Here is a 56,917-nt window from a genome sequence, read left to right as displayed (position 1 = left end):
CTGATCAGTCAGGCCGAACCCCGTCGGGCAGAGTCCAGCCTGGAGAGGGCAGCCAGCGGGTGAGACCACTGTGGCGCCCGGCGACGAAGCGCAACCCGTCCACGAAGAAGATCAACGGCTCGCAGTCAGGTGGCGTCACCCAACTGTTCGGCCAGCCGCTCCAGGCCACCCTTGATGAGCTGCCCATATTCATCATCGCCCAGTGCGCCGATCTGGGCCCGCGCCTGCTGCAGGTGCTCACGGGCGCGATCGAGATCGCCCAGCTTGCGATAGCACTCACTCAAGTTCAGGTGCAACGACGGATACAAGCCCGCCACCGAAAGCGGCACCCCAGCCTGCGCCACCCGTTCATCAGTGACCAGGCCGACGGCGGCAAGCGCCCGCAGATCCCATTCCAACTCCTGGTGCACGTCGTCCTGCACATCGGCCATCGAGTGGGCAAGAACACAAACATGCAGCGGGTCGCCTGCCTCGCCGCCGATGTCGTCCCAGATCTGCGTGAACAACTCGCGAGCTGCTTCTCGCTGACCTTGGTGGTGATGTAACTCCACCCCCTGGCTGATCCGGGTGAACGTCGGGTCGGTGATCATTAGCGGCCCCTTCGCCGGCGCGGTAGTCGGGGGCCAGCCTACTTGCCGGATGTGCCTTAACAACCTTCAACCAGCTGACCAGCTAGTTCGCTTGACAACCCCAGACAGCGATCGAAGCTGCACTCGGAACCGCCCGCTGACGGCGTCGGCTTGGAACTCAGGCGAGTGGCCCTTCATGTCCACGAGGAACTCCATGATCCGAGATTCAAGGTGTCCACATCTCGGGGGAGGGGGCCAGGACCTGACCGCCGTCGCGTGGCGTCTGCCGGCGCGTTCCAATCGTCTCAGCATCAGGTCTATGGCGGCCGGGCGGAGCGATCGCAGGCTCCAGTTGGGTGGTTGGCCAGCTCGTCGGTGAGCGACTGCCATACATCTGCTGACCGGTTACGTTGTAATTAATCTACAATGTAAAGGCGACGGGCGAGTGCAATTCACAAAGCTAAAAATCTTCAAACAAACAGCCAGCAAGGTCGACCCGGGTATCCCTCGGCAGCGCGTTGGGCAATGGCGAGGGCTGCGGTGATCGCCTTGTTGCTCATTCCCTTGGCAATCAGCTCCGCGATCCTGCCCGACAGGTACGCCTGGCGCGGCGTGATCCGCTCGACCAGGACCAGCCGCGGTTTCTCGACGGCTGCCATCGTCGGTTGCGGGCGTGACACGACCATGACAGGGCGCGGACGAGACGGGGACACGGCTGGCCGACAGTGGATGGGGTCGGCGGGCGAAATGCGGGTGAGTTAACGAGCGTGCGGCGAAACCCGGCGGCGTGTCGTGCGTGTTGGCGATCCAGGTGGCCCTGCCCGGCGCGAGGCCACCGATCTGGGCCGTCCGCATCGGGTCGATGTTGTACGGGCCCGGCGACTGCGGCGTCGCTCTCATCAAGCAGGGCCAGACGAACCTGCTGTGACCGTCCACTGGGACAGAACGTTACGACGAAGGTGATCGCGAAAAGGAGAAGGCCTTGGTTTATGACGGAGAATGGGACCGGCGTTCGCTGTTGCGGGGCGCCGCCGTGGTGGCCGGTGCCGTCGCGACGGGGCCGATGCTGGGCGGCGCGGCCACGGCGTTAGCCGGCAGCGGTGAAGCCGACGCGCTGTTCAAAGCCGGGAAGTTCGAGCAGGCCGGCCGGGCGTACGAGGAGATCCTGAAGAAGGACCCTAAGAACGTGAATGCGGCCCGCCGGCGCGGCTATGTCGGGCTGCTGGCCAACCGGTTCCCCGACGCCGAGAAATACCTCAAGATGGCCGTCGAACTGGCGCCCGATGACAAGGACGCCAACTATTTCCTGGCCGATTGCTACATCCGGCAGGACAAATTCGCCCTGTCCGCACCACACTGGCAGGCGGCCGGCGAGGAAGCCTACGCCAAATGGTTCGCGGCAGTCCGCGGCGATGCCTATCAGATCCACGGCGACATCGCGCAGGTGCCGTGGCTGCAGATGGACCCGATTCCGCTGGTGGAGGCCTCGGTCAATGGCGGACCGCCGAAGCGCTTCACGTTCTATACCGGCGCCCCGAATCTGGGCTTGACCTCGTCGGTGGCCAAGGAGGCCGGGCTGAGCCCTGTCGCCAGTCAGAAGATCGATTTTGAGAACGGCGTCATTTGGGCGCACTACGGGGTGCTGGACTCCTTCAAGCTGGGGGGCATCGAGCTGCGCAACGTCCCCGTGGGCTGGTCGGCGACGGAGTCGGGTGAAGATGTCGACAGTGACAGCGACGGCATGATCGGCACGTGGGTCTTCTACCACCTGCTGACCACCTTCGACTACGCGGGCCGGCAGCTGATCCTGCGCCGCGGCACCCCCGAAACGGCCAGGAAGGCACGCGCCGCCGCCCAACGGGCGGGCGCCAAGTCCCTGCCGCTGTGGCTGGCCCGTGAGCAATATCTGCACAGCAGGGGCAGCGTCGCCGGCTCCGGCTCAAGGGTGGTGGGGGTGAACTTCGGCGGAAGGGGCGAGACCGCCGCGGTCGTGTTCGGGGACACTGCCGAGCAGTTGGGAATCCGTACTGACTACGACCGCCCGATTGGGACTTTTGCCCATAGCCACCCAGCCGTCACCTACCCCTGCTACCCGAAGGAGATCCGCCTCGGCGACGCCACCGCCAAGGAGGTCTACTGCGAGACGCACCCAGGGGCCGCGCTCGCCTCCTTGGGGTTCGACGTGCCAGCCGCCTTCTTCCACTGCTTCTACAAGCCCTACAACATCACCCTCGACTTCACCGACATGAACCTCTACATCGCCCGCGGCAAGGCCACCTGATCACCGAGACCGCACGGCCGTCATGAGAGCTGCCGGCGCCGGTTGATGCTTGGGTTAACGAACGTGCTTCCAATGGAGGCGTGGCCGAGTGTTCTGCTCGAAGATCTCTTCGGCTTGGTGGTAGGAGAGCTGGGCCCGCCCGGTCTCGGGGCACCCGTCGAGCGTCGGCGTTCCGGCTGGGGCCTTGCGGTCGGTGACGTTCAGGCACAGCATCTCCACGTTGTCAGCGAGATCCGGTAGATCCGCGCGGAGGACTTCGCGATGTCCGCACCGGTGAGGTACCGCTCGACCGTCGCGGCGTACGACGGGGGAGGGGCACCACCGGGGCGCGCGGCAGCCGAAGCGCGCCCCGTCCCCGAGTTCGGTCACTGGTTCTGTTGCCACGCCCGCCCCACCCTCCCGTGCCCTGCCGCAGTAAATCCGGTCTTTACTGCGGCAGGGGTTGGGCGGGTGTCCGGCCGCGACCTCACTTGGGCAGGCGGGCCTCGATCGCGTCGGCGGCGTGGAGCGCGCCGCCCGCCGCGCGCAGGTCGTCCTGCATGGCGCGTAGCCGCTGCCGGGTGGCGGGGTCGTCGAGCAGGCCGCGGACGGCTTCGCGCACGCGTTCGGCGGTGGCGTCGGTGGGGGCGAGGGTCGAGCCGAGGCCGAGGGCGACGACTCGGTCGGCGGTGGTCTGCTGTTCGGGGGTGTGGGGTATGGCCACCATCGGCACGGCCGCTGCCAGGGCCTCCATCGTGGAGTTCATGCCGGTGTGGGTGACGAAGGCGTCGGCGTGTGCGAGCACGGCGGGTTGTGGGACGTGCTGGTGGGCCTCGATGTTCGCGGGCAGCGGCCCGAGATCGGCGGGACTGATGCCGTGGCCCACGGACATCACGACGTGGTAGGGCTCGTCGGCGAACGCCTGGATGCAGGTGTGGAAGAAGTCCGGGCGGCTGATGATCGTACCCAGCGAGACCAGGACCAGCGGATGTCCGGGGGGCGTCCAGTCCTGCGGGGCGGGCAGCCGGGTGGGGCCGACGAACGCGTAGCGGTCATCGAAGGTCTCGTTGTGCACGTGGAAGGACTTGGGCTGGTAGACGAGGTTGAACTCGGCGGGCTTGTAGAAATCATGCAGCTGGAGTGGGGGGATGCCGTGCCGGCTGAGGATGGCGGCGAACAGGGTGTCGAACTCGGCCTTGACGGGGCTGGTGGCGAACATGTCGACGATGAACTTCCCGAAGTCGTAGCCCTCGCTGGCGGCGTGGGCGGACCAGGACTGGATCCTGGGGAGACGCCACTTGGCGGCGAGCATCGGGCCGGCCCAGGCGAGCCAGTCGTTGACGATCAGATCCGGCCGGTCGTCGGCGTATCCGGTCTCGATCTGCGGCAGAACATGCTCCAGTTGCTGGAGCAGGGCGAGGGTGGCGCGTGCGGCGGCGTCCATGCCGTCGATCACGATGGTCTCGGCGGGGCGGGGTTCATAGGAGATGATCTCGGCTCCGGTCGGGCTGATGCGTTCGGCCATCGACTGATCGGCGGGAAAGGTGACGCGGTGGCCGCGCTCGACCAGTTCCCGGGCGATCGGCAGGAGGGGGTTGAGGTGACCGGACTCGGTGAGGCTCATGAAGGCGAGGTGGGCCATGACGGATCTCCTTGACAGTGAGGGTGGGGTCAGGCGGGGTCGAGGGCGCTTGAGCTGTCGGTGAGGCGGCGGGTGAGGTTCTTGCCGGGCAGGCCCAGGCAGAGCACGGCACAGATGAGGAAGGTGCCGATCGCCCAGGGGGCCGCGTGGGTGATGGCACCGGTCAGGCCCCGGCTCGCGTGGGTGAAGAAGAGGTTGCCGATGATGGCGACGCCCAAAGCGCCGCCGAACTGCTGGGCGGTGGAGAAGATGCCGGAGGCGCCGCCCGCGAGGTGCTCGGGTACCGCGGTGAGGACGATGTTGACCAGCGGCACGACCACGAAGCCGAGGCCGATGCCGGCGACGAGCAGGCCGGGCACGAGCGGCCAGGCCCCGGTGTGCTGGGGGGCCGCGTCGTTCAGGGCGCACTGGACCCAGAGCAGCCCGCCGGCCATCAGCAGGTTCCCGACGACCAGGATGTTGCGGCCGATCTTGGCGACCAAGGTGACGACGACGGGGGCGGAGATGAAGGCGCCGGCGCTCATGGCCATCATCAGCACACCGGCCTGGCTCGGTGTGTAGCCCTGGCCGGTCTGCAGCCAGATGGTGAAGACCAGGAAGAAGCCGGACATGCCTGCACCGAACAGCAGCTGGATCAGCAGGCCTGAGCCGAAAGCCGGCCGCTTGAAGAGCGCGGCGGGCAGCAGCGGGTGCTCGATCCTGCGCCAGGACTCATAGTTCACCAGGGCGGCAAGGGCCAGGACACCGCCGGCCAGGCAGATCCAGCCCCACAGCGGCCAGCCGTTCGAGCGGCCCTCCACCAGCGGTAGCACGATCGCCACCAGGCATAACGCGAGGATCAGGTTGCCGGCCACATCGATGCGTCCGCCGGTGCGTTCCCGTGAGGTGGGGATCCACTTCGCGCCCAGCAGCAGGGTCCCGGCGGCGATGGGAATGTTCACGGCGAAGATGGTGCGCCAGCCCCAGCCGAACAGGTCCCAGTCGGTCAGCACCCCGCCGAGTAGCACGCCCGCGGCGTTCGCGACGCCCGCCGTGACCCCGAACAGGGCGAAGACCTTGCCGCGCTCCGCGCCGTCGAACATGATGCGCAGCGAACCGAGCACCTGCGGCAGCAGGGCCGCGGCGGCCACCCCCTGCACCGCACGGGCGGCGATCAGCTGGCTCGGGTCGGAGGCGATGGCGCTGCCCGCGGACGCCAGGGCGAAGCAGGCCACGCCGGTCAGGAACAGCCCTTTGCGGCCGAACCGGTCGCCCAGATGTCCCGCGATGATCAGCGTTGCGGCGAACCCGAGCATGTAGGCGGATACCGTCCACTCCAGCTCCGCCGGCGAGGCGTGCAGGCTACGGCCGATGGACGGCAGGGCGGTGTTCACTATCGAGGCGTCGATCAGATCCAGCAGCGCCGCGATCATCATGACGATCGCGGCGGCCCACCGCTTCGGATACGCCGCCGGCGCTATGGCCGCGGCCCCTCGGTCATCCACACGGGACATGACCACTCCCTTTGAAGACACCGCCTGGCTCTCGGGCGGAAGCGCCGAAGCCATCCGGCGCGGAGGGCACACCGTCGGATCAGCGGCCCGGGAAGCAGTATCAATCTCTCGCATAAAATAGTCAAATATCTATTTGATTCACTCGTGCGAACGTATGACAGAATCAAGATCATGGCCACCCGGCGCACGCCCCAGGACCAGGAACCGGCCGGGCGGCAGCGGACCAGGCGCTCGCCCGCCCCACACGAGCGGCAGCGCGATGCTGAGCGCACCAAGGCGCGCATCCTCGATGCCGCCGTGGAGGTGTTCTCCGCCAAGGGCTTCGACCGTGCTCGGGTCACCGACATCGCCGAACGCGCTGGTGTGAACCAGCAGCTCATCTCCTACTACTTCAACGGCAAGCGGGGCCTGTTCCGGGAGATCGGCCGCCGCTGGCGGGCCTACGAGGCCGAGACGATCCGCATCGGCCTGCGCGGGCAACGCTCTCGCGGTCTACCCACACCTGGCCCGCGGCCTGTTCGGCACCGACATGGTTTCCCTCGAGCTGGTCGAACACTACGCCGAACAACTTGCCCAGGTGATCAGCTGCCGGGAGCAGTTCCACCCAGCGTGCCGGACTCTCGCAAATGAAGTCCCGCCCCGCGCGGACCGTCGTGACAGCCGTACTTCGCCACTTCCGAGTCGCTCAAGAAGTCGAACGGCGGGCTGACGCCCTGAGCCGCCCCGGCGCGAGCCTCGGTCTGCGGTGATGGCCGACGTGGCGCGGCGGGTGGATGAGCCGGCCGCGCCCGCTTCGAAGGCCGCCCGACCCTCAGCCACCTCGATAGAACAAATTTAAAATGAGTTACCCCGTTTACTGGACAATCCCCGCGCACTATGGCTAACGGTCGAGAGAATAGTCAGTGGCCGGAGAGAGATAGGATGAGCATTGAGACATCTATCTCGTTGCGCGAAGCTTAATTTCATGCCCCTGCCAGTGGATTCGACCCGCCCCCGACCCTGCTGACCTGGGGTGGGCCATCTTGGGCGGCAGAATGAGTGCGCGACTTTGGCCCAGCGAAGGCAGCCGTTTCGACTTTTCCGGCGGATGCGGGCGACTTGTGTGGGGACGAGCGTCTGCAGCAGGCCGTTAGAGTCGAATTTATGGAATGGAATTTTCAGGCGGCCGAAGATCTCGCAGCCGCATTGCGTGCCGGTGAAGTGAGCTCGGTGGAACTGACCGACGAGGCGATCGCCCGTATCGAGCGGGACGACAAGGCGATCAACGCGATTTGCGTGCCGGACTTCGACCGTGCGCGGGCCGCCGCGCGCGGTGCCGACCAGGCGCGCGCCCGCGGCGAGGACCGGCCGCTGCTCGGCATTCCAGTGACGGTCAAAGAGTCCTACAACATCGCCGGGCTGCCCACGACCTGGGGCATGACGCCGCAGGCGAACTTCATGCCGGCCGAGGACGCGGTCCAGGTGTCGCGGCTGAAGGCCGCGGGCGCGGTGGTGCTCGGTAAGACCAATGTGCCGGTGGGGCTGCAAGATATCCAGAGCTTCAACGAGATCTACGGCACCACCAACAACCCGTGGGATCACGGTCGCACGTCGGGTGGGTCCTCGGGCGGATCAGCGGCGGCTCTGGCGTCCGGGTTCGGCGCGCTGTCCATCGGCTCCGACCTCGCCGGCTCGTTGCGCACCCCCGCGCATTTCTGCGGCGTCTACGCGCACAAGCCGACGCTCGGGCTGGCGGCGACCCGCGGCATGGTCGCGCCGCCGGCGCCGCCGTTGCCGGTCGACCTCGATCTGGCCGTCGTCGGTCCGATGGCGCGCACGGCCCGCGACCTCACGCTCCTGCTCGACGTCATGGCCGGACCGGACCCGCTGACGTACGGTGTGGCGTACGACGTGACGCTGCCGCCCGCGCGCCACCAACGGCTCTGCGACTTCCGAGTCCTGGTGCTCGAGGAGCATCCGTTCATTCCGACCGGGGCCGCTGTGCGGGCGGGCGTGAACCGGGTGGCCGACGCGCTTGTCGACGGCGGCGCCCGCGTCGAACGGCACAGTCCGCTGCTGCCCGATCTGACCGAAGCCGGGCTGCTCTACGCGCAGCTGCTTTTTTCGGGGTCCGTTGCCCGTTTTCCCGTCGAAGCGTACGAGCAGCTGCAGACCCGCGCCGCCGAACTGAGCGCGGACGACCAGAGCCTCGACGCGACGCGGCTGCGCGCCATGGTGTTCAGCCACCGCGACTGGATCGAGACGAACAACCGTCGCGAACTCCACCGCCACGGCTGGCGGCAGCTGTTCGCCGAGTTCGATGTCGTGGTCTGTCCGATCACGCCCACTCCCGCGTTCGGCCATGACCACAACCCCAATCCGCTGGAACGCCGGCTCGACATCGACGGCGTCGAGTACCCGTACTTCGACCAGCTCGTCTGGGCCGGTCTGGCCACCATGCCCGGCCTGCCCGCCACCGCCATACCAGCGGGCCGGTCCCCCGAGGGCCTGCCGGTGGGAGTGCAGCTCATCGGCCCGATGTTCGAGGACCGCACCCCGCTGCGGCTGGCCGAACTGCTCGAGCAGAAGATCGGCGGCTTCCAGGCACCGAGATAGGGCGTATTGCCGGGTATCCGTCGTGGACGAGGTGCGAATCAGTCGCCTCCGGGCAAAGGAGCCGGCCGTCCGGCGCCGGCACTCCCGATGATGCCCGCCATCGCGCCCCGCGCCGGCCATCAACAGCGGACGGGCTAGGTGAGGGGTGAGATCGCGTCGGGCGCGATGGCGGACCCAGCCCATCATCGCGGCCGCCCGTCTGCTGGACGACACTAGCGGGCGGCCAAGCCTGCGCGAATCCATCCGGCGTGGTGTTCGCCGTGCTCGCGGCCTATCCGGGATGGAACGCGAATACACCCGCGACCCCACCCTGGAAGGCCACGAGAGCACCCGCAAGAACAGCAAGGCCATCGGCGGCGCCACCGTCACCGATGAGGCCATGCTGTCCATGGCCCTGCATCAACGCGACCAAGACCTCAGCCTGCGCGAGATCTCCTCCCGCCTGGCACCCCTCCCCGGCCACCGTCATGCGCATGCTCCGCGACCACGACACCGGCATCGCCGAGCTGAATGTAGGAGCGGACGATGCGAAGCAACGGCCGTAGTTTCCTGGCCGGTACCCGAGCCGCGAACTGTCCTTGGTCATGATCCAACACCGTGATCAAACCGAGACGCCGCTCCGAGACTCCTGCGTTATCGCAGGTCAGATGCAAGTTCGTTGAAAATTTCTGCATTGCTACTGGGACCCCGGAAGGCGTCAGGTCCTCGCGGGCGGCTGGGTGTTCGGCCTCGACCCAGGCGTGCTGGGTGCGCATGGTGGCGGCGTCGGGCTGGTCGAAGCCGAGGCCGCCGTGCAGGTCAACGTTGCCGACGGAAGTTCGCGCAACGTGTGCCGGGCGGTGGTCGCTTGTGGTCGTCTAGCGCAGGGCGGCGATACCTGTCAGGAAGATGTCGACGCCGGCGAGGAATTGCCGGCGATCGTCGTGCTCGCGCAGCTGCGTCGCCGCCGCGTGCACGAACGGGTACTGGCTGGGGTTGACTTGCGCCCATTGCGCGGCAGCGGTGTCCAGGAAAGCCGCTCGGTCGGTGTCGCTGTCGGCGAGGTGCCGGGCGTTCGCGGCGTTCTGCACGGCAACACCGAGGACGTAGTTCATGAGCGTGCCGGCCGCGTCGAAGCGCGCTCGCTCGGGGACGGCGAGTGCGTCCAGCAGTCTGGCGATGCTCTCGTAGAAGTCCAGCAGCGCGGGTCGCCATGGTTGCCGGGAGAGTTCTGCCCCGACCCAGGGGTGTGCGTCGATCGCGTCGAACAGGCCCAGGGCCAGGCGGCGCAGGGTTTCGCGCGGGTCGGTATCGATGACCGCGCCGGACAGTACGCGGGTGATGATGTCGTCGGTGGCGGCCGCGAGCAGGTCGCTCTTGTCCGCGACGTGGTGGTAGATCGCTCCGTAGCCGGTGCTCAGGCGAACGGTGAGCGCGCGCAGGGTCAGCGCACTCTCGCCGCCGCCGTCCAGAAGCTCGGTCGCGGCCTGGATGATCAGCTCTCTGGACAGGCCGTCCGTGCGCCGCGGGGCCCGCTGAGATCGCGTCGCGGTTTTCTTGCCCATGGTCCTCATCATCGCACGAGTGGAGCGTCGATCCAACATCGTGTTAGCTTTTGGAGTGACGATCCAATCCGGATCGGTTCAGCGAGTCTGTGAGGAAACCCATGACGACACCGGTCACGATCATCGGAGCGGGCCTGGGCGGCCTGGTGCTGTCTCGCGTGCTGCACGTGTACGGCATCCCGTCCACGGTCTACGAGGCGGAATCCTCCCCGTCGGCGCGCACGCAGGGCGGGCTGCTCGACATCCGCGACTACAACGGCCAGCCGGCGCTGCAGACGGCGGGCCTGACCGAGGAGTTCCGCGAGCTCGTCCTGGAGGGACGCCAGGCGATGCGGCTCCTGGACCGGGACGGGAACGTCCTGCTCGACCTGCCCGACGACGGGACGGGTGGCAACCCCGAGGTGCAGCGCGGCGAACTGCGGCAGATGCTGCTCGACTCGCTCCCGGCCGGCACCGTCCGGTGGGACCACAAGGTCAGCGGCGTGCGTGCCCTTGGCGACGGCCGCCATGAGGTGGCCTTCGCCAACGGCACCGCCGCCACCACGAGCCTGCTGGTCGGCGCGGACGGCGCCTGGTCCCGAGTCCGGCCACTGCTTTCCGGTGCGACACCGGAGTACACCGGCTTCTCGTTCATCGAAACCCACCTGTTCGATGGCGACAACCGGCACCCGACCAGCGCGAAAACCGTCGGCGGGGGAGCGATGATGGTGCTCGAGCCGGGCAAGGGGATCCTCGCTCACCGGGAGCGCGGCGGGAACCTCCACACCTGGGTGATGCTCTCCAGGCCGCAGGACTGGTTCGCCGATATCGATTTCACCGATCCCGCCGCGGCCATCGCACAGATCGTGCGGGAGTTCGACGGCTGGGCACCGGAGCTCACCGCGCTGGTCACCGACGGCGAGACCGCGCCGGCCCTGCGCACCATCTACACCCTGCCCCTCGAGCACCGGTGGGATCGGACACCGGGGGTGACCCTGCTCGGCGACGCCGCGCACCTCTCGGCCCCGAACGGCGAAGGCGCCAACCTGGCCCTGTACGACGGCGCCGAACTGGGCAAGGCGATCGCCGCGCACTCCGACGACATCGAGACCGCGCTCACCGAATACGAGCAGGCCATGTTCGTGCGCAGCGCCGCGTCCAACGCCGAGGCCCCTGATCTTCAGGTGATGTTGGGCGACGGCACACCCCACAACCTGATCAACGCCTTCACCGGGAGCTGATCAGCACAGGGCGGCGGCGATCCAGTCCTTGATCGGCATGGGGAACAAGAGAACAGCCACCAGCGGTAAGACCGGACGGCGATGTCGTCGTCATGACGACCTTTGACGACGTCCGGGAGTTGTGCCGTGGAACCTACCTACGACCTCACCGACCCCGACGATGCCCGGCGGTTCCTCAACGACGACCCTGCAGGGGGGCATCCGGAAGCGAGCCCATCTGCGTCGGGCAATTGGCCTCGCTGCTGCAGTTTGCAGGGCCGCATCAGGCCAACCACACCCTGACCGGAGATGAGGCGTTGCGGGACTGGCTGACCGAGCCCGAACTGATCGATGCGGTCCGCCTGCACGGGGTCACTTGGGAGGAATTCGCGCCCGTGCTGCGCTACCGGTCGTTGGTCAGCATGACGGTGCCCTCGTTCGGGAAGCCTTCGGGGTGGCTGTGGCCGATGGCGTCGTCCCACTTGCCGTCGCTGATCGTGTTCCAGTAGTCCTCGTCGGTGCGGATGCGCTCGCGGGCCTGCTTCGAGAGCAGCTCGTAGCTTCCCGCGCTGGCGTAGCGACCTTGGGCGGCAGCGAGCTGGTTCTTCCAGTAGTAGCCGATCTGTTCCGCCATGTTGCGGTAGGACTGGACTCGATGGAGCACCTGTTGGTAGAAGGCGGAGCGATAGCGCGGGTCGAGCTTGGCGGAAACACCCTTGAGCGTCGCCACCAGCTCGTTGGACTCGTTGATGTAGCGCTGGAGCTCATCCCCGTCCGAGGTAGCGCTGAACGGGAAGACCTGACCGTTGTGGATCCTTCCTGAGTTCGCGTTGGAGGAGTTGATCTCCCCCCAGAACTCGGCGCGCTTGGTGTTCTCGAGCGCGTCGAACCTTTCCAGCGCGTCGGCGACCACGGCGGCGTCCTTGCCCCTCAGCCGGAAGTCTCGCTGTACGTGCTCGGTGCGGAACCTGGTGTCGTCATAGCCCGCCACGTCCCACGCGAGCTTGGCGAACAGGTCGAGCTTGATCTCGCCGGGCTTGATGTCCCCGACGTTGAGGATCCAGTAGCGCCCCGCGGCGGAATTCCACGCCCGGCGCAGCTGCTGCACCATCAGGGACATCGGCGTCGAGTTCAGCCACAGGTAGCTCTTCGGCTCGCCCCAGTAGGAGATGTGGTAGTAGACGCCGTTCCCGCCGGACCGGGCGGCTTCGGATCGCGTGGGCACCTGGCGCAGATAGCCCTGGTTGTCCTCGGTCCACATCAGGGTCACGTCGGCGGGGATGTGGTCCTTCAGCCCGGCGTTGTAGAGATCGTTCATCTCCTTGCAGGGGATGAACACCTGCGGCACGGCGTCGGCGCTGCCGTAGACCTCTGCGATCAGTTTGCGCTGCTCGCGAATGACGTCGGCCAGCATCTCGATCTTGTCTTTGAACCCGTACGGGTTGCCGGGTGTGAACACCGGATCGCTGTCGTGCACACCGCGGATGCCCAGGGCGAGGATGTTCTCGAAGCCGGCGTTGGCGACCACGCGCCGGCGCCAGTACTCGAGGATCGCGGGCTTGTTGATCGAATAGTTGAAGGCCGCCACGGCGTCCGGGCCCTTGATGTCGAGCGCGTCCTTGTTGCGGTCGTACCACTGTCGCCACTCGCCCTCGTTGTTGCGCAGCATGAGCTCGGCGTGGGAGGAGGATGCGACCACGCCGTACGCAGCCGCCTCGCGGGCGTTGATCGGTGTCCCGTTGTCGTACGTCCCGGTGTCGGTGACCGCGTTGAACGCCCTGGAGGCCAGGTGCATCGCCGGCCACAGCGTGTTGAGCCTGAGCCGCAGCATCAGCTCATAGACGTGCCGGTAGTAGTTGACATCAGGCGTGCCGTCGCGGGTGGGGAACTTCTTCTTCGCCCACGCGATGGTGCGTTCTTCGTCGTTGATGAAGATTCCGCGGTACTTGACGTCCGGCCCGTCCTCGACCCGGGTCTTGCCTTCGACCTCGATGTCGTCGCGCTGCCTGACCGGCACGTCACTGTACCAGTACCAGGGCGAGACGCCGATCTCCTCGGAGATCGAGTAGATCCCGTAGATCGTCCCGCGGGCATCGCTGCCCGCGATCACCAGCGCGTTGCCGACTCCGGGGAGCGGGTTCTTGATGGTCTTGGTCGCGTACGCCTCCCACGTGCCCTTGATCCCGGCGGCCTCGTCGAACTTGCCGGCTGCGACGATCTCGTCGATCAGCCGGCTCTGTCCGAGCTGGCCGACGATGATCGCGGTCTTCTGACCCGTGGCCTTGGTCAGCAGGGCCGGCTCGCGGTAGAGCTCTTGATCGAGCAGTTCGCCGCACGATCACAACGCGAGGGCGAGACGATCCGCCTGCCTACCGAGCTGGTGCTCCGCGAGTCGTCCGGCCCAGCGGGACGCCGCGCCTGAGTCGCCCTGTTCTAGGGTGCCTGCATGAAGATCCGCGTCGCCGCAGCGGAGGACGCCAGAATCCTGGCCCTGCTGAACCCTCACGTTCATGTGATCCACGCCGCTCACCGCCCGGACGTCTACCGCGCCGACCCACCCGAAGAGGAGCTGACCGACTACTTCGCGACGCTCCTGGTCAAAGACGTCACGCGTGCGTTCATCGCCGAGATTGATCGTCCAGTCGGGTATGCCGTGGCTGCCATCGTGCGTCGCGAGGAAAACCCGTTCCTCCAAGCCGAATCCTTCATCGTTCTCCATCAGCTGGCGGTGGATCCGAAAGCCGCCAGAGGCGGGGTTGCGAGTCAGCTGATCGAGGCCGTGCGGAATGCAGGCAGGCTGGAGGGCTGCCGGAGGCTGCTGACCGACGTGCTGGACTTCAACGAGGGCGCCAAGGCCTTCTATGCGGCGGCCGGATTCGCTGAGTTGAAACACGTGCTGGAGCAGCCGCTTTGATGCTCGCGTGGAGTTGTGGGGGCCAGGAACGCCTCGGCTGCTGCGTATTCTCCCAGAACGCCATACTGCGGATAATGAACCCTATCTGCGATAGAGGCGCAAGATCGCCGATCGCTGCTGCCTACCTCAAATCCGGTGCGATCCTTCCGAAGGTCGACCGAGACACTCGATGCCGACGGTAACAGGTGGAAACCCCTGCTGATGAGCTTTCCGCCCCGAGAGAAGGTCACAGACGAATTGGCTACGGGGATTTTAGTGCCGGGGCTCGGGCCGCCAGCCAGGTAGGCTGCTCCGGATAATCTGCTGGCAGGCTCAGATGCTACAGGTGAATTTTGAGCTGTACAGCCTGTGACGGCGAGAATCAAAAGCGCCGCTAAAAGGCATGCAGGCTGTTCTTCATGTTGATCTCCTTTGCGGTCTCAGCCGCCGCGAACCCCTTGCTGACTGGATTGACGACCAACTTCAGCACGTAGACTTTGGATGGTGCCGTACAGGTTGGCGTGTGACCAGAAGAGCGGCCTGAGCACGCGCCGGTCGACGTCGGTGGGCGGGGTCACGTTCGGGTTCGAGCGGGCACCGTGGCGTACGATCTGACGGTGCCATTGACGCCGTCAGCCCATGCCATCAGCCAGTACGCGACCACGACCGATAATCTCTCCGCGCGTATCGCGTTGCACGTCGGGAAGCGCACCGTGCTGATCACCGCGGCTCGCTGAACGCGCTGCCGTTGAGCAGCCCCATCGGCACGTCTGTCGATCTCCGGAGTTTCCTGCACGGCCAAGAGCGCTTGATTAGCTGATGCGCTCGAGGTCCGGGCGGCGGGCCGAATTGAGGGCATTGATCAGCTGGCCTTGACGGTAGACGATCGCGCTTTCGGGAAAGTGGCCCCGTTGCCGGCGAGTGCGGTCCAGCTGTCGGCGTCCGAAGTGCCCACTGCACGGATGTCCGACATTCTGTGCGCGCCCGGTGATTCGGTTCTAGCTAGTACTCCAGCAGCACTTTGGAATTTTCCCTGTTCAGGGCTATCTGGCCGTGGCCGCCGTGTTCGAGAGGAAGCGCCGGCTCCTACGACCTCTACGCACTGCCGGGCGCCCCGTCGCGCTCGCTTCGTCGGGCGAGGCGCTGGGCCTGCCCGTTGTGCACATCGCTCACCCACTCCCAGCCGGGCTTGGCCGATGGGCCGACCCGCGGGTCACTGGGAACCTGGCCCTCACGCAAGGCGAGCCCGTACGCCCGATCCAGCTCGATCCGTGCGTGTACCTGATCAGCTCCGCCGATGAACCCGTGGCCGGGGACGAGGACATCGACGTCACCCGCCACGCCCTCCAGCAGCCGCAGCGCGGCGAGGTAGTCCTCGATCGGGTCAGCGGTGCCGTTCAGGTCGAGCATCGGAATCAAGACATCGGAGAGCATGTCGCCGGCGACGAGAACCCCGCGTTCTTCGATCAACAGCGCCGCATGACCCGGTGCATGCGCTTGATGCTCGATGATCCGGACTTGAGGGCCATCCCAAGGGATCTGCGCGGTTTCGGCGGGCAGGCCGGTGATGAGGCCGAGCAGGTCCAGCGGTACCTGCCCGGCGATTTCCGTCTCGAGCAGGTGGTCGGCGATGCGGGCCTTCGCATCCGCGTCCGACAGCTGATCTCGGACGGTGGCCGCGCAGCGGGCCGTGCCGTAACGAGGGGCGGTGCCGAGCTGGGCGTGCCAGAGCAGGTGATCCCAATGAGGATGCGTCGAGAAGCCTGCCACAACGGTCTGGCCCAAATTGGACAGGTCGTTCGCGAGGCAGGCCATTTCGTGGCCCTGGACCCCGGGGTCGATGAGCAACACGCCAGCCCGGCCTTGCACGACAACGGCGTTGCTCTGGCAGAACTCGCTCTCGTGGATCAGCACACCCTCCGCGACCTGTCTCAGCACGGTGGCCCCTTCCGCTTGTGGTTTGCAACCGCTCGTCGAGACGGTAGTCCTGGCGGTGGTAGATTGCAAGCACTATGGACGAAGTGAATGAGCCGCGGTCGGAGTGCCCGATCAATGCAGCCATCGAGGCGTTCGGCGATCGCTGGAGCTTGATCGTCCTCCGCGACATCGTCTTCGGAGACCGCCGCTATTTCCGAGAGCTGCAGGCCAAGTCAATCGAGGGGATCGCCTCAAATATTCTCGCCGACCGACTCAAGCGACTCGTCAAGTCGGGACTGCTCACCCGCGAGGACACGCGACCCGGCCAGCGGGCACGCTACAGCCTGACCGAATCCGCGATCCAACTCGTACCCGTGTTCGCGCAGCTGGGCAGCTGGGGACTTCGCCACCGACCCACGAGCAGCGCGCTGAACGCTCGCGCCGTGCTGCTTGAACAAGGCGGCCCCGCGCTCTGGCAAGAGTTCATGGACGAGCTTCGCCGCGAGCACCTCGGCTCCGAACTCCCAGCGCGATCACCGAGTGTTCGCGAGCGCCTGAACGCGGCCTACCTCGCTGCCACGAACTCCCCGTAGCTGCCAGGCCGACGGCCACGTCCCAAGGCGCCAACGGACGTCGCCCGAGATGATGTCTCACATAGGAACGGCAGTCGTGTGCACGGCTGTCGCGGAACCTTGGTGGTGAGAGTGGCCGCTCGGCCCGTGCGCCTGGAAGCTGATGGAGGAGAAGGAGGCGAAGGAGGAACTCGGCAAGGGGAAGCTGTACGGCGCACTCGTCGTGCCCGGCAACTTCACTTCCTCCGTCACCGCACTGACCAGCGCCGCAGGCGCCGAGCGCCCGATCCGCCCGACGCTGAGGGTGCTGACCAACCAGTCCGCCGGCAGCCTCGGTTCCAGCCTGGCTCGGGCGGCTTCGACGGCGGCGGCCGAGAGCGCCTCGCTCCAGGTGGGCAGGGAACTGACCGCGCAGAATGGGGCCGAGCAGGCCAAGCTGCCCGCCGCGGCACGCATCCTGCTGGCCGATCCGGCTGCCGTCACGGTGGAGGATGGCCATCCGCTCGACTCGCACAGCGGCCTGGGCTTGACCGCGTTCTACTACGCGCTTGTCCTCGTGGTCTGCGCCATGCTCGCCGCCAATGTCATCAGCGGCCAGGTGGACCACGCCCTCGGCTACACCCACAACGACATGGGCCCGCTGCGCCTGCACCGCCCGCTGATCCGGGCGACCCGGGTGCAGACCCTGGCCATCAGCAGCACGCTCATGATCGGACTGTCTCTGCTGATGGGCACCCTGGTCATGGTGGGCGCGGTCGGCATCATGGGCATGGATGCCTCCCACCTGCCGCTGCTGTGGCTGTACTCGGTGTGCGCCATCGCGGTCTGCGGGATCGGTGCGCTCGCCCTCCTTGCCGTGTTCGGCACGCCCGGCCTGCTGGTGGTCACGTTGGTCTATATCGCGATGGCGGTGCCGACGGCCGGTGCCACCACCCCCATCGAGGCGCTGCCCAGCTTCTACCGCTTCCTCGCGGAGTTCGAGCCGCTGCGGCAGATCACCAGCGGTGTCCGCTCGATCCTCTACTACGACGCCCAGGTACGACCGCAAGGGGCTGCACCGCATCCCCGCCGAGACGAAGGCTGAGAAGAGCACCGTCCCGGCATAGCGGAACGCAACTCACCCCGAACGGGGCCATGGCGCCGAGCGGTCCCGATGCGTGTCGCCTTGCGGGAACGAAGGTGTGCACACCATCAGGGATCGGCCGCGGGTCTCTCCCCAAGGGCGTCGCCGAGCCTCTGCGCGGACCTCGGGTGTCCGCTCGGCTCTGCGCGGCGCCGGATATCGCGATGACACACGCTGGAAACCGATCGGTTTTCATTTCGCCGGAATGGAGTTAACCTCGCAGTATGACCACCGAAGTGAGGCTAAGTCCCCGCGAGCGGCTGCTGGAGGCGGCGGCCACGCTCACCTACCGAAACGGTGTCGGCATCGGCATCGAGGCGCTGTGCAAGGCGGCGGGGGTGTCGAAGCGCTCCATGTACCAGCTGTTCGAGAGTAAGGACGAACTGCTGGCAGCGAGCCTGGAGGAGCGCTCATCTGCCTTCGTGGCGAAGCTCCTGCCTGCGGCGAACGATGGCCGTTCTCCCCGCGAGCGGATCCTGCACGTCTTCGAGCAGGTGGAGTTGCAGGCGGGTGCGCCCGAGTTCCGAGGCTGCCAATACCTCGCTGTGCAGATCGAACTCAAGGATCAGAGCCATCCTGCGAGCCAGGTGGCGCACCGGGTCAAGGGGAACCTGATGGCCTTTTTCCGCGCCGAGGCCGAGCAAGGTGGGGCGAGCGACCCGGACCTGCTGGCCCGGCAGCTCAGCGTGGTCTTCGACGGCGCCAGCGCCCGTGCGGGGATCGGAGCCGACAACCTGACAGGGCTCATCGCACCCACCGTGGCCACCCTGCTCGATGCGGCAGGCATGCGCTGACGCATCGCTTTTCCGAGCAAATCGCCCAGGCCAGAGGCGCGACTATCCCTTTCTCCCGTACTTGGTCTGCCCCCCAGCGGAGGGTGACGCGGCTGGATCCGTTCCTGCTTGAGCTTGCACGCGGAAACCGATCGGTTTACAGTTAGGGAAACCGATCGGTTTTCTCATTGAGCTAGGGAGTCCAGGATGGCGACAAATCGGCCGGTGGCACTCGTGACGGGTGCGTCATCCGGCATCGGAAAGGCGGCCGCGCTCGCGCTGATAGAAGCGGGCTTCGACGTGGTCGGCACCAGCCGCGACACCTCACGCGTCACCCCGCTCGACGGTGTGACCTTCGTCGACCTCGACGTAGCGGGTGACGAGTCGGTCATCGCGGCGGTCCGGCAGGTGATCGAGCGGTTCGGGCGGATTGACCTGCTGGTCAACAACGCCGGCATGGGCGCAATCGGTGCCGTTGAGGAAAGCACCGTCGCGCAGGCCCAGGACCTCTTCAACGTCAACGTCTTCGGGGTGATGCGGATGACAAAGGCCGTCCTGCCCCACATGCGCGCTCAAGGACGCGGACGCATCATCAACCTCTCCTCCGTGGTCGGTTTCCTCCCCTCGCCATACATGGCCGCCTACGCCGCCTCCAAGCATGCGATCGAGGGGTACTCGGAGTCCCTGGACCACGAGGTCCGCGAGCACGGCGTCCGGGCGCTTCTGGTCGAACCCGCCTACACCAGCACCGGATTCGAGGCCAACAGCCCGCGGCCCGACGCGCCCCTGCAGGTCTACGCGGACCAGCGGCGCGCCTTCGACCGCATGATGCAGACAGCGATCAAGGACGGCGACGACCCCGCCATCGTCGCCAAGGTGATCGTCGAGGCAGCGACCGACCGGAAGCCGAAGCTGCGCTACACCGCCGGTTCCCTGGCCGGACGCGCCAGCGCCCTGCGCCGCATCGCTCCAGTCCGGGTCTTCGACAAGCAGATCCGCAGGCTCAACCAGCTGGCCGGCTGACGCCTGCCCACCATAAGGAGTCGGCGATATGCCCAGTCACCAGGCGCGTCCCACGATTCACATCCCGGGGACCACCAGCCACACCATCGCCCCGCGCGGAGGGCGCCACAACCGTGAGGGAACGTTGCGTTACCTCAAAGCGGGCACGGGTGCTCCCCTGGTCCTGCTGCACACCGTGCGAACGCAGGCCGAGCACTTCCGCGTCCTCATCCCCTTGATCTCCGACCAGTACACCGTGTACGCCCTCGATCTCCCGGGGATGGGCTACTCCGAGATCGTGCCCAGTGCGTCGTATGCAGAGCCGGCGATGCGTGCGGGCGTCGAACGGCTCCTCACCGAACTCGACCTCTCTGACGTGACGCTGGTCGGGGAGTCCATGGGGGCGGTGCTCGCCCTGACCACCGCGGCCGATCTGCCGGAGCGCGTACGGCGCGTCGTTGCGGTGAATGCGTACGACTTTCGCGACGGAATCGCCCGGTCCAGTCTCCTCGCTCGTCTGGTGGTCGGCGGTGTTCTCACTCCGGGGGTGGGCCTGGTGGTCGCCGGGGTGGAGCCCAAGCCCATCCTCCGCAAGATCCTGCAGGGCGGCCTGGTGGACAAGACCGCTTTGCGGGCGGACTACGTGGACGAGCTCCTGCAGGTGGGCAGCCGGCCCGGCTACCCGACCGTCGCCCGGGCCGTGTACCAGAGCCTGCCCAGCCTCATCGCGGCCCGCGCGCGCTACACCGCGGTCAAGGCCCCCGTCCACCTCCTCTACGGGGAGAAGGACTGGTCCCGGTGGTCGGACCGGGAGGCCAACAAGGAGCTGCTGCCTGCCGCCGATTTCACGCAGGTGCCGGGAGCGGGTCACTTCATCGCACTGGAACGGCCCGACATGCTGGCCGACCTGTTGAACGCTGTGGCGTGACCGCCCCGAGGCCGCCGTGGTCACCCCCGTTCGGGAAATTTCTGAAGCGCATCATGTACGGACGAGCGAACTTCGACCTCTTACGTGCCATGGCTCTCCACAACTGATCACCGAACGTGATCACTCCCCATAGATCGCGCCAGAGCCCAATTACGTGATCGCCGACACCGGTGGGAGGCCGGCGGGTTCATCCCGCGCATGCCCGACTCGCTCGAACAACTCGACCTGCTGCTGCTCACCGTCGCCAAACCCCGCCTCATCCACACCGACGGGATCCACTTCCTGTCCCTGCGCTACCTCGACCCCGTCCTGGCCTTCTACACCCGGGAACAGGCCACCATCCGCTACAACCCCCGCGACATCACCGAGATCCGCGTCTACCTCCGCCTCCCCGACGGCGCCGAGGAATTCCTGTGCCGGGCGATCTGCCCCGAACTCTCGGCCACCACCATCAGCCTCAAAGAGATCACCGCCGCCCGCAACGCCCGCCGCAAACAGCTACACGGCCACCTGACCAGCCGCGACGCCATCGTCGACCGGCTGCTGGCCGCCCACGGAGAACCCCTGCTAGCCTCCCTGGCCAGCACCGATCTGGCCAACTGGGCAACCCTCACCCAGCCCGACGGCGACCGAGCCTCCACCACCCACGACAGACCCAGCCCGCCCGCCGCACCGCTCACCGGCACCACTACTACCCGCGGTGACGCTCCGCGACTCAAACCCGCGTTCCGCAGCTAACGGCCGACATGAGGCACATCGGAACGCTAAACTGCGGGTCAGAAGGTTCCGGCCTAGCGGAAATCGCGAAAAGCCCTAGTGACACGACTTCCTCGAATACCGCACCATAGCCTGCGGTGATGCTGCTACGTTCTGGTGACATGCCTGATCAGGCACGGGCCATGAGAACGAGACGCAAGAGACGGACGACAGCTCTCACGGGCGCACGGTCGTTCAGCCGCTGATCATCTATGCGGGCCGGCATTGACAGCCGTCGCGCGGCGCGTAGTCGAAGATCGGGAACGTCGCCCCGGTCAGGCCGCTTGACCAGGCATGATGCCTAGCCCTAGTGACACGCCGTATCAGCGTGATCGGTTGCATTTCCCCAGTTCAAGCCGTGGATTCATGTGCTTTTCCTCACGGACATCTGCGGAACCCGGGTCAAACGGCGATTCGTACGCACTGGGCTGGCCACCCGCACCGCCTGCCCAGTGATCGCACCCCGCGTGGAGTACCAACTCACCCCGGCAGGCGCACGACTTGAGGTCGTCTTGGACACCATGGCCGCCTGGGCCGAACAAGACCTTCCCCCCACCGGCTCGTTCCGCGTCACAGACCGGTAACCAGGACCCGGTTCTCATGCTCTCCATCCTCAAGGACGGGGCCGTCCCGCACATCCAGCACCTACCCGCCGCACAAGCCTCCCGGCGATGATCGTGAACATTCAACTCACAACTTGCCTGTCCTGAAATCCGCACTGCTCTTGAGGACCGCAGAGTCTATGCTCCAGTTCTCTGGCTGGACCCTCTCCCAGAGACTTCCCTTACCGATTTCCCTTCCCAACTGGTCTTCTCGCCTGAACCACTGCTCAGCACTTCTGATCCTGTTGGGGTGAATTTCGTCGAGCAGAGCGTAATCCCTGGTGATGATTCCATGTTTCCATACATTCCAGAATCCCGTGAAATTGTCGCGGAAGCTCATGGTGCTTTTGTCATTGGGATCGGCATTGTATCCTGCAGGGTGATCGGCAACCCCCTTCAGGTCCGGGCCGTTCCAATATGTGTCCAGATCAGTGTCGATGTACTGTGCCGGATGCTTGGTGACCCTCTCGAACGCCGCAGCCATATCGGCATAGGTCATGTGCTCGATAGCGACTTCGAGGTCCATGCCGTTGGCCCGCTCCGGATGGTCGAAGAGCCAGCGGACATAGAATCCGCAATCTTCGAGAGCCACGTGAGGAACAGCCCCCTCGCCGAGTGGGACTCGCCACGTGACGACACCGTCCTCGATGGTGGGTGTCATGGGCGTCAGCGGCGAGATCACCATCTCGATGTAGGGACCTGACGTGAAGACCGCTGCTCCCATCCTGTCCCTGTTCCTTTCGTTTTGGAACAATACCCATTCGGCCATGCGGCCTTTGCCGTCATAGTGGCCGGTGCGGAACCTGGAGTCGTAGCCCGATTTCTTGAGGGCGTAGTCGAGGTTTCCGTAGACGAAGAACTTGATTCCTTCTTCGATCGCTATCTCATAACTGCGGATGGCCCAGTAGGTCTCCGTTTTCTCACCGGTGTTGAACCCGTCGATGTTGATGAATGCCCCGTCACAGCCGCGAAATCCTTCGCGCAGCACGCCCTCGTCGGCGAATGACCCTTCGAGGGTGGAGACGTTGCCGAGCGCGAGGAGGGCCTGGGCTCGGGGGGAAGTGGAATCCCGGGTGAGGACCTGGACGGAGTACTTCTTGTCGGCGACAAGAGCGCGGACGATGGGTATCCCTTGAGCCCCTGTGCCGCCGATGACGAAGATGGTGGAGGTGGCTTGAGAAGACATGGGTTTTTGACTCCAGAGGTTGAGTACGCACGCGATCAGCACGCGATGGGCGCGGCGCGTTCGGGATTGATCTCTGCATCAGTTTGGCGATCAACGACTTTGGAAACCGATCGGTTTCTCAAAGAGTACACCGATCGGTTTCGAAGCGGCAAGCGCCCGGGCATCCGGATCTTCACAGGTGAACGGTGCGGAGGCGCCTGCGGACTCGGCGCGTGGTCACGCAGCGGCGCTGGCGGTCGGCGTTGCGGGATCCGAAGGCGGACGCGACCGACTTGATAGCGGTCGGCGCGGGTACGAATGACCGGCGGTCGCGGCGGTGTGCTCACTTGTCCACTTGGTGAGCGCTTCCTCGCTCGGCTGACCTCCTTGGCCCAGTTTGGAACTCGCATGGCGATGTTTTGGCTCAGCTGCGTTTGCATGAGGAAACCGATCGGTTTATGGTGGTGGAAACCGATCGGTTTCTCATGTGTGGAGGCAGTCATGACAGCAATCAAGGGCGCCACCGTCTTCGTCACCGGAGGCGGCCGGGGCATCGGCAAGGAGCTGGTCGAGGAGCTCTACGCGCGCGGTGCCGGCAAGGTCTACGCCACGGCACGTGACCCGCGCACGGTGACCCACCCCCGTGCCGTTGCGCTGGCGCTGGAGGTCACCGACCCGGCGTCTGTCGCGGCGGCCGCCGAGCAGGCCCAGGACGTCACCATCCTGATCAACAACGCCGGCGCCTCGGTCCGCGCCTCGTATCTCGACTCCCCGGTACAGGACGTGCGCCGGGACCTGGAGACCAACTTCTACGGGCCGCTGCTGGTGGCCCGGGCCTTCGTGCCGATCATCGAGCGCAACGGCGGGGGTCACATCCTCAACGTCCACTCCGCCCTGTCCTGGCTGGCCGACGGCACGCCCTACAGCGCCTCCAAGGCCGCCCTGTGGTCGCAGACCAACTCTCTGCGCCTGGAGTTGCAGCCGCGCAGCATCGCGGTGACCGGTCTGCACGTGGCCTACGTGGACACCGCTATGGCGGCGGGCGTCGACGCGCCCAAGGCCGACCCCCGCGACGTCGCTGTGGCCGCGCTCGATGGCATCGAGGCGGGAGCGCATGAGGTGCTGGCCGACGACATCACCCGCTGGGTCAAGTCGCAGCTGTCCGCCGACTTGGAAGCCATGTACGCGCAGCTGAAGAAGTAGCACACGCTCACCGATTCAAAGATTTAAGGAAGTGCTTGTGGAAGGTTCGCTCACCCACCGCTTCGTCGACGTGAACGGAGTCAGGCTGCACATCGCCGAGCAGGGGCAGGGGCCGCTGGTCCTGCTGCTGCACGGCTGGCCGGAGAGCTGGTACTCCTGGCGTCACCAGTTCGGGGCGCTGGCGGCGTCCGGATACCGGGTCGTCGCCCCCGACCAGCGCGGCTATGCCCGCAGTGAGCAGCCGCCGGACGTCTCCTCCTACACCCTGCTCCACCTCGTCGGCGACGTGCTCGCCCTGATCGAGGAACTCGGCGAGGAGCAGGCGGTCGTCGTGGGCCACGACTGGGGCGCACCCGTCGCCTGGACCGCGGCGATGCTGCGCCCCGACAAGGTCCGCGCGGTGGCCGGGCTCAGTATTCCGCCGATCCTGCCCGGCGGGATGGTCCCGCCCTCGATCACCCGCACCCAGTACGGCGAGGGCTTCTACCAGATCTACTTCCAGCAGCCGGGAGTCGCTGACGCGGAGTTCGCCAAGGACATCCCGAACTCCTTCCGCCGTCTCCTGGTCGGCGCCTCAGGCGACAACCCGCTCGGCAGGGAGCCCCGTCCGCTGGTCATACCCGAGGGTCTGGGCCTGCTGGACACCATGCCGGAGTCGCCCGCTCTCCCGGCCTGGCTGACGGAAGAGGACATCCAGGCGTACGCCGAGGACTTCGCCCTTCACGGGGAGCAGGCGTTCACCGGAGCCTTCAACTGGTACCGGAACATCGAACGCAACAACGAACTGCTCGCGCCTTTCCGGGGGTGCGAGATCGACGTCCCTGCGCTGTACGTGGTGGGAGACCGTGACATGGTTACCTCGTTGCGCGGCCCGGACGGGGGCAGTTCGCTGAGCGAGATTTTCCGCGGCCAGGGCGGGCCGGGCAACCCGCTGAGCGCCGTCGCCCAACTGCACGGCCCGGTGGTGCTGCCGGGATGTGGCCACTGGACGCAGCAGGAGCGTCCCGCGGAGGTCAACGCCGCGCTCCTGGACTTCCTCGCCCGTATCGACAGCTCATCACCCCGATGACACTGCGCAGAATCCGCCTGGCCGGCGCCGTCCGACTGGCATAAGCCCACGGCCCGCGTGGAAGCGGCCACCGAGCTCAACGGCTTCGCCTTCAGCGACCGCCTCCGGTGGGAATGGTCACCTCCACGAGTTCGACCAAGACCCTGGCCTGCCACCGCGCCGAGCGATGGCATAGACGCTCCAGGCACCCGAAGCAGCCCAGACGGTCGCCGACCACATCTGCGTACATCTGACTCACCTCACCCAGAGAGAGGACACGTTCATGCAAGAGCGCAACCCCATCCTGATCACCGGAGCCGCCGGCGAAATTGGCGGTGTGAGCCGAATGATGGTCGACATGCTTCTCGAACAAGGGCACCCCGTGCGCGCGTTCGTACGGCAGGACGACGAACGCGCGCACTCGCTCCGCCAGGCCGGGGCGGAGGTCTTCGTCGGTGACCTGCTCACCATCGCCGACGTGGCCGCCGCGCTGAAGGGCGTCCGGCGCATCTACTTCAGCATGAGCCTGTCGCCGTACTACACCGATGCCGTCAGCCTGATGGCCGCGGCGGCGCGAGCCCAAGGCGACATCGAGGTGTTCGTCAACATCTCCGAGTACGAGCAGTCGTTCATGACCTTCGACAAGATGACCGCGCCGGAGGAAGAGCGGCGTGCGCGGCTCGGCGGACTCGTCGCCAACTGGTCGCCGCAGCAACGGGCCCACTGGGTCGCCGAGCAGGTGCTGGAGTGGTCCGGCGTCCCGACCGTCAACGTGCAGGCGGCCTTCTTCGTCGAGAACCCCATCATGACCTGGCTGGCCCTTGGTTCACTGGCCGACGGTGAACTGCGCCTGCCCTTCGGCGACCACCGGCTCGCACCCATCGCGGGTTACGACGTCGCGGAACTGTGCGCGAAGATCCTGGCCGACCCGGCGCCGCACATCTCCAAGTCCTACGCGCTCACCGGCCCGGAGCTGAAGGACATGCACGGGATCGCTGAGGACTTCGCGGCCGTGCTGGGACGCCCGGTCACCTACATTCCCGAAGATGTCGAAACCTGGAACAAGACCTACGTGGACACCAATATGTCCGCGTACCCGCACATCGCGGAGCACCTGAAGACCTTGACCCGGATCATCGGCCGCGGAGGATACGGCGGCATCACCGACGAGCTGGAAACCCTGCTTGGGCGCCCGCCGAAGACCGTGCGGTGGGCGCTGGAGAACCACCCGCGCATCCGGAAGATGGCGGCTAACTGAGCCCCTGAGCGCCCAGAACAGATCGAAATACCTGCGGATCGGGTTGCTTACCCGGCACGATCTTGGGGTTCGGCGAGGGGCGCAGCCGACCACGGTGTGCGTGCTGCAGTCCCTGCTCCATCTGTCCGATCGGTAGCAACCCCAGTGCGGGCCCTGAACTACGACGAATCGGGGGCCCGAACAGCTTGCGGTTCGTACTCAGCGCAGAGGGCAGGGGAGGGGCAAGCGCGACAGGCGTGGGCGCGACCTGCAGGCGATCCACTGCGGCAGATCGTCGCGATCAGCCAGGCAACGCGCGCCGCGACCCGGGCCCCGCCGCCCGCTCCCTCACTCCCCTTCCGAGGACGTCACCGCACCACGACCACGCCCCATTTCGTCAGTGCCTCGGCTGCTCAGCGAACGAAGACGTTTCGGGGATTGTTGAACAATGCTACGATCTCCTTAAACTTTGCCATGCGCGCGGTCGGTGAAAGGATGCCCTTGACCAGCGACGACAACCGTCAAACCCGCTCTGCCGAAGAGGCGGTGCGTGCCTGCGCGATCCGAGCCACGCAAAGCTGCGCGACCCTCCACAACGCGACGGACGCGGCCATCGACACCGCGCTGCAGGGCATGGCGGAACGGTTGCGGGCGGCGCGGGACACTCTCACGTCCGCCAACGGAGAAGACCTCGCCGCAGCCGTATCCGCCGGGATGTCGCCCGCCCTTCAAGACCGGTTGCGGTTGACCGGCCCACGGCTGGAGAGCATGGCCGCAGAGCTGCGCATGCTGGCGGACGTGGCGTACCAGCCTCGCGACCAAGTCCTCGAAGAGCGCCCGGACGGTCTCACCTTGCTGGAACGCCGCCGGCCGGTCGGCGTCATCGGCGCGAACTTCGAGGCACGTCCGAACGTCACCCTCGACATCGCCTCCCAGTTCCTCAAGTCACGCAACGCAGGCGTGCTCCGCACCGGTTCGGCCGCGCTCCGCTCGTCCCGGGCCATCGTGGACCAGGTGATCGCACCGGCCCTCGGCGAAGCCGGCCTCGATCCGGACGCCATCCAACTGGTGCCCAGCGAAGACCGCTCGGCGGCGTATGCGCTGGTTTCCCTGCCCGAGCTCATTCCGCTGGTCATCCTGCGCGGCAGCGGCGACAGCACCCGCGACCTCGGCCGCGAGGCCGCCCGGCACGGCGTGCGTACCCTCGCCCACGCCGACGGCGGCGGGGTCCTATACGTGGATTCGGCCGCCGACGACAAGACCGTGCACCAGCTGATCAGCGACAGCCTGGACCGGCTGGGCGTGTGCAACCGGCTCAATCTGCTGCTCATCGACCAATCCGTCTACGACGAACGGCTACCTGGCATTCTGCAGGTCCTGGACCACCTCGGCATCACCGCCTCCCTGCCTCCGCACACTCACCCCCGCGGGTACGAGTGGTCGCTCGACTCGAAGCGGGCGGCCACCGTGACGGTCGACGCCGCCGACGGCCCCCTGCACGCGGCTCGGATCGCCAATGAAGAGACGTCAGGACTGGCCGCCGCCATCGCGACCGAGGATCCGGCCGCCGCCGCGCAGTTCCTTGACGCCTACACCGGCTCCGGCGTCTTCTGGAACTCCACCACCCGGCTCCTCGACGGCTTCAAGCTGCTGCGGCTGCCAGAGACCGGAATCAACATCGACCGGGTGCCCGGCCCGCGCGGCCCGGTGAGCTTCCGCGACCTGAACCTGCGCCAGTACATGATCGTGCCCAGCGGACAGCTTACGTTCTGACCGGACGGTCGTCGCCTGGCGACAGTCCGCCTTACGTCCACATGGAGCCGCGTCGGCGGAGTGGGCTCCGGCGCCGTCTCGAAGGGCTGCCTGTCAGGGAAGGCGGTCGCAGAGGTCCTGAAGGCGCCAGCGCAGCGCCGGATCGGTGACCTCCTGGGCGATCAGCCGCAGCTCGGCATGGTCATGGGCAATCTGGCCGCGGCCTCGCACGGCGCCTGCGTCGTGCTGCCCCCCGGATTCGACCCCGAGGCGACCCTGAGGGCAGTGCAGGAGGAGCGCTGCACGTCGTTGTACGGCGTCCCGACCATGTTCATCGCCGAGCTGACGATGGCCGCAGAATACGACCTGTCCTCGCTGCGCACCGGCATCATGGCTGGCGATGACCCCGGCGCGAAGTCCCGGGCAGCGCAGCTGATCGACCGGCTCGGGTTCGACACCGTCGACGCCGGAGCCCTGGCCGACAGCTGGCGTTTTGAGCCCGAGTCCGGCGCCTACACCCAGATCTACCTCGCCAACCCCGACGTACCGGTTGAGCACATCCTTCAGGCCTCCGCCGCGCCGCTGCCGGCCGCCAGGCTGCGCGCCGCGTTGCAGGCGAGCCGGCGGGTGAAGGTCGCCGAGCGCGCCTTCTAAAGTCCGCACCGAGACCCCCATCGCAGAACCGGCGGGGGCCTCGCCTGCCTGGCGCGAGTCGGCGAAGTCGCCGGGTCATGCGGGCAACGAAACCCGTCGCCGAGATAGCGCACGCCGTCGATCTCAGAGCCGCGACCCTCGACGATTTCCTCGCCCGCTTCCCGCAGGACAGGCACGTACACAGGCGCGGACTTCGGGCACGCGTACAAGGCGACCGTCACCAGCCGGACGACGGTGATCATGGCTGGCGTGAGACTGACACAATTCAGCACGTAATCGGTCACGTCCGATCATCTGACCTGGCCGCTGCTGATATCCGAGGGCGCCTCCACCACGCTGCGCGAGGTGAGGGCGCGCCCTCGGATGCCTGGAGGCACCCTTTTCATGCCGGTCAGTTTCCTCACCACCGAGCAGCGCAGCCGATACGGCGTCTTCAACACCGTCCCCGACGTCGCCCAGCTGGGCGCCTTCTTCCACCTGGATGCCGATGACCGGCGCCGGGCGATGGCCGCCAACGGCGCGCGCAACCAGCTCGGCTGGTCCGTGCAACTGGGCACCGCACGGTTCTTGAACTGCTTCCTGGACGATCCCGAGGACGTTCCCGCTGCGGTGGTCGACTACGTCGCCGAACAGCTCGGCCTGCAGGCCGCTGACCTGAAGGGGTACGGCAGCAAGGAGGCCCGCTGGGATCATCAGGAGCAGATCCGCGGCGGCTACGGCTTCACCGCCTTTGCGGGCGAGCAGTGGTTCGCGCTGGCCTGCTGGCTCTACAAACGCGCCTGGACCACGGGCGAGCGCCCGATCGTGCTGTTCGACCTGGCCACCCACCGCCTGGTGGGGGCCAAGATCCTGCTGCCCGGCGTCACCACCCTGGAGCGGATGATCGCCGCTCTGCGCGAGCGCGTCGCCGCCCGCCAGTACGCGCTGCTGGCCGCCGCCCCCAGCCCGGACCAGGCCGCCGTGCTGAAGAACCTGGTCAAGATCGAACAGGGCCGGCGCGTCTCCCGGCTGGACCGGCTACGCAAAAGCCCCACCGACGTCAGCAGCACCGGCCTGGTCAAAGCCCTGGACCGGCATGTGGAACTGCGCGACCTGGGCGCAGCCGGCTGGGACCTGAGCGCGGTGCCGCCCGGCAAGATCGCCGCACTGGCCCGCTTCGCCCACGCCGCCCGCGCCCAGGCCGTCGCCGAACTGGCCGGCGACCGCAAACTCGCCACCCTGGTGGCGTTCGCCGCGACCATGACCCCTCAGTCGGCTGACGACGCGGTCGAGGTGTTCGACCTGGCGGTCGGCGACCTGCTGCGCACCTCGGCGTTCAAAGCGAACAAGGAGCGGATGCGCACCCTCAAAGACCTCGATGTCGCGGCGATCGTGCTGCGCGAGGTGTGGCTGAAGATCCGCTCCGTCGCCGAAATCCCCGACGGCGACATCCGCGCCGCCCTCGATGAGATGGATCTGGCCGCCATTGGTGCCGCCGCCGACGTCATCGGCGACATCGCCCGCGAACCCGATGAAGATTTCCAAGAAGAGTTGCTGGATCGCTACGCCACCGTCCGACGCTTCCTGCCCAAGCTGCTCAAGCACCTCGACTTCGACGCCGGTGCGGCCGAGACGCCGGGGCAAGGGGTGCGGCGCGGCCATGACGTGCTGGCGGCGCTGGACTTCCTCAAAGCGATCGAGCGCCGCCGCACCGACATCGACCCCCGCGAGGTTTCCGCGGGCTTGCTGACCTCGGCCTGGCACCGGCGCGTCTTCCCCAAGCGCGGCGAGCACGCAGGCACCTTCAACCGGCACGCCTACACCGTGGCGGCCGTCGAGCGGCTACGCGAATCGCTGCGCCGCCACGAGGTGTTCATGCCAGGCCTACGCAAGTGGGGCGACCCCGCCACCCTCACCGCCGCCAACGCCGCCCTGGTCGAGTTCCACTCCGGCCTGGAACTGGCCCAAGCCTGGGGTGGCGGCGAACTCGCCTCCGCCGACGGGCTCCGGTTCGTGGTCCCGGTCAAAACCATCAACGCCGGACCCAACACCAAATACTTCGGAAAGGGAAAGGGAGCCAAGGGCGTCACCTACTACAATTTCACCTCCGATCAATTCACCGGCTTTCACGGCATCGTCATTCCCGGCACACCCAAAGACTGGTACTACATCCTGGAAGGGCTCCTGGATCAGGAAACGTCGCTCAAGCCCACCGAGATCACCTCCGACACCGCGGGCGCCTCCGAAATCGCGTTCGGCATCTTCCGGTTGCTGGGCTGGCAATTCTCCCCGCGCCTGGCCGATGTCGGCAGCGCCACGCTGTTCCGCGCTGACGCGGCCGCCTACTACGGGTCCATCGACACCCTGGTCCGCAGCCGGGTCAACACCCAGCTCAATCGTCAAGAATCCCGCCACACCCTGGCCCGCAAAATATTCCACGGCCAAAAGGGCGAACTCCGGCAGAAATACAAAGAAGGCCAGGAAGATCAACTCGGCGCGCTGGGATTCATGACCAACGTCTGCATTCTATGGAACACGGTCATACGGCCCGCGCCCTGGAAGAAATGCGAGCCGAGGGTAAGAAAATCTCCGCCGCTGACATCGCCTGACTCTCACCCCTGGGCTTTGAGCATTTCAACATGCTCGGCCGCTACAGTTTCTCCCTGCCCGAGCTGGTCCGCGACGGACAGCTGAGGCCGCTGCGCACGCCCCGGTCCGCCGAGTAACCCCCTCCGGTTCAGCGCACCGGATGCTCCCCGGCTGAAAGCCCCTCGGCGAGCATCCGGCGCACCTGCTCATGCGAGATCCCGGCGCTCGCGCCGATCTTGCGCAGGCCCCACCCCTCACCCCGCGCGCCCGCCATCGCCTCGATCAGCGCCGCGCCGGTCACCTCCTCCAGCATCACGCGCAGCTCCGACAGCCGCCGAAGCCGCAGCGCGGGCGCGAGGTCAACGATCTCCCGGCAAAAGCGATCAACATCAGCACGCAGGAACGCCACATCCTCAGAATCCGCCATCGGGCAAGCCTGCCCTGGTCAGACCCATGGCGTCAAAACATGTGACACTAAACCCGGTTCACCGATCCACTCCTACTGGCAGGCCTACTTCGACTCGGAGATGCAGGCCCGATGAGAGTAGCGGGCATGGGGCAGGCGCTGTTCCTTCGACGGCACTGCAGCCCTATGCGCATCGGGACTACGAGCGAGGCCACGGTCATCCCTCCTTCGGGCACCGTCGCCGACGACGACAGGGAAGGCCAACCCCGGACTCCCACCGAAGCGTCCAGCTAAGTTACTCGCGGGTACCGCCAACGGCTGTCCACAGGTTCCTCAATCCCGGGGTAGCCGAACCCGAGGCCGTCCTCGCTCCGCAGCCGTTGGCAGTCGGTGATCGAATCGCCGGTGAACACCACGGTGCTGCCCGGTCGGAGGGTGATCGTCATGTGTGCTCCTCGCAATCGGTTCGGGGGCGCTGCGGCGGGGGGTGTCAGGCGTCCTGGGGGACGGTGTCGTCGATGGGGGTGGCCGCCTGGTCGACGGCGGCGTACCGGCTGCGGGCGATCCCCCAGCCGACGAGGGCCGTCGCGATGATGGTGAGGGTGAGGCCCGCGATGGTGACGGCCCGGTGGAACTCGCCGGTCTGCTGCGGGCTCCAGGGGGAGGTGGCGATGTCGCCGGTGAACAGGGTGGCCAGGATGGTGCCGGTGACGACGATGCCGACACCGGAGGTGACCTCGGTGGCGGTGTCGACGAGCGCGGTGCCGATGGTGGTCCGGTTCTCGGGCAGGCCGCGGACCACGTTGAACCCGGCGACGACGCCGACCACGCGCATCCCGGCCGCCACGAGGACGAGCGCGATCGCGACCCACAGGTAGCCGAACCGGCCGAGCAGGCCGTAGACGGCGAGGCCGGACACGACCGCCGCGGCGCTGATCCACGCGGCCCGGTCCAGGCCGACACGCTGCACGAACGGGTCGACGAACGCGCTGCCCGCGATGAGGACGACGACCTGCGGCAGCATCCCGATGGCGGCCAGTGCGGGCGTCCAGCCCCAGTCGAGCTGCAGTTGCAGCGTCACCATGTAACCGAGTCCAGCGGTCGCCAGCCCGGTGGCGGCTTTGTAGGCCAGGCCGCTGGAGACCAAGGGGAGGGCGAGGAGCTTCAGGTCGAGCAGCGGGTGGCGGGCCAGGCGCTCGCGCAGGACGAAACAGATCGCCGTCACGGCGGCCGCGGCGGTGGCCGCCCAGGGCGCCCAGGAGCCGGCGCCCTCGTCCACGAACAGCGTCGGGGCGAGGAGCGCGAGCACGATCGTCGCCGTGCCCAGCAGCATCCCGGGGACGTCGAGGGGGTCGCGGTGAAGGCCGGACGGATCGTCGACGGTGATGCCGGACCGCACGCCGAGGAACGCGAGCACGGCGATCGGCACGTTCACCAGCAGCAGGACCTGCCAGGGCGCGATCGCCAGCACCAGGCCGCCCGCCGTCGGGCCGATCGCGAGCCCGACCAGGCCGACGGTCGAGATGAGGGTCAGCGCGCGCACGCGCGGGCCGTTCTCGTCGAACAGCCGGAACGCCAGCGCCATCGATCCCGGGGTCGTCATCGCCGCGGCGACCCCCATCGTCGCCCGGACGGCGATCAGCTGCTCGGCGGTGGTGACCACGGCGGTCGCCAGGCTCGCCACGCCGAGCAGGACCAGCCCGATCAGCATGATCCGCCGCCGGCCGAACCGATCGGCGATCGCGCCGAACGCCAGCATCAACCCGCCGAACACGACCGCATAGGCGCCCGTCACCCACTGCAAGGCGGTCGTGGAGGCGTGGAGCTCGCGTCCGATCACGGGCAGCGCGACGTTCAGGATCGAGTTGTCCAGCATCTCGAAGAGGAACACCGCCGACAGCCCCGCCAACGCGACCCACGCCTCCCGTAGCGATCGGGGAGTACGACCTGGCCGGCCCGCGGCCATCTCATTCATGCAGGTCTGCCTTCACGTCGTGATCCCGGCGGGGACCCTGATCGGCACGGGCGTCGGCGCGGCCCGGCACGGGGCGATCCGGCCGCCCGCGCGGACCGGTCACCTCCGCCTGCGCACGGGACGCGGTCGCGGTGGCGCGCGGCCCACTGGGGCCCGCTCCGGCGACAATGATGGTTGTCTGTTCGAAGGGCATGCCACTAGGTTATGCGACTAAGTTAAGTGACACAAGGAAGTGGAGCCGGGATGCCCAGGACCGGAGCGCGAGGCGGACCGCGGACGCGCGCGAAGATCTCAGAGGTCGCGACCCGGCTGTTCCTCGAACGCGGCTTCGACACGGTCACGGTCACCGAGGTCGCGCGGGAGGCCGGGGTCTCGGCCGTGACGGTCTTCAAGCACTTCCCGCGCAAGGAGGACCTCCTCCTGGACCGCGAGGTCGACGCCGTCGGGCTCCTGCGCTCAGCGGTACAGGACCGCGCCCCGGATGCCGGAGTGCTCCAGTCCTTGCGCGATATGGCGCTCCGTCTCCTCGAGGAGCGGCACGCCCTGTCCGGCCTCAAGGATGGATCCGTCCCCTTCTTCCGGACCGTCGCCGCCTCGCCCGCGCTGGTCGCCCGCGCCAGGGAGATCGCCTCCGACCTCCAGCAGACCCTCGCCGGCGAGCTCGAACACGACCCCGCCTTCGACGGCGACGCCCCGCTGCTCGCCGCCTTCTTCATCGCCGGCTACACCGCCGTACTGGTGGAGACCGCCCGGCTCCTGATCGCCGGAGAACCGGCCGACACCATCGCAGACGACCACCGCGCGCGCCTGGAGCGCCTGTTCGACGCCCTCAACAGCGGATTCGCGCCCCGGCCGTGAGGATCGCCGCAGCACTGCGCGCAGCGGCGGGCAATGCCGCCGCGCAAGACGGCCCGGCTTCGTGTGAGGGGCCGGCGCGGTTCTTGGTACACGAAGGGTCCGCCACCCCGAGCTGCTCGGCCACGTAGTCGATTGCTACATGCGGGACATCGCCAGGATCGTGCCGAGTATCCGTGCCGTCCCGCACTGCAGACCCAAGCCGCGCAGTCTGCGATCGGATGTGCCGTCCCCTGGCAGCGTCAGGAGACGACCGCGTGAAGGACATCGGCGAGCTCGCCGGGCGCGGACAGCATCGGCCAATGTCCGGTGGACAGGTCGAATCGGCGCCACGGTGGCTGGTTCAGGAAAGCCAGCATCGGCACCCCGGCATCCAGCAGCGCCCGGAAGTCGTTGCAAGCGATCAGGACGCGGTCCACGCCGGGCTCCGGCTCGGCCAGGCCGGTGAGCCGCTGCTCGTACGTGCCGAACGGCTGGGGCATGGCCTTCGCGCGCATGAGGTCGAGCTGGTCCTCGCTGAGCCCCTCCAGGCTGCCGAACGAGCCGAGGACCTCGATGGGCGGCATCGGTAGTCGCCATCCCTCCCCGTGATCGGCAACCTGCTTGCTCAGCTGCTCCGCCGCCTGCGGCGGCATGAGGTCCAGCATGCCCATGCCCTCGGCGAATGGGGCGCTGTCGAGGTAGACCAGACGCTCCAGCCGCGATCCCAGGCGCCCGGCGGCACCGGTGACGGGTGCCCCGGCGTAGCTGTGCGCCACGAGGGTGACATCGTGCAGACCGTGCTGGTCGACGGCCGTGACGATGTCGTCGATGTGGGTGTCCAGGTTCGTTTCCGGAGTCGCCTGGCCGACGCCTTCGCCGAGGCCCGTCAGCGTCACCGGCAGCACCGTGTGGCCGCGTTCCCGCAGTGCGCGGGTGATGTCTTCCCAGGCCCAGGCGCCCAGCCAAGCGCCGGGAACGAGCACGAAAGTAGCCACGCTTCTCCCTTTCGAAGTGGTGAAGCGAGCATAGGGTTGATACAGGACAGTTTCCGCCCTGTTATTGTGAGTGATCCATGTCTCATCCCCTGACGCGCGTGCTCGCCCTTCTCGAACTCCTCCAAACGCACGCAGGACTCACCGGCACCCAGCTGGCGGACCGCCTGGGCACTGATGTCCGCACAGTGCGCCGGTACACGGCGCACCTGCGGGAGCTCGGCATTCCGGTGGAGTCCGATCGTGGCCGTTACGGCGGCTACCGGCTGGCCCGCGGCTACCGGATGCCGCCCCTGGTGCTCACGAATGACGAGGCCCTCGCGGTCGTCCTGGGTCTGCTCGCTGGAGAGCGGCTGGGCATGAGCAGCACCGCACCGGCCGGCGCCGGCGCCTTGGCCAAGATCGAGCGAGTACTGCCGCAGGCCCTGCGGGAACCGCTCGCCGCCATGCGCGACACCCTGTCGTTCACCGGCAACACCGTGAACGCGCAGGTCCCCGAAACCGGCGTCCTGCTGGCTCTGGCCCAGGCCTCCCGCTCCCATCGAAGCGTCGCCCTGCGCTACCGTTCCTGGCGCCAGGAACACAGCGAACGCGACCTCGACCCGTACGGAGTGGTCTTCCACGCCGGGCGCTGGTACGTCATCGGCCACGATCACCTTCGCGACAGTCTGCGCACGTTCCGCATCGACCGAATCGCCTCCATCACACCCCGCGACGCCACCTTCACCACCCCCGCCGGCTTCGACCCGGTCACCCACCTCATCGCCACCCTGGCACAGGCCCCCTACCGCTGGGAGGTCGAAATCCTCATCGACGGCCCTCTTGGCGAGATCGCGCGACGGCTACCGAACAGCGTCGCCACTCTCACCGCCCAACCCAACGGTGTCCTGATGCGCGCCCGGGCGGAACGGCTCGACGGCATGGCCCACCTCCTCGCCTCCCTGGAATGGCCCTTCACCATCCATAGCCCCGACGAACTGCGCCAAGCCCTCAAGGACCTGGCGCGTCAACTCACCGCGGCGGCCGAACGACAACCGGAAATCCTGGCGCGGTAAATCACGGATTTACCGCGGTCAGATCGCCGCCGTCTGGCGCCTGGAGGCTCCTGCATGAGAGCGCGGCCAGGGTGGAGGAGGCGTGACTCGCAACTAATCGCCACACTCTCAGCGTCTGGCAATCAAGTACCGCGTCGAGGGGCTTGCCGGTGTCCGGCCCGAAGGCGGGGAGGCTCCGCGTCAGGCGGGACCGAGGACGCAGAACTCGTTGCCCTCCGGGTCGGCCAGGACCATCCACGGCGCGTCGCCCTGGCCGAGGTCGATGTCGGTGGCGCCGAGGGCCCGCAGCCGGGCCACCTCGACCGCTTGATCGTCACCGCGGTACGGCAGCAGGTCGAGATGGACGCGGTTCCACACGGTCGGCACACCGGGCGTGCGGAGGAACTCCAGATACGGCCCGACACCCTTGGCCGAGCGCAGCCGCGCATGATCGTCGGTCACTTCGCGCAGGGTCCAGTCCATGGCCTCGTCCCAGAACCGGGCCATGGCCCGCGGGTCCGCGCAGTCGACCACCACCGCGGCGATCGGCCCGGTGTCCCGGTAGATCTCCCGAGGCTCCAGCACGCAGAAGACGTTGCCCTCCGGGTCGGCCAGAACCGTCCACGGAACGTCGCCCTGACCTACATCGGCGGGCGTAGCGCCGAGATCCTTCAGGCGCGCGACCAACTCGGCCTGATGGGCCGCGGAGGTGGTGGCGAGATCGAGGTGTACGCGGTACTTCACCGTTTCGGGGTCCGGGACAGTCACGACATCGATGTAGAAGCCGGCGGGGTCCGGCCAGACGAGACCCTCGGGCTCGAGGTTGGTCACGCCGGGTCCCTCGCTGGAAAGACCCCAACCGAGCGCCTCCGCCCAGAACCGGCCGAGCGCCGCGTCATCCCGAGCCTTGAAGTTCACCTGAACAAGCCTCAGCGCCATGCCGCCGATCATATGCCCAACGGATGAAACGGGATTAACCGCGCATTTTCCACTCAACTGACGGTAACGGGCAGGGCGGGGACCAGATTGTCGGAACCCCGTCCCCGCGGCCGCTCAAGTTCCCGAGGCGAAGAGCCGGCTCACCCCTCCTCGGCACTTGGCGCGAAAACGCGTTGCCAGGGATGCTCGCAAAACGTATGGTTTTGCGCTCGTGATCACACTGGTGGAGCGAGTCCTGCCTGCTCGGCTGGGGACAGGATTTCGGTGGTTGCTGGCCTCGAGCTGGCTGACGAATCTCGGTGACGGGGTCGCGGCTGCCGCGGGCCCACTGCTGATCGCGACGTTGACCCGCGACCCGCTGCTGATTTCGCTGTCGGCCCTGGTGGGCTGGGCGCCGCCGCTGCTGTTCGGCCTGTACGCGGGCGTGCTGTCAGATCGGTACAACCGGCGCAGGATCGTGCTGGTCGCGAACACGGTGCGCGCCGTGTTGCTGGCAGCGCTCGTCGCGCTCATGGTGACCGGCACCGTGACCGTGGCGACGGCGCTGGTGGCGCTCACGCTGCGATCCATCGCCGAGGTGTTCGCCGACAACGCGACAGCCACGCTGACTCCCATGATGGTCGGCAAGGACGATCTCGTCATCGCCAACGCCCGCCTGGGCACGGCGTTCATCACGCTCAATCAGCTCGCCGGGCCGCCGATCGGTGCGGCACTGTTCGGCCTGGGCTTGACCTGGCCGTTCGCGGCCCAGTTGCTCCTGGTGGTGGCGGCGATCGTCCTGGTCTCCCGGATCACGCTGCCGCCGCACGGCCGACAGGCCGACGACCCCGTGATGCCTGACACCGTACGGGAACTGGTCGCCGGGTTCAGCTGGACCATCCAGCACGCGGCGGTCCGCACGCTGGCGCTCACCATCCTGATCTTCAACTTCACGTTCGGCGCGGCCTGGTCGGTTCTCGTCCTCTACACCCAGGAGCAGCTCGGCCTCGGTGCCATGGGCTTCGGTCTGATGACCACCATCGGCGGGATCGGCGGCTTGATCGGCACCGGTCTGTACGGGGCCATCACCCGCAGGGTGAGCCTCGGCGCCCTGATGCGGATCGGACTCATCATCGAAACGTTCACCCATCTGGGCCTGGCCCTGACCCATTCGCCATGGGTCGCCGGGAGCATCTTCCTGGCCTTCGGCGCGCACGCCTTCATATGGGGGACGACCTCGGTCACCGTCCGCCAGCGCGCGGTCCCGCGCGAACTGCAGGGCCGGGTGGGCAGTGTCAACACCGTCTGCGTTTACGCCGGTCTGGTGGTCGGCTCGTTGATCGGCGGTGTCCTGGCCACCCGCTTCGGTGTCGCGGCGCCCTTCTGGTTCGCATTCGCTGGTTCCGCGGTGTTCGTGGTGCTGCTGTGGCGGCAGCTCATGCTCATCGCCCACGACGATTGAGATGTGACGATTGAAATGTTCGGTGGACGCCTAAGCATGCCTTTCCGAACTCGTCACTCGTCGCGAGGGGTGCCGCTCGCGCCACGAGCGGCACCCCGGGAGCGCTGCGTCAGACGAGCTTGCTGTAGATCCGGGACGGGATCGCCTGGGCCGCGCCCTCCCGGCCGAACTCCTGGTAGACCCGCGACGTGAGCTCCATGGCCTTGGGGGAGTAGGCGGGGTAGAAGCCCTTACCGCACTCCAGGTCCTTCAGCGCCGCCTTGATCTCCTTGTCCAGGTACGGCCTGGCCTGCGCGGGCTTCAGGTTCGGCCGGAAGATGACGTTCTCGCCCTTGGGTTGCTCGCCCTTCCACGCCTTCTTGGCGACGTCCGAAGCCTGCCGCACGATCTTCGTGTGGCTCAGACCGTCCAGCTCGGTCGGCTCGGTCCGGCTGACGCCTAGGCACGCGGCGAACTGCTTGCCCAGCTGGACGAGCTGCTTGTCCTGGTCGAGGACGCTCAACGATTTCCGCACCGCCGCTTCGAGCTGGTCGTAGTAGTCCTCCTGGGAGGTGACGGTCTTGCCCAGCACCTCCTTGACCGCCGCAGAGAAGCAGGACTCGTCGGCGGCGCGCCACTTCTTCAGCTGGCCGGCCGAGAGCGACATCAGCATCTTGTTGTTCGGGTTCTCGTGCTGAACGGGGTTGACGACCTTGTCCTTCGGATAGACGTTCGGGGACCAGACGCCGAAGCCGTACTTGGCCCGGTACGCCCGCAGCGCCTCCAGGTCGCCCGCGAGCCGCTCCTGCTCTCCGGGCTGCCACGTGTACCGAGGCTCCGGCGAGGCGACGTAGTCCAGGCCCCGCTCGGTCATGCAGGCGACGCGCTTGGCTTCCAGCTGCGTCTGCTTCTCGTACGCGGCCGCGTCCCCCGATGGCGGCGAGGTGAGGCCGCCGAACGAGCCGGCGAGCAGAGTGGCCGCGACTGCCTTGGCGATGAACATGGATGTTCTCCTTCTTCCTTGAGGGCATGCCGGATCGATCTGAGGGCATGCGGAACAGAACTCACGGCCGCAAAGGCCGGATCAGGGGGAAAGTCTCAGCAGGGGATCTTCATGCGGGACGCCTTCGGCGACACCTCGGGCAGGCCGGGGGCGAGATCGACGGCGAGCACGGCGGTGCCGGTTACCGCGCTCTTCTTCTCGGTGTACTCGCTGTCGGAGGACACTTTCACCTCGCGGTCCCTGGTGTTCACCGTGCGTTCGCCCAGGTATTGGTAGGTCTTCCGGTCGAAGATCAGCTCGGACCGGGTGCCGTTGCCCTCGTCCATGGCGACGGCCAGGCCGGGGCGGCCGGCGGCGTCCACGGCGTCGTGGATGAGCACGATGCCGTCCAGCCCGGCGGCGACCTGGTACAGCGCGGCGCTCAGGCTGGGCCGTACCACGGACTCGCGGACCAGGCTCTGAAGGGAGCGCCAGATGCGCAGCGGCTCCTCTCCCGTGTCGGCCACGATCTTCGCGCGTGCCTGGGCGGGGTCCGTCGGCCAGGCGCCCAGCCGCGCGTACGCCGGCTGGCCGGGACAGGCTCCCGACTCGGACACGATGTCCTCCACGCCGCGGTCCCAGTACGTGCGGGGCGCCGGTCCCGTGGCCGACAGGTTCTGGCTGCGGCTCAGCCAGGGCTTGCCCACGTCGGCGGCCTCCCAGCGCTCCTCGCTGACCAGCACCTTGGTGTAGAGCGTCCGGCCCGACTTGTCCGTGGTGTACAGGCTGTGCTGGGCCAGCATCTTGGTGTGGACGTACTGGCCGCGCGCCGGCACCGTGTCGGGCCGGCCGGCGGCGGCCCGCGCGGCCAGGGTGAGCAGCGCCTGAGCGTCGGCCGGAGGGGCGGCGATCAGGAAGCCGGGGGTACGCGGGTCGGAGCCACCCAGGCTCACCTGGGTGACGATGATTCCGCCGGTGAGCATCACCGCCATGGCGCCGACCAGGGCGACGCGCCGGACCGGCGGCGCGGACGGCCACCTGCGGCGCGGACGGTGAAACCGTGACGCCTGTGCGGTGCGGAGGAGGCGGTCACGCCCCTTCGCCGCCGCCTCCGGCGTCGGCTCGGGCTCCGCGAACACGGCCTCGATCAGCTTCAGCTCGTCCATCACCATTCCCCGATCGGGTTGACGTCGCCCAGTGTCTCGCGCAGCTTCTTGCGTGCCCTGTTGATCCGGGACCCGACGGTCCCCACTGGTATGTCCAGGGCGGTGGCGATCTCCTCGTAGCCCAGCCCGCCGAACACGAGCAGGAACACCACGTCGCGATCGCCCTTCGCCAGGCCCTTCAGCCCCCGTACGAGCTCCGGCCGGCTGGCCTGCGCCGCGAGCTGCGAGGTCACCCGATCCTCGTGCCCGTCGGCGGAGTCCTCAGCCGCGATCTTGCTGAGCGCGTTCAGGCGGCGGCCCTCCCTGCGGCGGTGCCGGGCCACGACATTCGTGGCGATGCCGAATAACCACGACCGCACGGTGCCCCGCTGCGGGTCGAAACCGTGCCTGCCGTTGAACGCGAGCAGGAAGGCGTCCGCGACCAGGTCCTCGGCCTGCTCGCTGCCGAGCCGGGCGGCCAGATAGCGGTAGACCTCCTTGAAGTACCGGTCGTACAGGAGGGCGAAAAGCTCGGGATTGTCCAGCGACTGCTCGACCACGGTGACGTCTTCCATCACATCGCTGGCGTCAGGTGGTGCAGTCATGGCGTCCTTCCGAAGGCAACTGTCGTCCAGTGTTCGCCGCTCGGCAGGTTTTCTTCACGCCAATTTCCCGAAACCTCGCATCACATGACAGACGGTGTGCGCATGCTGCGCGGCTCGGTATGGCCGCATGCGACCTCACGGGTACACGGGTTGGCGTCCACTTCGTGCCGGCCCGTTCGGAGCCGTGATCTCGTGGTTGGAAAAGGATTGGACGCGATGATGCTCGGGCTTGTAGCTTCCAGTTGACCGTGACACCGCCCGAGGAGGTGAGACCCATGAACGCTATAGCGATGTGGGTGCTCCCCCTTTCCGTCACGGCCGGGCGATTGACGTAGGTGTCGCCGGGAGCGCCTCACCAACAAGGCACTCCCGAAAGGCAACACCTATGCACTCCCAGCAGGTAACCGCCGAGCCGCCGTCGAACGACAGGGCCGAGCGTGACTCCACGGTGGGCGACGTCCCCGGAGTTCTCCGGTCGCCGGCCTCCGGCGCCGATCGCGCGCCCCTCATCTTCGATGTGATCATTGCCGGGTGCGGGCCGACCGGTGCGATGCTGGCCGCCGAACTGCGGCTGCACGATGTGCGGGTACTCGTTCTGGAGAAGGAAACCGAGCCCGTGTCGTTCATCCGCATCGTCGGTCTGCATATTCGCAGTCTCGAGCTGATGGCCATGCGCGGACAGCTGGATCGCCTTCTCCAGCATGGAAGACAGCGTCCGGCCGGCGGTTTCTTCGCCGCCATCCCCAAACCCGCGCCCAAGGGCCTGGATTCCGCGTACGCCTATCTGCTGGGTATGCCGCAGCCGGTCATCGAACAGCTGCTGGAAGAACGCGCGATCGAGCTGGGTGCGCAGGTCCGGCGCGGTTGCGCGGTCGCCGGTTTCGAGCAGGACGACGAGGGTGTGACCGTCGAGCTGGCCGATGGGGAACAGCTGCGTTCGCGCTATCTCGTCGGCTGTGACGGCGCGCGTAGTACGGTGCGCAAACTGCTCGGCGTCGGCTTCCCCGGCGAGCCCTCACGGACCGACACGCTCATGGGCGAGATGAAAGTGGGTGTGCCGCAGGAAGAGATCACCGCCAAGGTGACCGGAATCGGCCAGACCCATCAGCGATTCTGGCTCCGGCCCTTCGGCGAAGGGGTCTATAGCGTCATAGTCCCCGCCGCGGGAGTCAGCGACCGCGCGGAACCGCCCACCCTCGAGGATTTCAAACAACAGTTGCGCACCATCGCCGGAACCGATTTCGGCGTGCACTCCCCGCGCTGGATGTCCCGCTTCGGGGATGCCACCCGGCTGGCCGAACGTTATCGGGTCGGGCGGGTGCTGCTGGCAGGCGATGCGGCACACATCCATCCACCCACCGGCGGACAGGGCCTCAACCTGGGCGTTCAGGACGCATTCAACCTCGGCTGGAAACTGGCCGCACAGATCCACGGCTGGGCCCCGGAAACACTGCTGGACACCTACCAGGCCGAACGTCATCCGGTCGCCGAGGACGTGCTGGACAACACCCGCGCCCAGATGGAACTGCATTCCACCGAACCGGGCCCGCAGGCCGTGCGCAGGCTGCTCACCGAACTGATGGACTTCGACGAGGTGAACCGCTATCTGATCGAGAAGATCACCGCGATCGGCATCCGCTACGACTTCGGCGAAGGCCCTGACCTGCTCGGCCGCCGCCTGCGCGACATCGACGTGAAACATGGCCACCTCTACGGTCTGCTGCATCTCGGCCGCGGCCTGCTGCTGGACCGCACCGAACGCCTGACCGTCGGCGGCTGGTCAGACCGGGTCGATTACCTCGCGGATCCCACTGCGGAACTGGATGTTCCGTGCGTCCTGCTACGCCCTGACGGCCACGTCGCCTGGATCGGCGACGATCAGCAGGACCTGGACGACCACCTCTCCCGCTGGTTCGGCAAGCCCGCCAACTGATGTGGCCTGAGCAACCGAACGGCCAGTAGCGACTGACCATCGGAAGGCTGGACGCAGCATCAGCCGTGGTGCTCCGACGCCAGGGTCGGCCTGCGCACCATCATGGCCGACCCTGGTCAGTGGCGAGGGCGCGGTTGAACTAGTCGATGCCTTCTCGATTTCTGCGACGCCCCAGCCCCTTAGGTCGTACGCAGGCTCTTGGGACAGCCTCAGCCGGACGTGCGTGGGCGGATCGCGTCGCGCAGGAGGAGCGTGGTGACCACGCTGCTCACCCCGGTCAGGGCGATCGCGAAGCCGACCGAGAGGAATTCCGCGAACACGCCGAAGACCAGGGGTCCGATCCCCTGGATGGTCATGGTGGTGGTGTTGAGCAGCGCGAAACTCTGTCCCTGAAGGTCGGACGGGACCGCCTCCAGGAAGCGTCGCTGCAGGCCGAGCAGGTAGGCGGATCCCATGCCAGTGATCACGTACACCGCGGCGATCGCCGGATGTGGCAGGTCCAGGATGAGCGCGATCGAGGGCGTGCCCATGACCAGCAGCAGTGGCAGGACGAGTCGTTCTCGGGTGGCAGGCGCGAACGCTCGCCCCACCACGACGTCGCCGATGAGCATGCCGACTGACGTGGCTGCCAAGAGGAGGCCGGTCTCCGTTGGGCTGAACCCACGCTGCGCGGAGTACGGGATGAGCAGGCTTCCCGCTGCGGCCAAGTACGCGGCGGGCAGGCACTGGACCATGATCAGCTTGGTGACCCCGGGGGCGGCGACGAGCGCGGCGTTACCTTGCCAGGTCTTACGCACGATCGACCCGCCCGCGCGGACCACCTCGAAGCGCGACAGAAACAGGCGGCTGATCACCAACGCGAGCAGGTGCGCCCCTGCGGTGACCAGCATCGTCCGCTCCACGCCCAGCCAGGCGATCAGCGCCCCACCGGCGGCCATGCCCACCAACTGCGCCGCAACCGCGACGAGGTAGTTCAGCGAACGCCCGAGCACGTAGGTATCGCCGGCGAGGATCTCCGCCAGGACCCGGCCCGCGGCCCCGGTGATGACCGGTGTCAGGCAGGCCACGGCCGCGACGAGGAGCAGGCTGACCGCGACCGGGAGGTGCCCGAACGCGAGCAGCAGCCCGACCGCGCACTGGAGAGCGTAGCCCGTGGTGATGAGGGCCCGCGGCGAGAACCGGTCCGCCATCGCGGCAAGAAACAGGCCGCCTGCGGCTTGGGGGAGGAAGCCGATCGTGAACGCCACCGCCGTCAACAACGGAGAGTTCGTCTGGCTGAACACCAGCACCGCCAGCGCGACGGACCGCAGCGTGTCCGACATAACGCCAAGCAGCCGAGCTGCGAACAGGGCACGGAACTGTGTGACCGCGAAGACCTGGCCATAGGTGGCCTTCGTCGTGAACTTATCGGTCATGGACTGGGATGCTCCCGAAACTTTCTTGGGCCGAACCGTGTCTACCGGTTGATCGCGGTGGTTTTGCTCGTCAGTTTCGACAGCGCTCGGGGACTGAGTCTGGAGGGCGTCGTGTCCGGCATGAAGGGATCATGGTTCACCCCGGCTGTCACCTCAACTGCTTTTCAGCCCGGGGATTGGTCCTCGCGCTCAGCCGGCGGCGAATCCTTGATCACGTGAGCGCCCAGCCAAGCCGCTCAGCCTGTGCAAGGCATCTTGGCTACCCACAGTGCCCCGCAACGCCGCCACCGAAGAGGAACGCGCGGGACAGCCGGCACTGAGGAACAGGCGAATCATCGTGCTGGGACTGGTCGCCTTCGCACTGTCCACCGCCGAAGGGGCTGCCTACGACTGGTCCGACCTGCACCTGCGCAACGTCATCGGAGCCGCGCCCAACGTGGCCGTTACTGCGGGTTCCTCCCAGGACCCTCACTCATCGGATTCATGGCCCGGGTCACGACTCTCCGAATCGCCCTGATCGTCCCGGTCGCGTGCGCGGAGCGTGTTCGGCCCGTTGATCGCCGAGGCGCTTGCTCCACAGGGCGAACATCGGGCCGACGCCCTGTGGCAGCGACTGGCCGCAGGAGGTGTCGACCTCGGAGTGGAGCAGCAGCGCGGGCAGGTCGTCGGCGCCGGCCACGGCGTAGTTGAGGTGGATCTCGCCGGTGCCGAAGGTCCGCTCAGGGAAGTCGTGCGCGACGTAGGTGCGGTCGGGGTCGTAGCGGTGGCGGGTCCTGGGGTGCTGGGTCACGGCGTGGTGGCCTGGCCGAGGATCGACTGCAGGGCCTGGGACAGCTGGGCCGCCGTGTCGGCAGGCTCCTGGGCGCGCCAGGCGACGAACCGGTCGGGACGGACCAGGACCGCTCCGGCCGGGCCGTGGCCGCGGTGGCGGGTCCAGGTGGAGCGCGGGTCGAGCAGGTCGCCGTCCAGATGCCCGACGCGGACGGCGTCCAGCGGCCAGGCGTCGGCGAGCTTCGCGGCGGCCCGGCACCAGTCATGGCCGTCCTCACCGGCGATGAGCAGGAACCTGCCCGGCCGGACAAGGTCGTGGACGGGCAGGCGGTGGCCGTGGTCGTCTTCCAGCCAGGCGTGCGGCAAGGGGTGGCCGGGCCGGGCGCACGGCTGGTAGAGGCGGATCGGGTCGGGATTGTCCGGTTCGGGGGTGCCGTCGCCGACGATGGCGGCCGAGGCGTAGGTGTAGCCGTACTCGATGTTGTGCTCGTTGAACTCCATGGACTGCCCCGCGATGGCGCGTCGGACAGCGCGGGCGTATTCGGCGTCCTCGGGCAGCCCGCTCCACAGGCGGCGCATCTGCCGCCAGTTCGTCTCCGGATCGGCCCCGGGCACGATGCTGGCGGCCTGGCTGGTGACGATGTGGTTGAGGGCGTTCTCGACCGAGCGTTGCACGTTACGGGCGGTGACGGGCTTGCGCTCGGGCTCGTAGGTGTCCAGGAGCCGCTCGTCGGCGTGGCTGTGCAGGACGGCGGCGAGTTTCCAGGACAGGTTGGCGGCGTCCTGGATCGCGGAGTTGAGGCCGAGGCCGCCGGTGGGCGGGTGACGGTGGGCGGCATCGCCGAGCAGGAAGACGCGGCCGTCGCGGAAGCGGTCAGCGACCACGCCCTCGATGGACCAGCGGGTGATGAGGTGCACGGTGAGCGGGTGGTCCTCCAGGCCGAGCGCGGTGCGCAGGTCGGCGGCGACCTGCTCGTCGTCGAGGCCGCGCGGGTCGTCGGCGGCGTAGTTGAGGTGGACGACCCATTCCTCCGAATCGGGGCCCCAGTGGTCGGGCCCCATGGGGACCATGGTGGCGCCGCCGCCGGTGTGGGGGAGGGTCAGCCAGCGGATGAGCACCTCGGGGTCGTGGGCGAAGGCCGACAGGTCGGCCGACAGGTGGACGGTGGCGATGCGGGCCAGGTCGCGGGCGCCCTCCATGACGACGCCGAGCCGGCGTCCGACGGTGCGGCCACCGTCGCAGGCCAGCAGGTAGCGGGCGCGCACCTCGTAGGTGTGGCCGCTGCCGCGCTCCAGGACGGTGGCGGTGACGCCGTCGGCGTCGGTGGTGAAGGTGGTCAGCTCATGGCCGAAGCGGATGCGGCCGGGGGCCAGTTCCTCGGCGCGGGCCTTGAGGATGGGCTCCAGCCGGATCTGCGGCAGGTTGGTCTGGCGCTGAGAGCTGGCGGCGGCCCAGTCGTCGGACAGGCCGCCGCAGCCCCATGACTCGACCAGGCCGAAGCGGCGGCCGTAGTCGCCGGTGGGGCCGGCCAGGCCGGCGTACCAGCCGGAGTAGCGCATCTGCTCGGGCGGGGTGCCGCGCTCGTAGATGGTCTCGGAGATCCCGAGGTCGGAGAGGATCTCCATGGTGCGCTGGTTGAGCACGTGCGCCTTGGGCAGCACGGACGTGGCCTGCAGGGAGCTGACGAGCAGGTGGTCGACGCCGAGGCGGGACAGCAGCATGGAGGCGGTCAGGCCGGCGCCGCCGCCGCCCACGATGAGCACGTCAAGCATGGGGTGCCTCCTTCAGGCGGGGGAACAGCTCGCGGGCGTTGCGGTGGTTGATGGCGTCGTCGTCCGCCCAGGTGTTGAAGTAGGTGACGGCGAGTTCGGGGGCGAAGGGCCAGTCGCTGCCGTACAGGACGTGGCCGGGCTTGGCGAAGGCGAGCAGGGAGGGCAGGGCGGCTGGGCTGGCGGACAGGGCGGTGTCGAAGTAGAAGCCGGCCAGGTTTGCCAGGACCTGATTCGGGTCGCGGCCGGTGTCGCCGAAGACGGTGATGGCCAGGCGGTGGGCGGCGTACGGGACGAATCCGCCGGCGTGGGAGAGGATGAAGCGGATGTTCGGGAAGCGCCGCGGCACGTCGTGCTTGACCAGGGTGAAGGCGGCGCGGGTGGTGTCGAGCAGGAAGTCGGCGGCGAACGGCGGGATACCTTCGACCGTGGGCCCGGGCAGTTGGGCGGGGTGGACGAAGACGACGGCGGCGTGCTCGTCGAGGGCGGCCATGAGCGGGTCGAAGGCCGGGTCGCCCAAGTAGGCGCCGTGGCTGTTGGCCAGCAGCATCACCCCGTCGGCGGACAACTCGTCCAGCGCGTGGGCGGCCTCGGCTACGGCGGCCTTGACATCGGGCAGGGTCAGTGTGGCGAAGAAGCCGAACCGGCCGGGGCGGTCGGCGGCGAGCTGTGCGGCGTACTCGTTTGCCTGCCGGGCCACATACGCGGCATCGCTCCCGTCACCCAGGAAGGCGCCGGGCGTGGTCAGCGACAGGATCGCGGTGGCGATGCCTTGGCGATCCATCAGCTCCAGCGCCTCGGCGGGACTCCACGCCGGGAGCGGTCGCCCGCCCGGCGCGTCCACGCCGTGGGATTGCAGCCAGCGGGCGTACGGCTCGGGGACCAGGTGCTGGTGAACGTCGATGCGGCCGGTCATGCGGATTCCTCCTGAGTGCGGGCGGTGCCGTCGGGCCGGGTGGTGGCCAGGACTCCGGCGGTCCGGCGGCTGAGGAGATCGCGGACGCGCTGGTCGATCATGAGGCCCTCGTACGGTAGGCGATGTTGTGCCGGTCGAGGGCGGCGGCCAGGTCCGGGTCCGGGTCGATCAGGGCGACCGGGCGGCCGTCCTCCAGCACGACGTCGGCCGGATGGCCGGGGGCGAGCTGGGCCAGGAGGCGGCGCACGGCGTCGGCGACCAGTTCGGGCTTGAACAGCTTGCCAACCGTGGTCGTCGGCAGCGACTCGACGACGTGAACCGCCTTGGGGGCGGCGGCCGGCTCGGATGCCCGCTTGCCCGCCCAGGCCAGCAGGGTCGCCTCGGTGACCGGGCTGTTGACGGTCACGTAGGCGACGGGCACCTCGCCGGAGTGCGCATCCGGGCGGCCCACCACGGCCGCGCCCGACACCTGCGGGTGGGCCAGCAAGGATTCCTCGATAGGCCGGGGATCCAGGTTGTGACCACCGCGGATGATCAGGTCCTTGGCGCGGCCGGTCAGGTAGACGTAGCCGTCGGCGTCGACGTGGCCGAGGTCACCGGTGAGCAGCCAGCCGTCGAAGATCTTGCCGGTCGGGTCCGGACCGTCGGGTCCCAGATAGCCGGGGAAGACGGCGGGACCTCTGATGGCCAGCACGCCGGTCTGCCCGGGCGGGCAGTCGCCGGTGGGCCGGTCATCGGCGTCCATGGTGACGGCCTTGATGTGCTGGTACGGCAGCCGCAGTCCGACCGATCCGGCCCGGGGCGCGAAGGCGGGGGTGGCGGCGCTGGCGCAGGTGGCCTCGGTCAGCCCGTACCCCTCCAGCATGGGCACCTTGACCCGCTGCTCGAAGTCGGTGCGCACGCGGCCGGGCAGTGGGGCGGCGCCGACGGCGCCGGCGCGCAGGCTGGAGATGTCCACCCCGTCGGGCACCGGCGGCAGACTCGCGTAGACAGTCGGCACGGCCGAGAACGCGGTGACCCGGTAGCGCTCGATGATCCGCCAGAAGCCGGCCATGAGGGCCCGGTCGCGGTAGCCGAGCGGGCCAAGGCTGACCACCCCGGCGCCGTGCATGAACGGCGCCAACCCGGTCACGTGCACGGCGTTGACATGGAACAACGGCAACCCGGCCAGCGCCACCCCGTCACCGCCCGCGTAGGCGCCCGAGCAGCCGAGCACCCAGGCCATGTAGACCTCCATGGCGTGCGTGTGCGGGGCGATCTTGGGCGTGCCGGTGGTGCCGCCGGTGTGAAAGTACGCGGCCAGGTCCCCCGGCTCGGGCCGGTGGGAGGTGATCAGGCGGTCGCCGGGCTGTTCGGCGGCCAGCCGCTCGAAGTCGCCGCCCCGCATCGTCGCGGAGGCGTGAACGGCGTCGAGGGAGGCATTGCCACCCACGACCAGCAGCGCGCGCAGCCCCGGCAGCCCCCGGGCGACACGCAACGCCTTCTCCCACAGACCGGGCAGCATCGCCGACCCGGCCACCACCAGAATCTCGGCCCGGGTGAGGGTGAAGATGTCGATGATGTGCTGCTCGGCCAGCATCGGGTTGACCGGGTTGGCCACGCCGACGGCCTGGGCGCCGAGCAGGGCGGCGTAGGTGTGGCCGGAGTTGGGCAGCAGCAGGCCGATCGTTCCGCCCGGCATGAGGCCCAGACTGGTGTAGAGGTTGGCGGCCTGATGCACGCGGGTCAGCAGTTCGCCGTAGCTCCAGGTGGCATCCGCGCCTTCGCCCAGCAGGTGCAGCGCGGGCGCGTCCGGGGTCGCGGTGGCGGTGCGGGCCAGCAGCTCATAGGTGGAGGCGGGCAGGTCCCGCTCGGTCAGCGGCACCGCCTCCACCAGCGGTAGGTCCTCGGGGACCAGCACCAGCGGCCGGTTCCCGTCGGTGTGGTGGCTCATGTGCTGTGCGCTCCCGCCATCAGCGCGGCCAGGTCTTCGGGCTCGATGAACGACGGCGGCACCGGCGGCCCCCAGCTGTAGAGGATGCGCATGTCCTGGAACACCTCGGGCTTCCAGATCGCCTCGTCGACGACGCAGTCCAGGTCGCTGTAGTACTCGGAGAAGTTGCCGGCGGGGTCTTTGAGGTACCAGAAGAAGTTGGAGCCGATGTGGTGCCGTCCGAGCCCCCACACGTGCCGTTCGGGATGCCCTTCCAGCATGCGGTGAGCGCCGCGGCCGATCTCGTCGACGTCCTCGACCTCCCAGGAGGTGTGGTGCAGGTACGGCACCGGCGCGGGCTGGACCAGCACGTTGTGGTGGTCGATCGAGCAGCGCAGGAAGGCGGCGATGCCGGGCACCTCGTCGCTCACCTTGAACCCGATGCCGTCGGTGAAGAAGCGCTGGCTGGCCTCCTGGTCGGTGGAGCCGAGCACCACGTGACCGAGCTTGCGGGGGCGTACCGGCTGCTCGCGCAGCACGCCGGGGGAGCGGGCGTCGACCCGGTCGGCGCGGCCGGGACCGTTGTAGACGGGGGCGGGCTCGGCCGGGCGGGTGATCCGGTCGGCGATCGACACCTGGACGCGGACCTTGGTGCCGGGGTCGCTCACCCGGCCTTCGGCGTCCAGGGCCAGGTCCAGCCGGGCCAGGCTCGCGCCGATGCGGGCCATGTCGTCGGGGTCGTCCACGCCGACGCCCAGTTCGACCAGGCGGCGGGTGGGGGCGTGCACGAGCCGCAGTTGCTCGCCGCCGTCGGCGGTGGCGAAGGTGTGCTCGCCGGTCGGCCGCAGGCCGAAGTCGGCGTAGTAGGCGGCGGTATCGGCGACGTTGGGGACGCCGATGGTGATGCGGGTCAGGCGGTGCAACGCCATGTCAGGCTCCCGTGAACGTGGTGCGCAGGGTTCCGATGCCCTCGATCGTGGAGTGCAGGCGCTCGCCCGGGGCCAGGAAGCGGGCCGGGGTGCGGGTGCCGCCGATGCCGCCGGGGGTGCCGGTGAAGATCACGTCGCCCGGCAGCAGCGGAGTCACCGCCGACAACTTCTCGATCAGCTCCGGCACCGGGAAGATCATCTGGCTGGTACGGGCGTGCTGCATGCGCTCGCTGTCCAGGAGACAGGAGATCTCCAGGTCGCCGGGGTTCGCGAACTCGTCCGGGGTGACCAGCCACGGCCCCATCGGCCCGAAGCCCGGGAAGGATTTGCCGAGGGAGAACTGCTGCGGCTGCGGCGGCGACAGTTGCGTGATGCGCTCGGACAGGTCCTGCCCGACCGTCAGCCCGGCGACGTGGTCCCAGGCGTCGGCCGCGGCCACCCGGTGGGCGTGTCGGCCGATCACCACGACCAGTTCCACCTCCCAGTCGGTCAGCCCGCCCTCCGGCAGCGCGACCACGGCGTCCTGGCCCGTCAGGCAGGAGACGAACTTGGTGAACACCGGCGGCCTCACCCCCGGCTCGATGTCCGACTCCTCGGCGTGGTCGCGGTAGTTCACCCCGATCGCGAACACCTGGCGCGGCGCCGGCGCGGGCGCCTCCAGGTCGGACTCGTCGAACGGGACGGGCGCGGCGTCGGTGCTCCAGGAACGCAGCTCGTCCCAGCGCTCGAACAGGGCCTGCGGGTCGGCCGGGAAGCGGCCGCCGCCGGCCTTCTCGATGTCGACCGCGCCGTCACCGGTCAGGAGCACGGCCCGGCCGGCGAGGTTGGCAACACGCATGGGCTTCCCTTCGTCATCAGTTTGCTACGCCGATTTAACGAAGGGCCCGCCGCCTGCCGCTTGTGCCGCGGGCCCAAATTCTCGCCGGAGCTTGGGCTCTGGGCGGGCTCGATCGGGCTCAGCGCGGAGTGCGGGCGATCTCCAGCGCCAGCCGAAGCTCCAGCAGGTCCTCCGGCAGCGGACGGCCGAGCAGGCCCTCGGCCTGCTTGACCCGGTACCCCACGGTGTTGCGCGAGACGTGCAACATCTCGCCCGCCCGTTGCGGACTGCGGCCCGAGGCCAGGTACACACGCAACGTCTCGCGCAGCTCAGCCCGCCGCGCGTCAGCGCCGGCCAGCCCGCCCAGCATCTCCTCGGCGAACCACTGCGCCCGCTCCCCGCTCGCCGCCAGCAGCGACCGGACCCGGATGCCGGCATGACGGCACAACCGGCTCTCCGCCAGAAACGCCTGAGCCTCCCTGGCGCCCAGATGGCTGCGCCGGAACCCGGCCACCCCGTACGCGACCGGGCCGACGGCCAGCCGCAGCCCCATCGGCACCTCGACGTCCGCGCTGGGGGCAGAACCCGAGAGCCGTCCCGTCCACGCCCACACATCCGACGGGCCCTCCTGCACCGTCAGCACGCCGTGGCCGTCCATCGCCCGCGCCGCCTCCGCCGCGAAGCGCCGCAACACCTCGGCCGGAGTGTCGAGTTCGTCGGCGACGACCACGAACGCCACGTGGTGGCGGGCCAGCTCGTAGCCCAGCGTGCGCTCGGCCGCCTCCTGGTCGATCCGCCGCCCCGCCACGATGTCGTCCACAATGCGGTGCCGCGCCGCCTCGGTGCTGGCCTGCCAGCGGTCTCGCTCGGCGATGTACTCCTCGGCCATCCGGCTGGCATGCGTGTCGGCGTAGGAGAACAACAGCTCGCTGACCCGGTGGCTCTCCGTCGTGCGCGCCGGCTCGGGTTCGGCGTCGATGGCGTCCATCAGCCGCTGGTGCAGGCAGGCGTGTCCGATCCGTACGCCGCGTAGAACCAGGTCCAGCGGCACCCCACGGTGTACGAGATCCGCGTTGCCCTCCACCGCCTCCACCGGCACGAACTCCGGCGAGGGACGGGTGTCCTGGCACAGCCCGGTCAGCGCCGTCAGCACGCTCGCCTCCACCGAGCGCCGCAACGTCTCGAACGGCGTGCGCCCGCCGCCATAGGCGGGCACTTGCCGGATGACCTCCTGTGTCATCCACACGGCCGTCTCCACCGCCCACTCCGTCGGCCCGTTGCCCAGCGTCTGACGGGCGAAGGCCAAGGTGGCGGGGGTTGCCGCAGGGGGATGTCCGCCGCCCTGAGCCCGCAGGCCCAGCAGCCATTGGCACCGCATGTCACTCACGTGGCCAGTCCTAGCACGAAAGGCCCCGCAGGCGGTGGACGGGCTGGCGCAGCGCCCCGCCGCCTCCAAGCGATGGGCACGACACCGCGCTCTGTTCCTCGAACCCGGCGACGTCGCGTCATGACGGGACTGGGTGACGGCGTGCCGGCCGTACCTCGACGAAGAGAGCCGCTGGTTTGACCTTGACGCTGCGTCAACTTCTAGCATCGGGGCCATGTCGATCACTGTTCTTGACACCTATTCCGCCATGCGGCGGATCCTGCTGGCCCCGGTCGCGGACCGCGTTGACCTGCTGCGTTCGATGCTGGAGGCCAACAGGGGCATGTACCGCTACAACCCCGGCGAGGTCGACCTGGTCGCCGTGCACCTCGAAACGTCCGGGTTCCCCATCGACCGCGACGAGGGGCGCTGCCTCGACGCGCTCGAAACCCTGGCGGCGGCCGGGGCCTGGGAGCGGATGCAACGCGCCCTCGACAACGCTCTCGCCGTACTGCTGGAGGCGACGCCGGGGCTGGAGGCCCCGGACATCACCGTGCTGTTCGTCCTCGGCGATCCGGGTGACGAGCACTTCATGGGTCCCTGCAAAGGATTGACCGGGTTCGGCGGCATCTCGGGCCACATCGCCATCACATTCTGGCCCTTCCCCGAGAACGTGGAGCGGCTGGAAGCCACCGCCGTGCACGAACTGCACCACAACCTGCGGTGGAGTCCGGGCGGGGTTGTGTGGGACCCGATGACCGTCACGGTCGGCGATCACATCGTCGGCGAGGGCCTGGCCGACGCCTTCGCCCGACAGCTCTACGGCGACGAGCTCGGCCCCGCCCGCATCGGCGTGCCGCACCTGCACGACGACGAGGTCTTCAGCAAGGTACTCACCGGGCTCGACGTGACAGGCATGCAGAACTTCACCGCCTGGGTGCACGGCGACCCCAGCGCCGAGCGCTTCGGCCTCACCCCGGTGGGACTGCCGATGGGCGCCGGGTACGCCGCGGGCAACCGGCTGGTCGACACCTACCTGGCGGAAACCGGGCAGACGGCGGCGCAGGCCCTGCACGCCGACAGCTCGGAGATCATCGCAACCACGCTCCGCCGCGGGTAACACTGGAACGATGGAGTGGACGATCCAGGAACTCGCGACGAGGGCCGGCATCACCAGCCGCACCCTGCGGCACTACGACCGCTTCGGACTCTTGGCCCCGTCCCGGGTCGGCGAGAACGGGTACCGCTACTACAACGCCACCGCGGTCGCCCGGCTCCAGCGGATCCTGCTGATGCGCCGGCTCGGCATGGGCTTGCCGGCCATCGCCGAGGTCCTGGCCGACGAAGTGGACACGGGCGACGGGCTCCGCGCCCACATCGCCGCACTGGAAGAGGAACGAGACCGCATCGAACGGCAGATCCGGTCTGTACGTCACACGCTCGAGGCCCTGCAGGCGGGGGCGGAACCGCGGATGGACGTCATGTTGGCGGGGTTCAACGACCACTACAAGGACGAGGTGATCTCACGCTGGGGCGAGCGGGCGTTCCAAGTGAGCAACGACTGGTGGCACGGCAAGACCCTTGACCAGCAGCTCGCCTGGAAGCAGGACGTCGAGGACCTCGTCGCCGCATGGGTGGCCGCGGCGAAGGCCGGGGTTTGCCCGACATCGGAACACGCTCAGTCACTGGCCGCCCGGCACGTCCGGTGGCTGAGCCAGATCCCGGGCACCCCCACGGCCGAGGGCGACCGGGAGTGCTCGATCTCGATGGTGAAAGGCCTGGGGGACATGTACGTAGACGACCCCCGCTTCGCCGGCATGTACGACGATGCCGCGGGGGCGAGGTTCGTCCGCGACGTGCTGCACGCGTACGCGCGGACCCGGATGTAGCTCGTAGAGGAGGCGGTCGAGCGCTACGACTTCCGAACCGCAAGGCGATGGCGCCGTCGCCGTGCCTGACCACATCGAGCAGGTGATGTCGCGGCAACGGGAGGCCTTCGTGGAGACGGTGCTGGAGCTGCTGCCGTTGCCCAGCACCGAAGACGACGGCGATCTGGAATGGCGGGTGGAACTCCTGGCGGCAGGACAGAGGTCACTTGCCGGCCTGCCGCTCGCGCAGGTACCAGGCTGCGATCGAGTATGGCGGTGCCGCGGCCTGGGAGCGGGCGGCATGCTCGACGATCGCGTCCTGCATGAAGCGCAAGTCGGCGGGTCGGGGGTATGTGGCGTAGATCGGCTGGAGCATCGCGGTGCCGAGGTCGGTGAAGACGCCAGCGTCGGTAAAGATACCTTTGTGGGTCAGATAGGTCAGCAGTCCGCGCCGGTCGGCAATGCCCAGGGAGGAGTGCAGGGCAATCGCTTCCCACACCCGGTCGACGTCCGCCGCGGCGATGCCGTGCTCGGTCAGCACGGATGCCGCCAGATCGGCGCCTTCCACCTCGAACCGGGCCTGGCCGGCCGCGAGGGTGCCCAGCCCCAGATCGTGCATCACGCAGGCGGCGAAGAGCAGGTTCTCGTCGTAAGCCGCGTCGTTCAGGCAGCCTTCCTGCTCGGCCAGCAGGCGGGCGAACAGGAAGCTGCGGATGCTGTGATCGGCGATCGGCGTGCTCTCCGACTTATGTACGAGGGCGAGGCTCGCGTCGGCCAGCAGTCCCGTGGGCAGGGCGAGGATGTCATTCATGCCCCGACCGTATGAGCGCGGAACAAGAACGAGAAGCGGCCCGAGTGCCTTGCATCGCCAGGATCGGGTCATGCCTTCGACGAATTGACTCCGAACTCCCATAGCTCCGGCGAGCCGCCACTCGGTTGATCAGTGGGTACGGCGCTGAGGTGCCAGAACCTCTGTGACCTCGGCGACGACCCGCAGGTCGGGTTCGGCTACGAGGGTGGCGGGCAGGCCACGGCGAACATGGGCGAGCAGACGGCCAGGGTGGCGGGCTCGATCTTCAACCTGCCGGACAAGATGGTCGGCATCTGGCACGCGGCCTTCTCCGGCGAGGAACGCGACCCCGAGGGCCCGGTGGGCATGGTCGGCGCGGGCCGCTTGGGCGGCGAGATCCTGGCCTCCGACTTGTCCAACGAGGAGAAGATCGCCACCTTCGTCGGCCTGCTGGCCGGTTTCAACCTGGCGATCGGCATGTTCAACCTGATCCCGCTGCTGCCGCTCGACGGCGGGCACATCGCGGGCGGCCTCTGGGAGGGACTCAAGCGGGCCTACGCCAAGGTCATGCGGCGGCCGAAGCCCAAGTACGTCGACGTC

General features: G+C 68.0%; 52 protein-coding genes and 3 pseudogenes (2 of these 55 running past the window's edge). 29 read left to right on the top strand and 26 right to left on the bottom strand.

Annotated features, from left to right (window positions below):
• A protein-coding gene (locus AB0B91_RS32175; RefSeq protein ID WP_358327474.1) for an acyltransferase crosses the window boundary here: on the top strand, nt 1-63 show its 3' end. The gene continues 1,188 nt to the left of window position 1, outside the view; only the last 63 of its 1,251 coding nucleotides appear in the window; its start codon lies beyond the left edge, outside the window; the stop codon is at nt 61-63.
• A 62-nt stretch (nt 64-125) separates the two neighbouring features.
• Here the strand turns inward: AB0B91_RS32175 and AB0B91_RS32170 are convergent, their stop codons facing one another.
• Nucleotides 126-590, bottom strand: a complete 465-nt coding sequence (locus tag AB0B91_RS32170) for a tetratricopeptide repeat protein (protein ID WP_358327472.1) — start codon at nt 588-590, stop codon at nt 126-128.
• Between the two features lie 449 nt (nt 591-1,039).
• Nucleotides 1,040-1,228, bottom strand: coding sequence for a hypothetical protein (locus AB0B91_RS32165; protein ID WP_358327470.1), 189 nt, complete (start codon nt 1,226-1,228; stop codon nt 1,040-1,042).
• Between the two features lie 137 nt (nt 1,229-1,365).
• Between AB0B91_RS32165 and AB0B91_RS32160 the strand changes: the two genes are divergently transcribed.
• Both AB0B91_RS32160 and AB0B91_RS32155 read left to right on the top strand, forming a co-directional pair.
• Nucleotides 1,366-1,497 carry a hypothetical protein gene (locus AB0B91_RS32160; RefSeq protein ID WP_358327468.1) on the top strand — a complete coding sequence of 44 codons (132 nt, stop codon included), beginning with the start codon at nt 1,366-1,368 and terminating at the stop codon, nt 1,495-1,497.
• 54 nt (nt 1,498-1,551) lie between these two features.
• Entirely contained in the window at nt 1,552-2,850 is a 1,299-nt protein-coding gene (locus tag AB0B91_RS32155; RefSeq protein ID WP_358327466.1) for a tetratricopeptide repeat protein, read from the top strand.
• A gap of 466 nt (nt 2,851-3,316) precedes the next feature.
• Here AB0B91_RS32155 and AB0B91_RS32150 read toward each other — a convergent pair whose 3' ends face one another.
• A complete protein-coding gene (locus AB0B91_RS32150; RefSeq protein WP_358327464.1) occupies nt 3,317-4,471 on the bottom strand; it encodes a macrolide family glycosyltransferase in 1,155 nt (384 codons plus the stop codon).
• A gap of 29 nt (nt 4,472-4,500) precedes the next feature.
• Nucleotides 4,501-5,964 (bottom strand): MFS transporter, encoded by a 1,464-nt coding sequence (locus tag AB0B91_RS32145; protein WP_358327463.1) that lies wholly within the window; start codon nt 5,962-5,964, stop codon nt 4,501-4,503.
• Nucleotides 5,965-6,135: 171 nt separating this feature from the next.
• Between AB0B91_RS32145 and AB0B91_RS32140 the strand changes: the two genes are divergently transcribed.
• Together AB0B91_RS32140 and AB0B91_RS32135 are read left to right on the top strand one after the other, a co-directional pair.
• Complete coding sequence (locus AB0B91_RS32140) at nt 6,136-6,594, top strand: TetR family transcriptional regulator (protein WP_358327461.1); 459 nt, start codon at nt 6,136-6,138, stop codon at nt 6,592-6,594.
• A gap of 408 nt (nt 6,595-7,002) precedes the next feature.
• Complete coding sequence (locus tag AB0B91_RS32135) at nt 7,003-8,559, top strand: amidase (protein WP_358327459.1); 1,557 nt, start codon at nt 7,003-7,005, stop codon at nt 8,557-8,559.
• Nucleotides 8,560-9,416: 857 nt separating this feature from the next.
• Here the strand turns inward: AB0B91_RS32135 and AB0B91_RS32130 are convergent.
• The gene (locus AB0B91_RS32130) at nt 9,417-10,103 is read right to left on the bottom strand and encodes a TetR/AcrR family transcriptional regulator (RefSeq protein ID WP_358327457.1); all 687 of its coding nucleotides are present in this window, start codon (nt 10,101-10,103) and stop codon (nt 9,417-9,419) included.
• Between the two features lie 101 nt (nt 10,104-10,204).
• On the opposite strand from AB0B91_RS32130, the gene AB0B91_RS32125 reads away from it, so the two are divergent.
• On the top strand, nt 10,205-11,323 hold the full coding sequence (locus AB0B91_RS32125; protein WP_358327455.1) for an NAD(P)/FAD-dependent oxidoreductase: 1,119 nt from the start codon (nt 10,205-10,207) through the stop codon (nt 11,321-11,323).
• 382 nt (nt 11,324-11,705) lie between these two features.
• Here the strand turns inward: AB0B91_RS32125 and AB0B91_RS32120 are convergent, their stop codons facing one another.
• Entirely contained in the window at nt 11,706-13,412 is a 1,707-nt protein-coding gene (locus AB0B91_RS32120) for a glycosyl hydrolase 115 family protein (protein ID WP_358327453.1), read from the bottom strand.
• A 336-nt stretch (nt 13,413-13,748) separates the two neighbouring features.
• Here AB0B91_RS32120 and AB0B91_RS32115 point away from each other — a divergent pair, with 336 nt between their 5' ends.
• Nucleotides 13,749-14,216 (top strand): GNAT family N-acetyltransferase, encoded by a 468-nt coding sequence (locus tag AB0B91_RS32115; protein ID WP_358327451.1) that lies wholly within the window; start codon nt 13,749-13,751, stop codon nt 14,214-14,216.
• Between the two features lie 578 nt (nt 14,217-14,794).
• A complete protein-coding gene (locus tag AB0B91_RS32110) occupies nt 14,795-14,932 on the top strand; it encodes a hypothetical protein (protein WP_358327449.1) in 138 nt (45 codons plus the stop codon).
• Between the two features lie 358 nt (nt 14,933-15,290).
• On the opposite strand, the gene AB0B91_RS32105 is transcribed toward AB0B91_RS32110, so the two are convergent.
• Nucleotides 15,291-16,133: an MBL fold metallo-hydrolase gene (locus AB0B91_RS32105; protein ID WP_358327447.1), complete on the bottom strand. Its 843-nt coding sequence runs from the start codon at nt 16,131-16,133 to the stop codon at nt 15,291-15,293.
• Between the two features lie 83 nt (nt 16,134-16,216).
• Between AB0B91_RS32105 and AB0B91_RS32100 the strand changes: the two genes are divergently transcribed.
• From AB0B91_RS32100 to AB0B91_RS32070, 7 genes are all read left to right on the top strand, one after another.
• Nucleotides 16,217-16,705, top strand: a complete 489-nt coding sequence (locus AB0B91_RS32100; protein WP_358327445.1) for a helix-turn-helix domain-containing protein — start codon at nt 16,217-16,219, stop codon at nt 16,703-16,705.
• 142 nt (nt 16,706-16,847) lie between these two features.
• Entirely contained in the window at nt 16,848-17,768 is a 921-nt protein-coding gene (locus AB0B91_RS32095) for a DUF3533 domain-containing protein (protein ID WP_358327443.1), read from the top strand.
• A 263-nt stretch (nt 17,769-18,031) separates the two neighbouring features.
• Nucleotides 18,032-18,601: a TetR/AcrR family transcriptional regulator gene (locus tag AB0B91_RS32090; protein ID WP_358327441.1), complete on the top strand. Its 570-nt coding sequence runs from the start codon at nt 18,032-18,034 to the stop codon at nt 18,599-18,601.
• A 186-nt stretch (nt 18,602-18,787) separates the two neighbouring features.
• Nucleotides 18,788-19,603, top strand: a complete 816-nt coding sequence (locus AB0B91_RS32085) for an oxidoreductase (RefSeq protein WP_358327439.1) — start codon at nt 18,788-18,790, stop codon at nt 19,601-19,603.
• Nucleotides 19,604-19,631: 28 nt separating this feature from the next.
• A complete protein-coding gene (locus AB0B91_RS32080; RefSeq protein WP_358327437.1) occupies nt 19,632-20,510 on the top strand; it encodes an alpha/beta fold hydrolase in 879 nt (292 codons plus the stop codon).
• A 198-nt stretch (nt 20,511-20,708) separates the two neighbouring features.
• Nucleotides 20,709-21,248, top strand: coding sequence for a Mu transposase C-terminal domain-containing protein (locus AB0B91_RS32075; protein ID WP_358327435.1), 540 nt, complete (start codon nt 20,709-20,711; stop codon nt 21,246-21,248).
• A 386-nt stretch (nt 21,249-21,634) separates the two neighbouring features.
• Nucleotides 21,635-21,850: a winged helix-turn-helix transcriptional regulator gene (locus AB0B91_RS32070; RefSeq protein ID WP_358327433.1), complete on the top strand. Its 216-nt coding sequence runs from the start codon at nt 21,635-21,637 to the stop codon at nt 21,848-21,850.
• A gap of 106 nt (nt 21,851-21,956) precedes the next feature.
• Here the strand turns inward: AB0B91_RS32070 and AB0B91_RS32065 are convergent, their stop codons facing one another.
• Complete coding sequence (locus tag AB0B91_RS32065; protein ID WP_358327431.1) at nt 21,957-23,054, bottom strand: NmrA family NAD(P)-binding protein; 1,098 nt, start codon at nt 23,052-23,054, stop codon at nt 21,957-21,959.
• Nucleotides 23,055-23,534: 480 nt separating this feature from the next.
• Between AB0B91_RS32065 and AB0B91_RS32060 the strand changes: the two genes are divergently transcribed.
• The 7 genes and pseudogenes from AB0B91_RS32060 to AB0B91_RS32030 form a co-directional block, all read left to right on the top strand.
• Nucleotides 23,535-24,236, top strand: a complete 702-nt coding sequence (locus tag AB0B91_RS32060; RefSeq protein ID WP_358327429.1) for an SDR family oxidoreductase — start codon at nt 23,535-23,537, stop codon at nt 24,234-24,236.
• A 37-nt stretch (nt 24,237-24,273) separates the two neighbouring features.
• Nucleotides 24,274-25,305 carry an alpha/beta hydrolase gene (locus AB0B91_RS32055; RefSeq protein ID WP_358327427.1) on the top strand — a complete coding sequence of 344 codons (1,032 nt, stop codon included), beginning with the start codon at nt 24,274-24,276 and terminating at the stop codon, nt 25,303-25,305.
• A gap of 262 nt (nt 25,306-25,567) precedes the next feature.
• On the top strand, nt 25,568-26,542 hold the full coding sequence (locus AB0B91_RS32050) for an NmrA family NAD(P)-binding protein (RefSeq protein ID WP_358327425.1): 975 nt from the start codon (nt 25,568-25,570) through the stop codon (nt 26,540-26,542).
• Nucleotides 26,543-27,022: 480 nt separating this feature from the next.
• Nucleotides 27,023-28,294 (top strand): aldehyde dehydrogenase family protein, encoded by a 1,272-nt coding sequence (locus AB0B91_RS32045; RefSeq protein WP_358327423.1) that lies wholly within the window; start codon nt 27,023-27,025, stop codon nt 28,292-28,294.
• Between the two features lie 174 nt (nt 28,295-28,468).
• Nucleotides 28,469-28,723: pseudogene (locus AB0B91_RS32040) on the top strand (AMP-binding protein); the annotation flags it as partial.
• A gap of 567 nt (nt 28,724-29,290) precedes the next feature.
• A pseudogene (locus tag AB0B91_RS32035) lies at nt 29,291-29,806 on the top strand (DUF4158 domain-containing protein); the annotation flags it as partial.
• A 918-nt stretch (nt 29,807-30,724) separates the two neighbouring features.
• A pseudogene (locus AB0B91_RS32030) lies at nt 30,725-31,632 on the top strand (Tn3 family transposase); the annotation flags it as partial.
• A gap of 11 nt (nt 31,633-31,643) precedes the next feature.
• Here AB0B91_RS32030 and AB0B91_RS32025 read toward each other — a convergent pair.
• The 4 genes from AB0B91_RS32025 to AB0B91_RS32010 all read right to left on the bottom strand — a co-directional run bounded on the left by AB0B91_RS32025 (nt 31,644) and on the right by AB0B91_RS32010 (nt 34,069).
• Complete coding sequence (locus AB0B91_RS32025; protein ID WP_358327421.1) at nt 31,644-31,922, bottom strand: hypothetical protein; 279 nt, start codon at nt 31,920-31,922, stop codon at nt 31,644-31,646.
• A gap of 269 nt (nt 31,923-32,191) precedes the next feature.
• On the bottom strand, nt 32,192-32,347 hold the full coding sequence (locus AB0B91_RS32020) for a hypothetical protein (RefSeq protein ID WP_358327419.1): 156 nt from the start codon (nt 32,345-32,347) through the stop codon (nt 32,192-32,194).
• A gap of 44 nt (nt 32,348-32,391) precedes the next feature.
• On the bottom strand, nt 32,392-33,876 hold the full coding sequence (locus AB0B91_RS32015; RefSeq protein WP_358327417.1) for an MFS transporter: 1,485 nt from the start codon (nt 33,874-33,876) through the stop codon (nt 32,392-32,394).
• A complete protein-coding gene (locus AB0B91_RS32010; protein WP_358327416.1) occupies nt 33,869-34,069 on the bottom strand; it encodes a hypothetical protein in 201 nt (66 codons plus the stop codon). Before AB0B91_RS32010 ends, AB0B91_RS32015 begins: the two co-directional genes overlap by 8 nt.
• Nucleotides 34,070-34,119: 50 nt before the next feature.
• On the opposite strand from AB0B91_RS32010, the gene AB0B91_RS32005 reads away from it, so the two are divergent.
• A complete protein-coding gene (locus AB0B91_RS32005; RefSeq protein WP_358327414.1) occupies nt 34,120-34,734 on the top strand; it encodes a TetR/AcrR family transcriptional regulator in 615 nt (204 codons plus the stop codon).
• A gap of 239 nt (nt 34,735-34,973) precedes the next feature.
• Here the strand turns inward: AB0B91_RS32005 and AB0B91_RS32000 are convergent, their stop codons facing one another.
• Nucleotides 34,974-35,708, bottom strand: a complete 735-nt coding sequence (locus AB0B91_RS32000) for an alpha/beta hydrolase (RefSeq protein WP_358327412.1) — start codon at nt 35,706-35,708, stop codon at nt 34,974-34,976.
• Nucleotides 35,709-35,785: 77 nt separating this feature from the next.
• Here AB0B91_RS32000 and AB0B91_RS31995 point away from each other — a divergent pair, with 77 nt between their 5' ends.
• Complete coding sequence (locus AB0B91_RS31995) at nt 35,786-36,760, top strand: YafY family protein (RefSeq protein WP_358327410.1); 975 nt, start codon at nt 35,786-35,788, stop codon at nt 36,758-36,760.
• 180 nt (nt 36,761-36,940) lie between these two features.
• Here the strand turns inward: AB0B91_RS31995 and AB0B91_RS31990 are convergent, their stop codons facing one another.
• Entirely contained in the window at nt 36,941-37,678 is a 738-nt protein-coding gene (locus tag AB0B91_RS31990) for a VOC family protein (RefSeq protein ID WP_358327408.1), read from the bottom strand.
• A 211-nt stretch (nt 37,679-37,889) separates the two neighbouring features.
• Here AB0B91_RS31990 and AB0B91_RS31985 point away from each other — a divergent pair, with 211 nt between their 5' ends.
• Nucleotides 37,890-39,119 carry an MFS transporter gene (locus tag AB0B91_RS31985; protein WP_358327406.1) on the top strand — a complete coding sequence of 410 codons (1,230 nt, stop codon included), beginning with the start codon at nt 37,890-37,892 and terminating at the stop codon, nt 39,117-39,119.
• Between the two features lie 109 nt (nt 39,120-39,228).
• Here the strand turns inward: AB0B91_RS31985 and AB0B91_RS31980 are convergent, their stop codons facing one another.
• From AB0B91_RS31980 to AB0B91_RS31970, 3 genes are all read right to left on the bottom strand, one after another.
• Nucleotides 39,229-40,101: a hypothetical protein gene (locus AB0B91_RS31980; RefSeq protein ID WP_358327404.1), complete on the bottom strand. Its 873-nt coding sequence runs from the start codon at nt 40,099-40,101 to the stop codon at nt 39,229-39,231.
• A gap of 95 nt (nt 40,102-40,196) precedes the next feature.
• Entirely contained in the window at nt 40,197-41,246 is a 1,050-nt protein-coding gene (locus AB0B91_RS31975) for a CU044_5270 family protein (RefSeq protein ID WP_358327402.1), read from the bottom strand.
• Complete coding sequence (locus AB0B91_RS31970; protein ID WP_358327400.1) at nt 41,246-41,830, bottom strand: RNA polymerase sigma factor; 585 nt, start codon at nt 41,828-41,830, stop codon at nt 41,246-41,248. The genes AB0B91_RS31975 and AB0B91_RS31970 overlap by 1 nt, the downstream gene beginning before the upstream one ends.
• Before the next feature lie 508 nt (nt 41,831-42,338).
• Between AB0B91_RS31970 and rox the strand changes: the two genes are divergently transcribed.
• Nucleotides 42,339-43,763: a rifampin monooxygenase gene (gene rox, locus AB0B91_RS31965; protein ID WP_358327891.1), complete on the top strand. Its 1,425-nt coding sequence runs from the start codon at nt 42,339-42,341 to the stop codon at nt 43,761-43,763.
• 209 nt (nt 43,764-43,972) lie between these two features.
• Here rox and AB0B91_RS31960 read toward each other — a convergent pair whose 3' ends face one another.
• From AB0B91_RS31960 to AB0B91_RS31925, 8 genes are all read right to left on the bottom strand, one after another.
• Nucleotides 43,973-45,178: an MFS transporter gene (locus AB0B91_RS31960; protein WP_358327398.1), complete on the bottom strand. Its 1,206-nt coding sequence runs from the start codon at nt 45,176-45,178 to the stop codon at nt 43,973-43,975.
• Between the two features lie 493 nt (nt 45,179-45,671).
• Nucleotides 45,672-45,968 (bottom strand): hypothetical protein, encoded by a 297-nt coding sequence (locus AB0B91_RS31955; protein WP_358327396.1) that lies wholly within the window; start codon nt 45,966-45,968, stop codon nt 45,672-45,674.
• Entirely contained in the window at nt 45,965-47,722 is a 1,758-nt protein-coding gene (locus tag AB0B91_RS31950) for an FAD-dependent monooxygenase (RefSeq protein WP_358327394.1), read from the bottom strand. Before AB0B91_RS31950 ends, AB0B91_RS31955 begins: the two co-directional genes overlap by 4 nt.
• Complete coding sequence (locus AB0B91_RS31945) at nt 47,715-48,635, bottom strand: amidohydrolase family protein (protein ID WP_358327392.1); 921 nt, start codon at nt 48,633-48,635, stop codon at nt 47,715-47,717. The genes AB0B91_RS31950 and AB0B91_RS31945 overlap by 8 nt, the downstream gene beginning before the upstream one ends.
• Nucleotides 48,636-48,732: 97 nt before the next feature.
• Nucleotides 48,733-50,568, bottom strand: a complete 1,836-nt coding sequence (locus tag AB0B91_RS31940) for an acyl-CoA synthetase (protein ID WP_358327391.1) — start codon at nt 50,566-50,568, stop codon at nt 48,733-48,735.
• The gene (locus AB0B91_RS31935) at nt 50,565-51,476 is read right to left on the bottom strand and encodes a VOC family protein (RefSeq protein WP_358327389.1); all 912 of its coding nucleotides are present in this window, start codon (nt 51,474-51,476) and stop codon (nt 50,565-50,567) included. Before AB0B91_RS31935 ends, AB0B91_RS31940 begins: the two co-directional genes overlap by 4 nt.
• Nucleotide 51,477: 1 nt before the next feature.
• Nucleotides 51,478-52,314 (bottom strand): fumarylacetoacetate hydrolase family protein, encoded by an 837-nt coding sequence (locus tag AB0B91_RS31930; RefSeq protein ID WP_358327387.1) that lies wholly within the window; start codon nt 52,312-52,314, stop codon nt 51,478-51,480.
• 118 nt (nt 52,315-52,432) lie between these two features.
• On the bottom strand, nt 52,433-53,671 hold the full coding sequence (locus AB0B91_RS31925) for a helix-turn-helix domain-containing protein (protein ID WP_358327889.1): 1,239 nt from the start codon (nt 53,669-53,671) through the stop codon (nt 52,433-52,435).
• A gap of 223 nt (nt 53,672-53,894) precedes the next feature.
• On the opposite strand from AB0B91_RS31925, the gene AB0B91_RS31920 reads away from it, so the two are divergent.
• Entirely contained in the window at nt 53,895-54,779 is an 885-nt protein-coding gene (locus tag AB0B91_RS31920) for a DUF2268 domain-containing putative Zn-dependent protease (RefSeq protein WP_358327385.1), read from the top strand.
• 10 nt (nt 54,780-54,789) lie between these two features.
• Nucleotides 54,790-55,548, top strand: coding sequence for a MerR family transcriptional regulator (locus AB0B91_RS31915; RefSeq protein ID WP_358327384.1), 759 nt, complete (start codon nt 54,790-54,792; stop codon nt 55,546-55,548).
• A gap of 202 nt (nt 55,549-55,750) precedes the next feature.
• Here the strand turns inward: AB0B91_RS31915 and AB0B91_RS31910 are convergent, their stop codons facing one another.
• Complete coding sequence (locus AB0B91_RS31910; RefSeq protein ID WP_358327382.1) at nt 55,751-56,338, bottom strand: HD domain-containing protein; 588 nt, start codon at nt 56,336-56,338, stop codon at nt 55,751-55,753.
• Nucleotides 56,339-56,470: 132 nt separating this feature from the next.
• Here AB0B91_RS31910 and AB0B91_RS31905 point away from each other — a divergent pair, with 132 nt between their 5' ends.
• Nucleotides 56,471-56,917: the 5' portion of a site-2 protease family protein gene (locus AB0B91_RS31905; RefSeq protein ID WP_358327380.1), read on the top strand. It continues 105 nt past the right edge of the window; the window shows 447 of its 552 coding nt (coding positions 1-447); it begins with the start codon at nt 56,471-56,473; its stop codon lies beyond the right edge, outside the window.

The sequence above is a fragment of the Nonomuraea sp. NPDC049141 genome, assembly GCF_040648415.1.
Classification (GTDB): Bacteria; Actinomycetota; Actinomycetes; order Streptosporangiales; family Streptosporangiaceae; genus Nonomuraea.
The sequence above is the reverse complement of the archived record's forward strand: the minus strand, read 5'-3'. Positions and strand labels throughout refer to the sequence as shown.

Coding starts and splice junctions, on each gene's coding strand:
- AB0B91_RS32170 (WP_358327472.1), bottom strand. CDS start 590: ATGATCACCGACCCGACGTTCACCCGGATCAGCCAGGGGGTGGAGTTA.
- AB0B91_RS32165 (WP_358327470.1), bottom strand. CDS start 1,228: ATGGCAGCCGTCGAGAAACCGCGGCTGGTCCTGGTCGAGCGGATCACG.
- AB0B91_RS32150 (WP_358327464.1), bottom strand. CDS start 4,471: ATGGCCCACCTCGCCTTCATGAGCCTCACCGAGTCCGGTCACCTCAAC.
- AB0B91_RS32145 (WP_358327463.1), bottom strand. CDS start 5,964: ATGTCCCGTGTGGATGACCGAGGGGCCGCGGCCATAGCGCCGGCGGCG.
- AB0B91_RS32140 (WP_358327461.1), top strand. CDS start 6,136: ATGGCCACCCGGCGCACGCCCCAGGACCAGGAACCGGCCGGGCGGCAG.
- AB0B91_RS32130 (WP_358327457.1), bottom strand. CDS start 10,103: ATGGGCAAGAAAACCGCGACGCGATCTCAGCGGGCCCCGCGGCGCACG.
- AB0B91_RS32125 (WP_358327455.1), top strand. CDS start 10,205: ATGACGACACCGGTCACGATCATCGGAGCGGGCCTGGGCGGCCTGGTG.
- AB0B91_RS32115 (WP_358327451.1), top strand. CDS start 13,749: ATGAAGATCCGCGTCGCCGCAGCGGAGGACGCCAGAATCCTGGCCCTG.
- AB0B91_RS32095 (WP_358327443.1), top strand. CDS start 16,848: ATGGAGGAGAAGGAGGCGAAGGAGGAACTCGGCAAGGGGAAGCTGTAC.
- AB0B91_RS32090 (WP_358327441.1), top strand. CDS start 18,032: ATGACCACCGAAGTGAGGCTAAGTCCCCGCGAGCGGCTGCTGGAGGCG.
- AB0B91_RS32085 (WP_358327439.1), top strand. CDS start 18,788: ATGGCGACAAATCGGCCGGTGGCACTCGTGACGGGTGCGTCATCCGGC.
- AB0B91_RS32080 (WP_358327437.1), top strand. CDS start 19,632: ATGCCCAGTCACCAGGCGCGTCCCACGATTCACATCCCGGGGACCACC.
- AB0B91_RS32075 (WP_358327435.1), top strand. CDS start 20,709: ATGCCCGACTCGCTCGAACAACTCGACCTGCTGCTGCTCACCGTCGCC.
- AB0B91_RS32065 (WP_358327431.1), bottom strand. CDS start 23,054: ATGTCTTCTCAAGCCACCTCCACCATCTTCGTCATCGGCGGCACAGGG.
- AB0B91_RS32060 (WP_358327429.1), top strand. CDS start 23,535: ATGACAGCAATCAAGGGCGCCACCGTCTTCGTCACCGGAGGCGGCCGG.
- AB0B91_RS32050 (WP_358327425.1), top strand. CDS start 25,568: ATGCAAGAGCGCAACCCCATCCTGATCACCGGAGCCGCCGGCGAAATT.
- AB0B91_RS32025 (WP_358327421.1), bottom strand. CDS start 31,922: ATGGCGGATTCTGAGGATGTGGCGTTCCTGCGTGCTGATGTTGATCGC.
- AB0B91_RS32020 (WP_358327419.1), bottom strand. CDS start 32,347: ATGACGATCACCCTCCGACCGGGCAGCACCGTGGTGTTCACCGGCGAT.
- AB0B91_RS32015 (WP_358327417.1), bottom strand. CDS start 33,876: ATGAATGAGATGGCCGCGGGCCGGCCAGGTCGTACTCCCCGATCGCTA.
- AB0B91_RS32010 (WP_358327416.1), bottom strand. CDS start 34,069: ATGCCCTTCGAACAGACAACCATCATTGTCGCCGGAGCGGGCCCCAGT.
- AB0B91_RS32005 (WP_358327414.1), top strand. CDS start 34,120: ATGCCCAGGACCGGAGCGCGAGGCGGACCGCGGACGCGCGCGAAGATC.
- AB0B91_RS31995 (WP_358327410.1), top strand. CDS start 35,786: ATGTCTCATCCCCTGACGCGCGTGCTCGCCCTTCTCGAACTCCTCCAA.
- AB0B91_RS31990 (WP_358327408.1), bottom strand. CDS start 37,678: ATGGCGCTGAGGCTTGTTCAGGTGAACTTCAAGGCTCGGGATGACGCG.
- AB0B91_RS31980 (WP_358327404.1), bottom strand. CDS start 40,101: ATGTTCATCGCCAAGGCAGTCGCGGCCACTCTGCTCGCCGGCTCGTTC.
- AB0B91_RS31975 (WP_358327402.1), bottom strand. CDS start 41,246: ATGGACGAGCTGAAGCTGATCGAGGCCGTGTTCGCGGAGCCCGAGCCG.
- AB0B91_RS31970 (WP_358327400.1), bottom strand. CDS start 41,830: ATGACTGCACCACCTGACGCCAGCGATGTGATGGAAGACGTCACCGTG.
- AB0B91_RS31960 (WP_358327398.1), bottom strand. CDS start 45,178: ATGACCGATAAGTTCACGACGAAGGCCACCTATGGCCAGGTCTTCGCG.
- AB0B91_RS31950 (WP_358327394.1), bottom strand. CDS start 47,722: ATGCTTGACGTGCTCATCGTGGGCGGCGGCGGCGCCGGCCTGACCGCC.
- AB0B91_RS31945 (WP_358327392.1), bottom strand. CDS start 48,635: ATGACCGGCCGCATCGACGTTCACCAGCACCTGGTCCCCGAGCCGTAC.
- AB0B91_RS31940 (WP_358327391.1), bottom strand. CDS start 50,568: ATGAGCCACCACACCGACGGGAACCGGCCGCTGGTGCTGGTCCCCGAG.
- AB0B91_RS31935 (WP_358327389.1), bottom strand. CDS start 51,476: ATGGCGTTGCACCGCCTGACCCGCATCACCATCGGCGTCCCCAACGTC.
- AB0B91_RS31930 (WP_358327387.1), bottom strand. CDS start 52,314: ATGCGTGTTGCCAACCTCGCCGGCCGGGCCGTGCTCCTGACCGGTGAC.
- AB0B91_RS31925 (WP_358327889.1), bottom strand. CDS start 53,671: ATGCGGTGCCAATGGCTGCTGGGCCTGCGGGCTCAGGGCGGCGGACAT.
- AB0B91_RS31920 (WP_358327385.1), top strand. CDS start 53,895: ATGTCGATCACTGTTCTTGACACCTATTCCGCCATGCGGCGGATCCTG.
- AB0B91_RS31915 (WP_358327384.1), top strand. CDS start 54,790: ATGGAGTGGACGATCCAGGAACTCGCGACGAGGGCCGGCATCACCAGC.
- AB0B91_RS31910 (WP_358327382.1), bottom strand. CDS start 56,338: ATGAATGACATCCTCGCCCTGCCCACGGGACTGCTGGCCGACGCGAGC.